Below are 55,766 nucleotides of genomic sequence, written 5' to 3'. Positions count from 1 at the left end.
GCAGCTCCGCCACCGGCAGGTTGTCGTAGGCCGCGTTGTTCACCTGCAACGGGATCTCGACCGTGTGCGCGGCGACCGTGCCGTGGAACGCCGCGTACTGCGGGGTGAAGATCGGCGGCCAGTCGTCCCAGCCCTCCTCCTGGTCCCGGAAGGGGATCTGCGCGGGCTGCACCCCGTCCTTCGCGGGCGTGTAGCCGAGGCCGTTGACGGCGGTCTCCATGCCGAGGGCGTTGGCGTAGGTGTTCTTCAGGAAGAGGTCGTACTCGTAGTTCTCGCCGTGCGGGGGAGTGGTGGGCTCGATGAGGGTGCCGTTGACGTAGCCGTGCAGGTCGAGCATGACGGCGGGCTGCTTGTCGATCTCGATCTGCCGCATCGCCCGCACCTCGGGCTGCGAGGCGGTGACGAAGTCCCGGTTCATGTCGAAGCCGTTGGCGTTGGCGCGGGTGCCGGCGATACGGCCGTCCGGGTTGGCGGTGATGTTGAAGTAGAGCCGGGAGTGGGCGAGCAGGTCCCGGGTCCTGGTGTCCGTGGCGGTGGCGAGCTGCTCGATGAGCTTCAGGGAGGCGTCGGTGCCCTCCCACTCGTTGCCGTGGATGTTGTTGTTGAAGAAGACGGGCGCCTTGTAACCGGCCTTGATCTCGGGCGACTTGGCGGCCTGGGCCGGGGAGTTCTCGATGAGGTCGCGCATCCGTTCCTGGGCGCGGGCCTGGCGGACCGTCTCGGGTGCGGTGACGGTCACGAGGTAGAGCCGGTGTCCGCCGGCCGACCGTCCGGCGACCTCGACGCTGACGCGGTCGCCGAGGGTCTGGACGGCGTTCAGCTTCGGGGCGATCGCGTGGTACGGGGTGAGGCCGAGCTTGATGGACTTGTCGGCGGGGTTCTCCGGGTCGGCGGAGAGGATCTGCTCGCGGGGGTAGCCGCGGATCGCGCCACCGGCCGTCTGTTCGTCGGCGAGGGCTCTCCTGGCGGCGCTCGCGGGGGCCTGTGCGGCCCGCTGGTCGAGCGGTGCCTCGTCCCGGGTGACGGGCGGCGCGGGTTCCGCGCCGGCCGTATGCGGGGTGAGCAGCAGTGAGCCTGCCGTGGTGAGGGCGAGGGCGGCGATCAGTACGGGTCTCGCGGGTGCGGTTCTCGTGGTGCGCACGCGTCGTACCTCCTCCGGGAGCTTCCTGAGATCGGTACGGCGACATGTACCTGTTCGACTCAACCGGAACAAGAGGGAGTTCGTGTCACGGATGCCCCGGATGGCGCATCCCGAGGGGTCCGGACGGGGCATGCTGAGCTCGGGACACCCGGCGACGGCGGCTTGGCAGGCGGACCCACCAGGAAGGCGGCGAGCTCCTCATGGCACCGATCCCTCCCCTTCCCAGCAGGGAAGACGTACTGCGCATGGCGCGCAGCACCAGCGACATCACCGGCCAACTCCTCGACACGGCCGGGAACATCACGAAGATCGCGATCAACACCTTCGACCCCAGGGACGGTTCGGGGCAGGAGGTACTGCGGGTCCTGCGCGAGACGACGGCGGGGCTGGCGGAGGCGAGCGCGTCGCCGCAGGCGCAGGAGGCCTTCTACCGGATCGTGGACACGCTGACCCGGCTCGGCACGAGCGGCGCTCCGCTGGCCGTCCACCCGGTCAGCGAACCGGCCCAGGCCCTGCTGACGGCGCTGGGCGACAGCCTGCTGCCGGTGCTGGACGCGGTGGAGCCGGCGGTGGAGGAGTTCGCGACCGCGCTGGGCGACCTGGTGGAGGCGATGTCCCCGCTGCTGCCCGCGGCGGCCGGACTGGCGGCGGGCACCCTGCTCGCGTTGACCCCGGTGATCCGTACGGCGGCGGAGATCCTCCGCGACTCCTCCCCCGAACTCCGCCGTATCGCCGACGCGTTGACGGCGGCGCTGGCCCCGCTGATGCCGCTCCAGCTCGCCCTGGCGGAACGTGCGGCCGCCGCGGGCGCGGGCGTGGTCCGCGCCTCCCTCCAGCCCCTCGCCGACCTCACGGAAGCGGCGGCGGCGACCACGAAGGCGGCCCGTCCGGTGCTGATCGCCGGGGAGGAGCTGCTCGTGACGGGCCTTGAGCAGCTCCAGCCGGTGCTGCTGGCCGGGGCGTCGCGTGCGGGCCGGGTGGCCCGGGCGGCGGCGGTACGGGTGCAGGCAGCGGTGAGTCCGGCGGATGAGCGGGGGGTGGTGGTGGCGGTGGCGCCTGGGTGACCCACGCCCCACGAGCAACGGCGTCCACGGCCGGGAACCCTGTCCCCGGCGCCCGATAGAGTTCCCCCATGCGCGATCTTGGGGTGGGCTTCACCTATCTGCTGAAGGGCCAGCGATGGGTGGCCCGGCACGGCAAGCAGTACGGCTTCGGGCTGATACCGGGCCTGATCACCCTCGTTCTCTACGCGGCGGCGCTCGTCTCGCTCGCGGTCTGGGGCGAGGACTTCATCGGCTGGGCCACCCCCTTCGCCGACGACTGGTCCAGCCCCTGGCTCGGTCTCTTCCGCGGTTTCCTCACCGTCGTGCTGTGGGCCCTCGCCCTCCTTCTCGCGGTCCTGACCTTCACCGCGGTCACGCTCCTGATAGGCCAGCCCTTCTACGAGAGCCTCTCGGAGACGGTCGACCGCGATGTGTCCCCGGACGGCACCGCCCCCGAGTCCGGCCTCCCCCTGTGGCGCGAGCTGTGGATCTCGGGCCGCGACAGCCTGCGGATCGTGGTCCGTGCCCTGCTCTGGGCGGTCCTGCTCTTCGCCCTCGGCTTCATCCCCTTCGTCGGCCAGACCGTGGTCCCGGTGATCGGCTTCTTCGTCACCGGGTTCTTCCTCACCGAGGAACTCGCCGCCGTGGCCCTCCAGCGCCGCGGCGTCGAACTCCGCGACCGGCTCGCGCTGTTCCGCTCCCGCAAGACCCTGATCTGGGGCTTCGGCACCCCCCTCGGCGTGGCCTTCCTGGTTCCGTTCGTCGCGGTGTTCCTGATGCCGGGCGCGGTCGCGGGCGCCACTCTGATGGCCCGCGAACTGCTCGGGGAAGAGACCCGCGAGGACGCCGACGACACCGACGACACCGACGACGACACAGAGGGGATCACCTCTTGACCGAGATACTCGCCGTCGCCGTCATCACCGTCCTGGCCGTCATCGCCCCCGGCGCCGACTTCGCCATGGTCATCCGCAACAGCTACCTCCACGGCCGCCGCACCGGCCTGTTCGCCGCGACCGGCGTCGCCGCCGGCGTCCTGGTGCACGTCACCTACACGATGCTCGGCGTGGGCCTGCTGATCGCCTCCTCCACCTTCCTGTTCACGGTGATCAAGCTGGTCGGCGCGGCCTACCTCGTCTACATCGGCGTCCGCACCTTCCGCACCCGTGGCGAGGTCCAGCTCGACCTGGAGACCACGTCGGACCTGACCCCGCTCAAGGCCCTGCGCTCCGGCTTCCTCACCAACGTCCTCAACCCGAAGACGACCCTCTTCGTCGTCTCGACCTTCGCCCAGGTCGTCAGCCCCGGCACCCCGGTCTACCAGCAGGTGGGCTACGGCCTGTTCATGTCACTGGCCCATCTGCTGTGGTTCGGCGTCGTCGCGGTCTTCTTCTCGCACGACCGCATGCGCACCCTGATGCTCCGCGGCCAGAAGATCCTCAACAAGGTGATCGGCTCGGTCCTCGCCGGCCTCGGCGTCAGCCTCGCGTTCGCCCCGTCTCACTGACCGCCACGGTCACGATCGACCGCACCTGGGCGATGATGTCCAGCCGGTTCCGCACGAACTCGGGGTCGGTGACCTCGGTGGTGTTGCCGGTGGCGAACTGCAGCACGGGCGTGTGCACATGGCCGCCGGGCAGCTCGTCGTGCAGCCCCGACCGGTCGCGCAACAGCGTGGCCCGGTAGGCGATCTCGTTCGACAGGTAGTCCCCGCCGCCCCCGGCCCGGGCCGTCGAACCCTGCGTCGGCCCGTCGGCCCGTACGACGGGTTCCGTCCCTCCCACCGGGATCTCGGTCACGCTCGTGTTGTCGTACACGGGGAAGCGCCCGGTGCTCGCCGCCACGATCGCCTTGTACGGCAGGGTCGTAGTCGTCCACTGCGGCTGCGAGGCCGGATCGGTCACGGGGACGGTCTCCGTCCGGGAGACGTTCTCGTTGTCCGGGAAACCGCCCCGCCAGGCCCCGTTGGTCCGCTCGATGTCGAACCGCCCGACCCGCCCCTGGCTGACCGTGGTGAAGAGGTCGACCCTCTTCAGATACGGCCGCAACGTCCGCTCCACCGTGCCCTCCGCGAAGTCCTGCCAGCGCACCGGGAACACGGCCGTCTCCACCCGCGCCGGCCCCTTCGCCGTCTCGATCACCGTGCCGTCGAGCGCGAGCGCGGTCGCCCCGGACGGATTGGAGATCCGGATGTCCCGGTCCAGCGTGAACGGATCGAACCCGGTGACGAGGATCCGCTTGATCCCCTTCCCGGACGGATACCGGATGGCGGTCTGCCCCCGCGAGGTCCGCTCCAACTCGCCCAGCAGCACGGCCCGTTGCCTGTCGCCCAGCCCGAACCCCGGCTCCCAGGCCCGCACCTCCCGCGTCATCCCCAACCGCGCCCAGTACAACGGCCGATCATCGTCCCGGCTCAGATCACCCCCGGCCGGCCCCCGCCCCTGCACCCGGTCGACGGCCCGCCTCCACAGCGCGGATCCTTCGCGTACGACGATCCGGCGGGCCTGCGCATAGGTGCGCGCCGAGCCGAGCTCCCGCGCGAACTCCGGTGCCACGGAGTCGAATCCGGAGCGCCGCAGTATCTCCTGCGGCACGGCCTTGTCGAGCCGCTGTTCTTCGACGGTGGCGGTGGGAGCGGCGGCGGCCTGCGCCGGGTGGGGGGTGACCGTGAGCCCGGTCATCAGGGCGAATCCGAGGACGACTGTCCGAACACGTAGAGCAACCACGGGAGTTCAGCCTCCGTCTGGTGTGGGGGAGTGGGCCGAAGTATCGCGTGACGGAAGTGGTCTACGCCATGGTGTGTGATTCAGGAAGGGCTCCTTGCGCCCCGAAAGGGGCGTGGGGCTGTATCAATTTGCGGCTACCGCCGCGTGGGCGCGACCAGCCCCCACCGACGCGCGCTTTCGTCACTGCGCCACCGACACAGCGATCCTCCCCGCCGCCTCCCGCAACGCCCCCACGAACGCCCTCACCGCAGGCACCGCGGAGCGCCCCCGTGCCGTCGCCGCGTACACCGCCCGCGCCGGCGCCCCTTCGTCCAGGACCGGCAGCAGGGCGACGTCCGGCCGTACCGACTCCGCCGCCAGCGCCGGGACCAGCGTCACGCCGAGGCCCGCGGCGACGTAGCCCTGCTTTGCGGTCCACTCGGCGACGACGTGTGCGACGCGCGGCCGAAAGCCCTGGCGCAGGGCCGCGTCCAGCAGTGTGCCCTCCGGGCGGGCGCTGCCGGAGATCCAGTCGGCGTCGGCGAGTCGGCCGAGGCGGACCGGACCGCCGTCCGCCAGCGGATGTGCGGCCGGGACGGCGACGTACAGGGACTCGTCGAGGAGGTGGTGCAGGGCATACGGCTCCAGCGGCGCGCCGCCTGTCGTGGACACCACCGCCAGGTCCAGATGCCCGGCGGCGAGCCGGTCCAGGAGCCCGGGGGTGAACCCCTCCTCGCGGGAGACCCGGACGCGCGGATGGCGGTCGCGGAAGGCGCCGAGCGCACGCGGCACCAGCGCCGCGTCGGCCGTGGCGAACGCCCCGAACCGCAGTCGTCCGCCCGCCACTTCGCGCAACGCCGCCAGCTCCCGCCCGGCCCCGTGCAGCGCCTCGACGACGGCCTCCGCGTGCGGCACCAGGACTCGGCCCGCCTCGGTGAGCCGTACGCCCCGCGGCAGCCGGTCGAAGAGCGGGGCCCCGCCCAGCGCCGACTCCAGCGAGGAGATCTGCCGGGACACCGCGGACTGGGTCCAGCCGAGGGTCCGCGCGGCGACCGTGAAGGAACCCCGGCGGGCGACCTCCAGGAAGGCGCGCAGCCAGACGGTGGAGAGATCGAGCGACTCATGCGGAGACGGCATGGGGCCCATGCTAGACATTCGCTTGTCGCATCGCGGGGGTGGACATAGCGTCGGCGCCATGGAGCACATCGCATTCCTCGGCCTGGGACACATGGGCGCCCCCATGGCCCGCCGACTCCTCGCCGCGGGCCACCCGTTGACCGTCTGGAACCGCACCGCCGGGAAGGCCGGACCGCTCGTCGCCGCGGGCGCCGGACTCGCCGCCTCCCCGGCCGGCGCCGTCCGGGACGCGGACGTCGTCATCACCATGCTCGCCGGCCCGGACGCGCTGGAGGCGGTGGCAGGGGCCGCCGCGGAAGCCCTGCGGCCGGGCGGCCACTGGATCGAGATGTCGACCGTCGGCCCGGACGCCGTACACCGACTCGCAGCCCGACTGCCCGAAGGCGTCCCCCTCGTCGACGCCCCCTGGGGGTCCCCCCGCTCGAGCGAAGCCGAGAGTGGGGGAGGGCAGCACCACAAGGCGGCTTCGGGCGCCCTCGGTATCCTCGCCGGCGGTGACACGACCGGCGTCGAGCACCTCCTCGCCCACCTCGGCACCGTCACCCGCACGGGTGCCCTCGGCTCCGGCGCCGCTCTCAAGCTCGTCCTCAACTCGGCCGTCATCAGCGGGATCGCGGTCGTCGCCGAAGCCCTGCGGCTCGCCGACACCCTCGGCCTGGAGGGCGACACGGCCCGCACCGCCCTCGCGAACGGTCCTCTCGCCGGAGTCGTCGTCCGCGCCCACGCCGAGGGCGTGCACTTCGACGCCACGCTCGCGGTGAAGGACCTCGACCTGGCCACGAAGACGGCACGACTGCCCGTCATCGAGGCCGCGTCGGAGCACTACCGCCGGGTCGCCGAACCCGGCGAGGACATCTCCCGGGCCGCGGCCCGCATCCGCACCGCCTGAACCCGCAGACAAGGGAGCCGCATGAAGGTCACCATCGACAGCCCCGCCTCCGCCCCCCAGCCCCTGAGCCCCTACTACTCCCAGGTCGCCCGAGTCGAACAGGCCGACGGCAGCGCCCTGTTGTTCGTCTCCGGACAGATCGCCGAGGGGGAGACCCTGGCCGAGCAGAGCCGAGGCGTCTTCGAGACGATCGACGCCCTGCTGAAGGCCCACGGCGGCACCCTCGCGGACGTCGTCAACATCCGCACCTACCTCACCGACATCGACAGGCTCCAGGAATACGGCGCCGTACGAAGGGAGTTCCTCACCGGGACCCCGCCCACCAGCATGACCTTCGAGGTGTCGAAGCTGTTCCGGCCGCAGGCCCAGATCGAGGTGGAGGTGGTCGCCGCGGTCAGGCCGGGTTCTCAGGGTTCTCGGGATTCTCAGGGTTCTCGCCCAGCAGCCTGAGGAAGTCCCGGAACGCCCCCGGCATGTCCACCGACTCGGGGTCGAGGAGCCACTGGTACTGGAGCCCGTCCATGACCGCCACCAGCAACGGCGCCGTGCGCTCGGGCGTCAGCCCGTTCGGCAGCCGGTCCCCGTACTCGGCACGCAGCACCGCCGCCATGCTCTCGCGCACCTGCGCATAGCGCTCGGTGAAGTACGCGCGCGCCGGATGCCCGTCCGTCACGCTCTCGCCGAGCAGTGCCGAGAAGGTCTGGATGATGCCGGGCCGCATCGCGTTGTACTCGACGAGCGAGGCGAGCAGGTCGATCCGCCACTGGGTGTCCGGCACCGCGTCCCACTGGTCCCGCTCCTTGAGCACGGCGACCAACAGCGCTTCCTTCGTGGGGAAGTGGTGCAGCAGCCCCTGCTGGGTGAGTCCGACGCGCTCCGCGACGGCGGCGAGGCTCGCCCCGCGGTAGCCGCGCTCGGCGATCACCTCCAGGGCCGCCCGGACGATCTCCGCGCGCCGTTCCTCACTCCTGACCCTGGCGTTCATGGGGTCACCGTACGGCATGACCATATGCCAAATATTACGGCCACATAACGAAACCTACCGTCTTACAGGTAACGGGTGCACGATGAGGGAACGGCACGGACCCGAAACCAGGAGGACCCAATGGCGGGCACTTACTCCACCACCCCGGCGGACCAGACGCGCGAGGCCGCCGTCGAGGCGGCCCTCGGCAAGCTCGACCTGGACGCGAAGGCCCGGCTGCTGGCCGGCCAGGACATGTGGACGCTGCCCGCCCTGCCCGAGATCGGCCTCGAGTCCCTCGTCATGTCCGACGGGCCGATCGGTGTCCGAGGCGTGCGATGGACCGCCGACGACCCCTCGATCGCGCTGCCGTCCCCGACCGCGCTCGGCGCCACCTGGGACCCTGAACTCGCCCGCCGCGCCGGTGCCCTGCTCGCCCAGGAGGCCCGCCGCAAGGGCGTCCACGTCCTGCTCGCCCCCACCGTCAATCTGCACCGCTCCCCGCTCGGCGGCCGCCACTTCGAGGCCTACAGCGAGGACCCGTACCTCACGGGACTCATCGGCGCGGGCTATGTGAACGGCGTCCAGTCCGGCGGAGTCGGCACCACTGTCAAGCACTTCGTCGCCAACGACGCCGAGACCGACCGCTTCACGGTCAACAACGTCGTCTCCGAGCGCGCCCTGCGCGAGCTCTACCTGCGGCCCTTCGAGCTCATCGTCGAAAACGCCCGCCCGTGGGGCATCATGACCGCGTACAACCAGGTCAACGGCGTGACGATGACCGAACACCACCACCTCGTGAACGAGATCGCGCGCGGCGAGTGGGGCTTCGACGGCTACAACGTCTCCGACTGGATGGCCGCCCGCTCCACGAAGGGCGCCATCGAGGGCGGCCTCGACGTCGCCATGCCGGGCCCCCGGACCGTGTACGGCGAGGCCCTCGCCCAGGCGGTGAGGGACGGCGAGGTCGAGGAGGCCAAGGTCGACGAGGCCGTGCGGAACGTGCTCCGGCTCGCCGCCCGCGTGGGCATCCTGGAGAGCGCCGAGCCGGTCGTCACCGAACTCCCCGACACCATCGACGGCGAGGCCCTGGCCCGCGAGATCGCCCGCCGCGCCTTCGTCCTGGTCCGCAACGAGGTACGCGACGGGAACAGCGCCCTGCCGCTGAAGCAGGGCACCGTGGCGTTGATCGGCGCCGCCGCCCGCGACGCCCGCGTCCTCGGCGGCGGCTCCGCCACCGTCTTCCCGCCCCGGATCGTCTCCCCGCTCGACGGCCTCACCGCCGCCCTCCCCGAGGACGCCCTCACCTACGCCGTCGGCGCCGACCCCAACACCGAACTCGCGGTCGCCGACAAGGGGTTCACCCTGCGCGCCGTCTGCCGCGACATCGACGGCCACGTCATCGGCACCGGCAACGCCCCCAACGGCCAGATCCAGTGGATGGGCAACGACCTCCCCGAGGGCGTCACCCACGACACCCTCCACACCATCGAACTGACCGGCGCCTTCACCCCGCGCGACAGCGGCACCCACACCTTCGGCATCAAGGGCGTCGGCGCCTTCACCCTCACCGTGGACGGCACGACGTACTACGACGACCTCCAGCTCCCCGCCGACACCAGCGACCCCTTCGAGGCCTTCTTCGGCTCCCCGGTGCCCCACGGCGAGGTCGAACTGACCGCGGGCGAACCGGTCGAGGTCTCCCTCACCCATGTCTTCCAGCTGCCCGAGGGCATCCCCTTCATGGTCATCGCCTTCGCGCTCGCCCACCAGGAGCCGCGGCGCGACGCCGACGAGCTGATCGCCGAGGCCGTCGAGGCCGCCCGGAACGCCGACACCGCCGTCGTCGTGGTCGCCACCACCGACCGCGTCGAGTCCGAGGGCTTCGACCGGGGGGACCTCGAACTGCCCGGCCGCCAGGACGACCTCGTCCGCGCCGTCGCCGCCGCAAACCCGAACACCGTGGTCGTCGTCAACTCCGGCTCCCCGGTCGAACTGCCCTGGCGCGACGACGTCGCCGCCGTACTGCTGAGCTGGTTCCCCGGCCAGGAGGGCGGTGCCGCCCTCGCCGACGTCCTCACCGGCGCCCACGAGCCCGGCGGCCGCCTGCCCACCACCTGGGGCTCCCTGGACGCCGCCCCGGTCACCCGGGTGATCCCCGCCGACGGCGAACTTCCGTACACCGAGGACGTCTTCATCGGTTACCGCGCCTGGACGAAGGAGGGTCGCACCCCCTCGTACCCCTTCGGCCACGGCCTCGGCTACACCGACTGGACCTATGAGTCCGTCCAGGTCGAGGGCACCACGGTCCGCGTCCGCCTCCGCAACTCCGGCGAACGCACCGGCCGCGAGGTCGTCCAGGTCTACCTGGCCCCCGCCGACGCTCCCGGCCCCGACCGCCCCGAGCGCCTGCTGGCCGGCTTCGCCGGCGTCGAGGCCGCGCCCGGCGAGAGCACCGAGGTCACCGTCGAGATCCCGCGCCGCGCCTTCGAGACATGGACCGGGGGAGAGGGTGCGGAGGGCTCGTGGTCGTTTGTGAAGGGTTCGTACGAGATCCAGGTCAGCCGCTCGATCACGGACCGTCGCCTCACCGCCACGATTAACGTCTGATCCGGGAAAAGTCTCCCCACGAGCAGCCCCGGTCCGGGACCTGACACCCGGGCCGGGGCTTGTGCCTTTCCGAAACCCCCAGCGGGCTCTCAGCGCGTGGAGAACGCGTACACCGTCTCCGACCGGAACACCTCGCCCGGCCGCAGCACCGTGCTCGGGAACTCCGGCCGGTTCGGGGAGTCCGGGAAGTGCTGGGTCTCCAGCGCGACACCCTCGCAGGGCACGAAGGGCTCCTCCAGGTGGTCCGCGGTGTACAGCTGCAGGCCCGGCTCGGTGGTGGACACCGTCAGCACCCGCCCGGTGGAGGGGTCGTGCAACTCGGCGACCTCGGCCGGCTCCCGCGTCACACCCTTGTCGAGCACGAAGTTGTGGTCGTACCCCGAGCCCACCTTCCGGCTCTCCCGGAAGTCGAAGCGCCCGCCGGTCACGTCCTGAAGCACCCCGGTCGGGATCCGGTCCGCGTCGACCGGCGTGAACCGGGAGGCGGCGATCCGCAGTTCATGGCCGACCGCGTCCCCGGAACCGGCCAGGTTGAAGTAGCTGTGGTTCGTCAGGGCGAGAACCGTCGGCGCGTCCGTCACCGCCTCGTACGCGATCCGCAGCGCACCGTCCGCGTCCAGCGTGTACGTCGCCGAGAGCTCCAGCCGGCCCGGGAAGCCCTCCTCGCCGTGCGGACTGACCCGGGAGAGCCGGATCCCGTGCTCGACGGGCGCCACGTCCCACACCCGCTTGTCGAAGCCGCGCTCGCCGCCGTGCAGACAGTTCGGCGCGTTGTTGGGCGCCAGCGCGTACGTCACCCCGTCCAGCGGGAAGCGGCCGCCGGCGATCCGGTTCGCGTACCGGCCGATCAGCGCACCGAAGTAGGGCCCGGTGTGCGTGAGATAGCCGTCCAGGTCCGCGAACCCCAGCACCACGTTCCCGGCGCTTCCGTCCCGGTCCGGGACCTCGGCGGACTGCACGATCCCGCCGTACGACAGCACCCTGACCCGCACACCGGCCCGCTCCAGCGTCCAGCGGTGGACCGGAGTGCCGTCGGAAAGTGTGCCGAAGAGTTCGTTCATGTTCAAAACTCTAGGTCACGCCTTCTCCGCCGTGACCTCCCGGTAGGCGATCTCGGCCAGTCTGGCCTGCCCGTTCACACTCGGGTGGAACCAGTCGAGATGGCTCAGCTGGTCCGTGCCGAACCGGAACTCGTACACCGCGCCCCCGTCGAAACGGCACCGCTCGTCCTTGGCGCAGACCTCCTCCAGGACCTTGTTGTACGCCTCCACCCGGTCCTGCACGGTGTCGCGCCGCTCGGTCGCCGCCGTGTCCACGGCATCCGCGTCGCCCAGCATCGACGGGCATATCCCGAGCTTCCACACCTGCCTGCCCATCGGGTTGGTGCGCCCCTCGGACCACAGCCGCTTCAGATTCGGCACGCTCGCCACGTACACCTGCGCCTTCGGCGCCGCGTCGCGCAGGGTGCTCATCGCGTCCTCGAACTGTGCCCGGAAGTCGGCCACGGACGTCATCGCCGAGGTGGAGTCCCGGCACGCGTCGTTGGCCCCCGCCATCACCGTCACCAGCCCGGGCCTCTTCGCCGCGGCCTGCGCCATCTGCCCGGCCAGATCGGTCATCCGCGCCCCGCTGACCGCGTAGTTCCAGCTGTTGGAGGCCGCCTTCGCCGACCCCAGCAGCCGTACGGCGAGACTGTCGACCTCGGCGCGGCTGCCGGTCGCCCAGGAAGCCTCCGGGCAGTCCTGGAGAAGCGAACAGGCGTCGAAGCCGCGGGTGATGGAGTCGCCCACGGCGGCGAGGGAGGACGGGCTGGAGTCCCAGGCGGGCGTCGTCGGACTGGGGGAGGGCTTGGCTCTCTGCGCCTCGGTGCCGGACGGCGCCGACTCGTTGCCGCCGACGGCGTCACAGCCGGCGGCGCCCAGGACGGCCGCCGTCACGACGGCGAGAACGGCACGCGAGCGGTGGCTTCGCTTCCGCATCCCTTTGGTGATCCCCTCGGTCGACATGCAATCCCCTGCGAACTTCGTCCCCCTCCATAACAACGCACGGGAGTTCCCGACCCTTCGCCGCGCAACGGCTCACCCCCGTCCTAGCGTCCTGCCGGGTGAATGGCGGGCGTTTCACGGCACCGGGACCGACGGTACGTCACACTCCTTGCGCCGCCGCACGGTAGCCTCGCCATCAACGTGGCTGCCGCCACCACCGTTCCGCCCATTCGCACAATGGTCCCGCTCTGCCCGGAGGTCCCGGTGACGACACGTGGAGTTCTGTACGTGCACTCCGCGCCGCGCGCGCTGTGCCCACACGTCGAGTGGGCCGTCGCCGGGGTGCTCGGCACACGCGTCAACCTCGACTGGATCCGGCAGCCGGCGGCCCCTGGCACCTGGCGCTCGGAGTTCTCCTGGAAGGGCGAGGTGGGCACCGCGTCGAAGCTGGCGTCGGCCCTGCGCGGCTGGCACCTGTTGCGCTTCGAGGTGACGGCCGAGCCCTGTCCCACCGCCGAGGGCGAGCGCTACAGCTGCACCCCCGACCTCGGTATCTACCACGCGGTGACGGGCATCCACGGCGACATCCTGATCCCCGAGGACCGCCTGAGAGCAGCCCTGAGCCGCTCACTGGCCGGCGAGACCAACCTGGAGTCGGAGATCGCCAAGCTCCTGGGCAAGCCGTGGGACGACGAGTTGGAGCCCTTCAGATACGCGGGAGAAGGCGCCCCCGTGCGCTGGCTGCACCAAGTGGTCTGAAAAGACGCCCTCAAGGCCAACACCGCCAGGGGCGCGGGGCTGTATCGATATGCGGCTCCGCCGCGGGGCGCGACAAGCCCCCACCGGCCGGCAGCAGGCCGACAACGGACGTGAAACGGCGAGTGGCCCGGCCTCCCCATGGAGACCGGGCCACTCTTCAGCTGAACGGCGTCGTCACACCGTACGGAACGCCAGTACCACGTTGTGGCCACCAAAACCGAACGAGTCGTTCAGCGCGGCGATACGGCCCTCGACGGGCAGCTTGCGCGCCTCACCGCGGACGATGTCGGCGTTGGCCTCCGCCTGCGGGTCGAGGTTCTCGACGTTGATGGTCGGCGGGGCGAGACGGTTGTACAGGGCGAGGATCGTCGCCACGGACTCCACACCACCGGCGCCACCCAGCAGGTGACCCGTCATGGACTTCGTGGCGGACACCGCGAAGTGGTCGGCCTCGTCGCCGAACACCTTGCGCAGCGCCTTGAGCTCGGCCACGTCACCGGCCGGCGTCGAGGTGGCGTGCGCGTTGACGTGCACGATCTCCGCCGGGTTCAGGTCGGAGTTGGCGAGCAGGTTCTGCAGGGCCTGGGCGATACCACGACCCTCCGGCTCGGGCTGCACGATGTCGTGGCCGTCGGCGGAGATGCCCTGCCCGACCGCCTCGGCGTACACGCGCGCACCGCGGCGGGCGGCGTGCTCCGCGGACTCCAGGACGATCACGCCGGCGCCCTCGCCGAGGACGAAGCCGTCGCGCGCGGTGTCGTAGGGACGCGAGGCGCCCTGCGGGTCGTCGTTGTTCTTGGACATCGCCATCATGTTGCCGAACGCGGCGATCGGCAGCGGGTGGATCGCCGCCTCCGTGCCACCGGCGATGACGACGTCGGCGCGGCCGGTGCGGATCATCTCGATGGCGTAGCCGATGGCCTCGGCGCCCGAGGCGCACGCGGAGACCGGGGTGTGCACACCGGCGCGGGCGCCCACGAGGAGACCCACGTTGGCGGACGGGCCGTTCGGCATGAGCATGGGGACGGTGTGCGGGGAGACGCGGCGGACGCCCTTCTCCTTCAGCACGTCGTACTGGTCGAGCAGCGTCGTGACGCCACCGATGCCGGAGGCGATGACCGCACCGAGGCGGTCGGCGTCGACGGCAGTGTCCTCACCGGCCTTACCGGTGAAGCCCGCGTCGGCCCACGCCTCCTGGGCGGCGACCAGCGCGAACTGCGCCGACCGGTCCAGGCGCCGGGCCTGCGGCCGCGGGATGACCTCGGTCGGCTCCACGGCGACGGGCGCCGCGATACGGACGGCCTGGTCGGCCGCCCACTCCTGCTCAAGGGGCTTCACACCGGACTTGCCGGCGACCAGACCCTCCCAGGTAGAGGCTGCGTCGCCACCCAGCGGTGTGGTTGCGCCGATACCGGTGACGACCACGGTGCGATTGGTCGGGCTCACGGGAAATCTTTCTCCAACGATTACGAGGATTCAGCGGCGCCACCGCCGGGTGGCGGGGCAATGGACTGATCCGGGGATCAGCCCTGGTTCTTCAGGATGTAGTCGGTGGCGTCGCCGACCGTCTTGAGGTTCTTGACGTCCTCGTCCGGGATCTTGACGTCGAAGCGCTCTTCGGCGGCGACGACGACCTCGACCATGGACAGCGAGTCGACGTCCAGGTCGTCGGTGAAGGACTTGTCCAGCTGGACGTCCTCGACCGGGATGCCGGCGATCTCGTTGACGATGTCGGCGAGACCGGCGACGATCTCTTCCTGAGTGGCGGCCATGAGAGGCGCTCCTTCGTTGTTGTCCAGAGGGTTGGTACGTTCCGGACCGGACCGTTGCTGATCCGGCACGGAGTGCCTAGGGGAGGGTAACGACAGTCGCGGCGTAGACGAGACCCGCCCCGAAGCCGATGACGAGCGCGGTGTCGCCGCTCTTCGCCTCGCCGGTCGCCAGGAGCCGCTCCATCGCGAGCGGGATCGAGGCGGCCGAGGTGTTGCCGGTGGTGCGTACGTCACGCGCGACCGTGACGGACTCCGGCAGCTTGAGTGTCTTCACCATCGAGTCGATGATCCGCTCGTTGGCCTGGTGCGGAATGAAGACGTCCAGTTCGTCCGCGGTGATGCCGGCGACGTCCAGCGCCTCCTTGGCGACCTTCGCCATCTCGAAGACGGCCCAGCGGAACACCGCCTGGCCCTCCTGTGTGATGGCGGGGAACTTGCCCGTGCTGTCGTACTCGGTCCACGCCACGGTCTGCTTGATCGTGTCGGACTTGTCGCCCTCGGAGCCCCACACGGTCGGGCCGATGGCCGGCTCCTGGGAGGGGCCCACGACGACCGCGCCGGCACCGTCACCGAACAGGAAGGCCGTGGCCCGGTCCTCCAGGTCGGTCAGGTCGGACAGCCGCTCGACGCCGATGACGAGGACGTACTCCGCCGAGCCCTCGACGATCATGCCCTTGGCGAGGGTCAGACCGTAGCCGAAGCCCGCGCAGCCGGCCGAGATGTCGAAGGCTGCTGCCTTGTCCGTGCCGAGCTTGTGAGCGATCTCGGTGGCGACGGCCGGGGTCTGCTTGAAGTGCGAGACGGTCGAGACGATCACGCCACCGATCTGCTCGGCGGAGATCCCGGCGTCGGCGATCGCCTTGCCGGACGCCTCGACCGACATCGCGGCGACGGTCTCCTCGTCGCTCGCCCAGTGCCGGGTCTCGATGCCGGAGCGTGAGCGGATCCACTCGTCGGACGAGTCGATCGTCTCGAGGATCACCTCGTTCGGCACGACCCTCGTCGGGCGGTAGCCACCGACACCGAGGATGCGCGCGTACGGGGCACCCTTGCTGGGCTTGATCTTCGACATTGCTCTCGGGCTCCTTTTCAGGCGCTCTGCTCGGCGATGAGCTCGCGAGCGGCGTCGAGGTCGTCGGGGGACTTGAGCGCCAGCGTCTTCACGCCGGGCAGCGCGCGCTTGGCGAGACCGGTGAGGGTGCCGCCGGGGCACACCTCGATCAGGGCCGTGACACCGAGCTCCTTGAAGGTCTCCATGCACAGGTCCCAGCGGACCGGGTTGGCGACCTGGCCGACCAGACGCGCCAGGACCTCGGCACCGGTGGCGACCGTCCGCCCGTCCTTGTTCGAGACGTAGGGGAGCTTCGGGTCGGCGGGCGTGAGAGCGTCGGCGGCCTTCGCCAGCGCGTCGACCGCGGGGCTCATGTGGTGCGTGTGGAAGGCGCCGGCCACCTTCAGCGGGACGACCTTGCGGACGCCCTCGGGCTTGTCCTCGTTCAGCGCGGCGAGCTGCTCCATGGTGCCGGCGGCCACGATCTGGCCGGCGCCGTTCACGTTCGCCGGAGTCAGACCCAGCTTCTCCAGGTGCGCGACGCTCACCTCGGGGTCGCCGCCGAGCAGCGCCGACATCCCGGTCTCGGTGATCGCGGCGGCCTCGGCCATGGCCAGACCGCGCTTGCGCACGAGGGTCAGAGCGGCGGTGTCGTCGAGGACACCGGCGAAGGAGGCGGCGGTGATCTCACCGACGCTGTGGCCCGCGACGGCGCCCGGGGTCACGGCACCGAGTGCCGAGGCGGACAGGATTCCGGCGGCGACCAGCAGCGGCTGGGCCACCGAGGTGTCACGGATCTCGTCCGCGTCGGCCTGGGTGCCGTAGTGGGCGAGGTCCAGGCCGATGGCGTCCGACCACGCGGCGACGCGGTCGGCGGCACCGGGGAGTTCGAGCCAGGGGGTCAGGAAGCCGGGCGTCTGGGCGCCCTGGCCGGGAGCGACGAGTACGAGCACTCTCACACTCTCTCTTGTGGACGGGCATGCCCGCCCGTGGGGACAGGGACGAAGAACAGCAGGGGGTTTTGTGGACCCCCGACAAAAGCCTAGAGCTGGATATCCCCGTCGACCAGACGCCCCAGGATGAGGGCGATCCGCAGTGTGAACGCGGATCGTACGTCGGAGGGTGACCAGCCGGTGACGTCAGTCACACGTCGAAGCCGGTAGCGCACGGTGTTGGGATGGACGAAGAGCATCCGGGCGGCGCCTTCGAGACTGCTCGCCTGTTCGAGATAGACCGAGAGCGTCTCCAGGAGAGCTGAACCGGCTTCCTCCAGTGGTCTGTAGATCTCCTCCACCAGCTGCTCGCGCGCGCTCGGGTCCCCCGCGATGGCGCGCTCCGGAAGCAGATCGTCCGCCAGTACCGGGCGCGGGGCGTCCTGCCAGGCGGTACCGGCTTTGAGTCCCGCCGCGGCGGCCTGCGCGGAGCGGGTGGCGGCCAGCAGATCGGGTACGACGGGCCCGGCGACCACGGGTCCCGCGGCATAGGGCCCGATCAGCGACTTGGCGACGGCGAGCGGGTTGTCGCTGCCGCCGGCGATCACGACGAGCCGGTCCCCGAGGACCCCGGTGAGCACCTGGAGCTTGGCGTGCCGGGCGGCCCGCCGGATCGCCTCGACGGTCAGCTCGGAGTCACCGTCGGGCGCGGTGCCGAGGACGACGCACACATGCTCGGGCGCGTTCCAGCCCAGCGCGGCGGCCCGGCTGACGGCCCCCTCGTCGGCCTCACCGCTGAGCACGGCGTTGACGACCAGGGACTCCAGGCGGGCGTCCCAGGCACCGCGTGCCTCGGCGGCCTGGGCGTAGACCTGGGCGGTGGCGAAGGCGATCTCGCGGGCGTAGACGAGGAGGGCCTCGCGCAGGATGGACTCGTCACCGGGAGCGGCCACCTCGTCGATGGCGGACTCCATGACCTCGATGGTGGTGCGCACCATCTCCACGGTCTGCCGCAGCGTGATGGCCCGGGTCAGCTCGCGCGGAGCGGTTCCGAACACATCGGTGGAGATCGCCTGCGGGGCGTCGGGATGCCGGAACCACTCGGTGAACGCGGCGATACCGGCCTGTGCGACCAGCCCGATCCAGGAACGGTTCTCCGGGGGCATGGCCCGGTACCACGACAGCGTCTCGTCCATCCGCGCGATGGCCTGCGCGGCCAGGGACCCGGCCGACTTCTCCAGCCGCTTCAGGGTCGCCGAGTGCGGATGGGAGTCACGTGCGAAGGCTTCGGTGTTGCTGGCTTCGGGTTCGGGCACGGGGACAAGACTGCCTTATCCGGACGTGAGTGCGCTCCGCCGGGTACCGGGTGAGGGCTACGGTGGGGTCCGTGATGGACGTACGGCGCGCCGCTGAGCGCTACCCAGGGGGCGATCCGGCGGCCGGGATCGCGTCGTTCCACGCCTTCTCCTTCGGCCCGCACTACGACCCCGACAATCTCCGTTTCGGCGCGCTGATCGCCTGCAACGAGGAGCGGCTCGGCTCCGGCGCCGGGTTCGACGAGCATCCGCACAGCCACACCGAGATCGTGACGTGGGTGGTCGAGGGCGAGCTCACCCACCGCGACTCGACGGGCCGCGAGACGACTGTGCGGGCCGGTGACGTACAGCGCCTCAGCTCGGCCGCGGGCGTCCGCCACGTGGAGCGCAACGACGGCGAGAGCCCCCTGACCTTCGTGCAGATGTGGCTGGCCCCACTGGAGCCCGGCGGCGAACCGTCCTACGAGATCGTCCGCGGCATCGCCGACTCAACCCCGTACGCCGTCCCGGAGGCCGCGGCGATGCTGCACGTACGCCGGCTCGCGGTCGGTGAGCGGACGGCGGTGCCGGACGGTCGACACCTGTACGTCCACGTCGTCCGCGGCGAAGTACACCTGGCCGGCGCACACCTGCACCCGGGCGACGCGGCCCGCGTCACGGACGCCGAGAACCTGGACACGGCGGCTCTGACGACGGCGGAACTGCTGATCTGGGAGATGTCGGACCCCACGGTTTCGTGAGGCGTTTGATCTCGCCCCTGGACCCCCAGGCAATGTCAGCCCGTCCGGCGTTTGAGGACGAGGCCCGTTCAGGGCCGAAGCGGGGTCTGGGGGCGCAGCCCCCAGGGATGGGAACGGGTAGGGGCGGCGGGGGTGAGGAAAAGGCGGCCTCAGCCCCGCAGGTCCGTGAGTACCGCGTCCGTGAAGGCCGGCCACGCCTCGACGGCCCAGGGCCCGAAGGCGCGGTCGGTCAGTGCCACGCAGGCCGCGCCCGCGACGGGGTCGATCCACAGGAACGTACCGGACTGCCCGAAGTGCCCGAAGGTACGAGGGGAGGACGAACCCCCCGTCCAGTGCGGCGACTTGGAGTCACGGATCTCGAAGCCGAGCCCCCAGTCGTTGGGGCTCTGGTGGCCGTATCCCGGCAGGACACCCTTGGTACCCGGGTACTGCACCGTCATCGCGTCCGCGACCGTACGGGGATCCAGCAGCCGAGGCGCCTGGACCTCGGCGGCGAACCGGACCAGGTCCTCGACCGTCGAGACCCCGTCCTTGGCCGGCGAGCCCTCCAGCGAGGTCGACACCATGCCCAGCGGCTCCAGCACGGCCTGCCGCAGATACTCCGCGAACGCGATGTCCGTCGCCTTCGCGATGTGGTCGCCCAACTGCTCGAACCCGGCGTTGGAGTACAGCCGCCGCTCACCGGCCGGTGCCGTCACCCGGTGCTCGTCGAAGGCGAGCCCCGAGGTGTGCGCCAGCAGATGCCGCACCGTCGACCCCGCGGGCCCGGCCGGCTCGTCGAGTTCGATCGCGCCCTCCTCGTACGCGACGAGCGCCGCGTAGGCCGCGAGCGGCTTGGTGACCGATGCCAGCGGGAACCGGTGCCCGACAGGACCGTGTGTACCGAGCAGGGTCCCGTCCGCCCGTACGACGGCCGCGGCGGCGGTCGGAACGGGCCAGTTCTCGATCAGGGCGAGGCTCTTCAGCGACATGCCGTCGAGACTATGCCGGTCACAGTGCCAGCCGCATCGAGGGGTCCGGCTTGCGGACGAAACCGAGGGAGGTGTAGAGCGGCTCGGCCTGCGCGGAGGCGTTCAGGTCGACGTGGGCGGCGCCCCGCTCGCGGAGCCACGCCAGCAGTTCCGTCATGCACGCCCGCGCGTAGCCGCGACGGCGGGCGTCGGGGTCGGTCGCGACGCTGAAGACGTAGCCGACCCGCCCGTGCGGATTGTCCGCCCGCCCGATCCGGTACTCCAGCGTCCCGGCCGCCATCGCCGCCGCTCCCGGCCGCTCCGGGTGATCCACGACGAACACCGGGAAGTCCCCGTCCGGGTCCGCCAACCGCCCCTGAAGGGCGGGCAGGGACCCGGCATGCCACTGGGTGGACGGATCGGTGCCGGCCATCGAGTCGATCATCACCTGCCGGAGCCGCAGCACTTCCCCGGCGTCCTCGGGCGCGGCACGTCGTACGAGACTCATGTCCCGCACGCTAGCCCCCCGCCCGGTCGACGTCCCGCGAATTCTTACCGGTTTCGCTTGCTTGGAGTGCACTCCAAGGTCATAGCGTTGAGGCCATGACGGTGATGGAGACCACCACGACGGGTACCAGGACCGACAGCTGCAGCGCCCCGCCGCACCCGCACCGGCGCCCCCAGGGCCAGGACAGCTACACGATCAGCGAGGTCGTCGCCTTCACCGGGCTGACCGCGCACACGCTGCGCTGGTACGAGCGCATCGGCCTGATGCCGCACATCGACCGCTCGCACACCGGTCAGCGCCGCTACAGCAACCGCGACCTGGACTGGCTCGACTTCGTCGGCAAGCTCCGGCTCACCGGGATGCCGGTCGCCGACATGGTGCGCTACGCGGAACTGGTCCGCGAGGGCGACCACACCTTCGGCGAGCGCTTCGAACTGCTGGAGTCGACCCGCCGCGACGTCCTGACCCGGATCACGGAACTGCAGGACACGCTCGCCGTACTCGACCGGAAGATCAGCTTCTACGCCGATGCCGGTCACCGCTACGAAACGGAGAAGGCCGGATGACCGACAGCAGGATCCCGACCGCACGACTGGGCGCCGACGGCCCCGAGGTGGGGGTGCAGGGCCTGGGCTGCATGGGCATGAGCTTCGCTTACGGCCCCACGGACACGGGCGAGTCCCGGGCGACCCTGGAGCGGGCCCTGGAACTCGGCGTCACCCTGTACGACACGGCGGACGCCTACGGCGCGGGGGAGAACGAGAAGTTCCTCTCGCCGTTCTTCAAAGCCCACCGTGACGAGGTCGTCATCGCCACGAAGTTCGCCCTGTCGATCCCGCCGGACGACCCGACCCGGCGCGTCATCCGCAACGACGCCCCGTACATCCGCCAGGCCGTCGAGGCGAGCCTGAAGCGACTCGACGTCGACGTGATCGACCTCTACTACATGCACCGGCGCGATCCGAACGTGCCGATCGAGGAGACCGTCGCCACCATGGCCGAGCTGGTCCGCGAGGGCAAGGTCAAGCACCTGGGCCTGAGCGAGGTCACCGGCACGGAGCTGCGCACGGCCCAGACCGTCCACGCCATCGCGGCCGTGCAGTCGGAGTGGTCCCTGTTCAGCCGCGACATCGAGGCGGGCGTGGTCCCGGCCGCCCGTGACCTGGGCGTCGCCCTCGTCCCGTACTCCCCGCTGGGCCGAGGCTTCCTGACCGGCTCCTTCGCCAACGCCGACAAGGATCTGACAGCCGACGACTTCCGCCGCCACCAGCCCCGCTTCACCGGCGACAACGCGGCCACGAACGCGGCCCTCCTGGACCCGATCCGCACGGTCGCCGAGGCCCACGGTGCCTCCCCGGGCCAGATAGCCCTGGCCTGGGTCCAGCACCAGGCCCAGGCCCACGACCTGACGGTCGTTCCGATCCCGGGCACGCGGAAGCCGGGCCGGGTGGCAGAGAACGCGGCGGCGACAAGGATCGAACTCACGGAAGAACAGCTGGCGTTGCTGGAGCCGATCGCAGGCAAGGTGGCAGGCGACCGCTACGCGGACATGACGTTCACCTCTGCCGGACGTGAGTAGAACGCCCCAGGGGCGCGGGGCTGTATCGATGTGCGGCTACCGCCGCGTGGGCGCGACCAGTCACACACAACCCGCATCCGACCACGCACCTCAGAGCTCCGCCAACAACTCCGCCTTCTTCACGGAGAACTCCTCATCCGTGACAAGCCCCGCTTGGTGCAGCTCCCCGAGATGACGAATGCGCTCGGCGATGTCGGCCGGATCGCGCCTCGGCGCACTGGCCGGCACCGCCGCGACCGGCCCCCGCTCCCGAACCGCCGCCAGCACCGCCGCAGCGAACGGCAACGACTCGTGCACCGGCCCGTATCCCAGTCCGAACACCACGGCGGCCGGATCCTGGTCGGCCTGCACCGGCTGCCCGTCACCGTCCCGCGGGATCAGCCGCAGATGCCCCTCGAACACCTCGGGCGAGCGCCACTCCACCCCACCGAGGTCGGTGACCGGGAAACTCTGGTCGCCGGCCTTCCACTTCGCCGAGGACGCGCCCGTCCAGAACCACCGGAAGTGCACGGTCTTCCCGTCGAAGGACGCTTTCCCGTCGTACGCCTTGAAGGACAGCGGCACTTCGGGCGCCGGCACCAGAAAGCGCTCGGCCGGCTCACCGTCGTCCGGCTTCAGCAGGGCACGCAACTCGTCGGCGTAGTACTCGGCGAGCACCTCCCGCTCGGCGGGCAGCACGAGGCGGTACGGATCGCACCCTTCCTTGAGCTGCCCCGCGGCCGCCTCCATCAACGGATCGGCGCCGGGACGGGGTTCGGCGCGCAGCACCATCGTGCCGCGCTTGCCGGGGGTCAGTGTCACGCCGGACAGTGCCGAGAGGGGGATCCGTCGCTCTCCCAGGGACTGGAAGAGCTTGGGTGTTCGAATCCCCCGTTCGTAACGGATGAGGACGGAGTCGGACTCGAACTCCCAGGCGGCATGAAATCCGGCCAGTACGTCACCCATGCGGCTCATCGTATGCGGCACGAGCTCCTCCGTCGCCTCCCTGCGCAGACCGCAATTCCTGCGTCTCTACGCGCGTCAGCCCGCCACGGTGCCGGACAAACCGGCGCGGCAGGCTTCGTCGTCCTTGGCACAGTGCACCGAGCGATATGCGCCGACGCCGATCTCGGCGAAGTTCAGCAGGCTCTCGGTGCCCGGCTCGAAATAGCCGCTGTGCCCTTTCGCGTCCTCCGCCGAAAGCACCCGTGCCCCGAACGCGGAGGACACCGGGTCGGCACCGTGGCCCAGGCCGCCGAGTTCCAGGTACGGCACGTCCTGGATCCAGTCGTCGGCGTCCCGCATCGCCCACACCTGGGCCGAGGTGTGCAGCTGGGCGGCGTTGGTGGCCCGCATCCCGGGGCTGCCGGCCACCGCGATGTCGGCCACCCGCTCCGGCAGGGTGTGCGCGGCGACCCCGCACACCACCGAGCCGTAGCTGTGGCAGAACAGGGAGACAGGCTTGCTGCCGGGCAGCGCGCGCACCAGCGCGTTCAGCCGGACGGCACCGCCCTCGGCGCGCGTCGCGGTCGCCGAGTCGAGGCCGAGGCCGCCGGGGGCGGTGTAGTCGGCCCAGGCGATGACGGCCGTACGCGTCGAGGGGCTCGCCGCCTTCTCCGCGGCGTACAGCGACTTGGCCATGCCGACCGGGGCCGAGTACTTGCGGTAGGTGCGCTGGAAGGTGAGCAGATCGGTGTCGACGCCGGGGACGACGACCGAGATCCGCTGCGCCTTGTTCAGATCGCCGAAGACCTCGGCGACCCGCCCGGAGCCCTGCGGGTCGAAGGCGAGGATCTTGCGCTTGGTGTTCATCAGCGCCTCGAAGCGATGCATACGGTGACCCGCCTGGCGTTGCCCGTCGGCCGAGAGCCGGCTGTCGTGCATGCGTTTCAGCTCGACCTTGCGGGCCTGGCCGAGCGCGATGCGGTTGGCGCGGTAGCGCAGCTCGACGGGGGCGCCGTTCATGTTGCCGACCGCGAGGGGATAGCGGCGGGCGAGGGTGGAGCGCTGCTGAGCGGTCAGCGAGGCGAAGAAGCGCGAGAGCGCGGTGGAGGTCGAGTCGTCCGGGTCCGGCAGCCGGTGTCCGGCTATCCGGCCGTGCTCCCAGGAGCTGAGTGAGCTCTGGAGCGGGGTCGTGTTCTGCTGGTTGCGCAGGGCGGTCCAGCCGGTGGTCGCGAGCATCACGAACACCACGGCCAGCGCGAGCAGTGCCCGCCAGGCGTTCAACTGGGGAGAGGTGTCGAAGGAAGTCACTGAAAGGACACACTAGGAGAACGAGAGGGTCTCGCGTTAACCGAGTGACGGAGGTCACGTTTCGGTGGGCGTGGCGATGACCTCAGTGTGTTCGCCAGTTCTCCGTCAGTGCTGGACCCACCTGTTCGAGATACGAAACGGTGAGCGTCCGCATCGCGTCCAGGCTGAAGTCCGCTGCCGCGCTCCACTGCCGTTCCGTCACCCGCATCACCCCGCTGAAGACGGCCACCGCGAGCCGCGGCCGCGGGTCGGCCGCCACGTCCAGGCCCTCGCGCTCGGCGATCACACGCGCCAGGGTCTCCTCGACCTCCATGGAGCGTCGCAGATGGGCGGCGAGCAGCACCGGAGTCGACTCGATCACCCGGTACATCTGCAGGTAGAGCTCCACCGGTACGACGGACTCGATCACGTCGTTGAGCGAGTCCCAGCCCTCCAGGACCGCCTGGCGCATCGCCTCCAGCGGCGCCTCGTGCGGCGGCCGCTCGCGCACCGCCTCGATGAAGTGCGCGACGGCCATCTCCACGACGGCGAGGGCGGCCTCCTCCTTGTTGGCGAAGTAGCGGAAGAAGGTGCGCTGCGAGACCTCGACGGCTTCCGTGATGTCGTCGACGGTCGTCCCGTCGTAGCCCCGGGTGGTGAACAGCTCGAGGGCGGCTCGAACCAGCGCCTCGCGGGTGCGCTGTTTCTTGCGTTCGCGCAGGGTTTCCATGCTGTGTCAGTTACCGACTTATGAAACAGTTTGTCAATTGTCAGCGGCTGTCATTAGCCTCGGAGTATGACTAGTCAGACCACGCTCGACAAGACGGGGCCGGAGGACGGCAGGCCGGCCGCCCCGTCGGAGGGGGCGCGGGCCTCAGGGCTGCGCGGCCACCCCTGGTTCACCCTCATCACCGTCGCCGTAGGCGTCATGATGGTCGCCCTCGACGGCACCATCGTCGCCATCGCCAACCCGGTCATCAAGGAAGACCTCGGCGCCACGTTCGCCGATGTGCAGTGGATCACCAACGGCTATTTCCTGGCCCTCGCGGTCTGCCTGATCACCGCGGGCAAGCTCGGCGACCGCTTCGGCCACCGGCAGACCTTCCTGATAGGCGTGGTCGGCTTCGCGGCCGCCTCCGGCGCGATCGGCCTGTCCGACAGTGTCGCGGCCGTCGTGACCTTCCGTGTCTTCCAGGGCCTGTTCGGCGCCCTGCTGATGCCGGCCGCGCTCGGCCTGCTGCGGGCGACCTTCCCGGCCGAGAAGCTCAACATGGCCATCGGCATCTGGGGCATGGTCATCGGCGCCTCCACCGCGGGCGGCCCGATCCTCGGCGGTGTCCTCGTCGAGCACGTCAACTGGCAGTCGGTGTTCTTCATCAACGTGCCGGTCGGCATCCTCGCCCTGGTCCTGGGCGTCCTGATCCTCCTGGACCACCGCGCCGAGAACGCCCCGCGCTCCTTCGACGTCCTCGGTATCGCGCTGCTGTCGGCCGCCATGTTCTGCCTGGTCTGGGCCCTGATCAAGGCCCCGACATGGGGCTGGGGCGCCGGACAGACGTGGGCCTTCATCGCCGCCTCGGTCCTGGGCTTCGCGCTCTTCGCCTTCTGGGAGACCAAGGTGAAGGAGCCGCTGATCCCGCTGGGCCTGTTCCGCTCGGTCGCGCTGTCCGCGGGCGTGGTCCTGATGGTCCTCATGGCCATCGCCTTCATGGGCGGCCTGTTCTTCGTGACGTTCTACCTCCAGAACGTGCACGGGATGAGCCCGATCGACGCCGGCCTCCACCTCCTCCCGCTCACCGGCATGATGATCGTCGGCTCCCCGCTCGCGGGCGTGATGATCACCAAGCTGGGCCCGCGCATCCCGCTGGCCGGCGGCATGGCGGCCACCGCGATCGCCATGTACGGCATGTCCACGCTGGAGACGGACACCAGCAGCGCGGTCATGTCCCTGTGGTTCGCCCTGCTGGGCCTCGGCCTCGCCCCGGTCATGGTCGGCGCCACCGAGGTCATCGTCGGCAACGCGCCGCTGGAGCTCTCCGGTGTCGCCGGCGGTCTCCAGCAGGCCGCGATGCAGATCGGCGGCAGCCTCGGCACCGCCGTCCTGGGCGCCGTGATGGCCTCCAAGGTCGACAGCGACCTCGCCGGCAACTGGAAGGACGCGGGACTGCCGCCGCTCACCGCGGCCCAGGAGGCCCAGGCCTCCGAGGCCGTCCAGGCCGGTGTGCCGCCCGTCGCCCCGGGCACCCCGGAATCCATCGCCGCGAAGATCGCGGACGTCGCCCACGACACCTTCATCTCCGGCATGAGCCTGGCGTCCCTGGTCGCCGCCGGAGTCGCCGCCATCGCCGTCTTCGTCGCCCTGCTCACCAAGCGCGGCGAGAACGCGGAGGCGGGCGCGGGAGTGGGCCACGTCTGACGGGTCCTGTCCCGCGGGAGTCTCCGCGGGTCGAAACTGACGGGATTTCAGGCGACTTCGCCTATCAGGGTGAAGACGCTAAAGATTCCTCGCCCCCGGTACGCGCCGCAGGTCACAGTTAGTCAAGCCCTCCGCACGGCAGTGCATATGCCGAGGAGGGCGGCCGGTGCTGCGGCGCGCTGCCGGAGGGGGGCGGCGCGCCGCAAGGCCAAAGGATTGAGCCCCGCAGCGGGGGTACTCGCCCTCCCGAACCCAATCTGCCTAGGGGTTCAGGGAGTTGTTGATGATGGCGGGCTTCGGAAACGGCGCGCGTACGCGCAGGCACCCCCGCTCACGTGGCCGGACGTGGTCACGGACCGGGCCGGATCGCGCGACGCTCGGAATCGTCGGTGTCATCTGCGCGGTCGCGGGGTTCTTCGTACTGGGGATCATCCTCGGCCCGATCGCGATCGTGGCCGGCTGGCTCGGAATGGGCCGTAGCTGGACGGGCTCCCGCCCGGTGACGGCCCTGGTCGCCGTCGTACTGGGTGCCATAGACACGCTCCTGGCCGTCATCTGGCTGGCCGGAGCGGCATCCCCCGGAAGCGGCATGTTCTGAGCCGGGGGGAGTGAGGGGAGGGCCCCCGGTGGATGGGCCGGGGGCCCACCTCAGTGTCTGACCGACTGCTGCTCCTGCAACGCGGTCACCTGGGCCCGCAGCGCCCTCACTTCCTCGGTCAGCGCCACGATCGCCTCCGTCTGGCGCCGCTCCTCCACGTCGTCCTTCTCGAAGCGGGCGATGAACCAGGCCGCGATGTTCGCGGTGACGACACCGAGCAGTGCGATGCCGGAGAGCATCAGCCCCACCGCGATGATCCGGCCCAGTCCGGTGGTCGGCGCGTGGTCCCCGTACCCCACGGTCGTCATCGTGGTGAACGACCACCACACCGCGTCACCCAGCGTCCGGATGTTCCCGTCCGGCGAGTCCCGCTCCACCGAGAGCACCGCGAGCGAGCCGAACATCAGCAACCCGACCACCGCGCCCGCGACATACGTCGTCAGCCGGATCTGCGAGGCCATCCGTGCTCGCCGCTGCACCAGCAGCAGGGTGGCGACCAGCCGCAGCAGCCGGAGCGGCTGAAGCAGCGGCAGCAGCACCGCGCACAGGTCGAGCCAGTGCTTGCGCACGAACCGCCGCCGGTCCCGGGAGAGCGACAGCCGTACGAGGTAGTCGACGGCGAACGCGCCCCACACCGTCCACTCGATCGCCGTGCACACGGTCGTGAGCGACCGGCCGGCCGCGTCGTCCACGATCGGCACGGCATAGGCGACGGCGAACAGCACCGCGAGCGCCATCAGGGGCCGCTGGGTGAGGTGTTCCCAACGGTCCTGCGCCGGTTGTTCCTTCATGACCGCATCGTAAAGAAAAGGTAAGGGCGGTGGGGACATCAGCCCCACCGCCCTTCACGTCACTGCGATGCCTACGCGTCGCCTCCGGCGGCGCCCGGGTCGGCCGCCGACACGTCGAGCAGCTGGTACCGGTCGATGGCCTGCTTCAGCACGGACCGGTCGACCTTGCCCTCCCGGGCCAGCTCGGTCAGCACGCCCACCACGATCGACTGCGCGTCGATGTGGAAGAACCGCCGCGCGGCGCCCCGGGTGTCCGCGAAGCCGAACCCGTCCGCGCCCAGCGACTGGTACGTCCCCGGCACCCAGCGCGCGATCTGGTCCGGCACCGCCCGCATCCAGTCGGACACGGCGACGAACGGACCCTGCGCACCCGACAGCTTCCGCGTCACATACGGCACCCGCTGCTCCTCCTCGGGGTGCAGCAGGTTGTGCCGCTCGACGTCGACCGCCTCGCGCCGCAGCTCGTTCCAGGAGGTCGCCGACCAGACGTCCGCCTTGACGTTCCACTCCTCGGCGAGGATCTTCTGCGCCTCGATGGCCCACGGCACGGCGACACCGGACGCGATGACCTGCGCCGGGATGGTGCCCGAAGTGCCCTCGCTGTAGCGGTGGATGCCCTTGAGGATGCCCTCGACGTCCACGCTCGCAGGCTCGGCCGGGTGCTGGATCGGCTCGTTGTAGACGGTGAGGTAGTAGAAGACGTCCTCGCTGTCCGGACCGTACATCCGGCGCAGACCGTCCTGCACGATGTGCGCGATCTCGAAGCCGTACGCCGGGTCGTAGGCGACACAGCCCGGGTTGGTCGAGGCGAGCAGCTGCGAGTGCCCGTCGGCGTGCTGCAGACCCTCACCGGTCAGCGTCGTACGTCCGGCGGTCGCACCCAGGACGAAACCGCGCGCCAGCTGGTCGGCCATCTGCCAGAACTGGTCGCCGGTGCGCTGGAAACCGAACATCGAGTAGAAGACGTAGACCGGGATGAGCGGCTCGCCGTGCGTGGCGTAGGCCGAGCCCGCCGCGATCAGGGAGGCCGTGCAGCCCGCCTCGGAGATGCCGTCGTGCAGCATCTGACCGGTCGGGGACTCCTTGTACGCGAGCAGCAGTTCGCGGTCCACGGACTCGTACTGCTGGCCCAGCGGGTTGTAGATCTTCGCACTCGGGAAGAATGAGTCCATGCCGAACGTGCGGTACTCGTCCGGCGCGATCAGTACGAACCGCTTGCCGAGTTCCTTGTCCCGCATGAGGTCCTTGAGCAGTCGTACAAAGGCCATGGTGGTGGCGATCGACTGCTGCCCGGAACCCTTCTTCACGGTCGCGTACGTCTTGTCGTCCGGCAGTGCGAGCGGCTTGGCGCGCACGACACGGGTGGGGACGTAACCGCCGAGCGAGTTGCGGCGGTCGTGCATGTACTGGATCTCCTCCGAGTCCCGGCCCGGGTGGTAGTACGGCGGGGCGCCGGACTCCAGCTCCTGGTCGGTGATCGGGATGTGCAGCCGGTCGCGGAAGCCCTTGAGGTCGTCGACCGTCAGCTTCTTCATCTGGTGCGTGGCGTTGCGGCCCTCGAAGTTCGGGCCCAGCGTCCAGCCCTTGACGGTCTTGGCGAGGATCACCGTCGGCTGGCCCTTGTGCGCCTTGGCCGCCGAGAACGCGGCGAAGATCTTCTTGTGGTCGTGACCGCCGCGGCCCAGGTGCAGGATCTGGTCGTCGGTCATGTTCTCGACCATCGCGCGCAGCCGCTGGTCGTCGCCGAAGAAGTGGTCGCGGATGTACGCGCCGGTCTCGGTGGCGTACGTCTGGTACTGGCCGTCCGGCGTGGTGTTCATCCGGTTGACCAGCAGACCGTCGCGGTCCTGGGCCAGCAGCGGGTCCCAGGAGCGGTCCCAGACCAGCTTGACGACGTTCCAGCCGGCGCCGCGGAAGACCGACTCCAGCTCCTGGATGACCTTGCCGTTGCCGCGTACCGGGCCGTCGAGGCGCTGGAGGTTGCAGTTGACGACGAAGGTCAGGTTGTCCAGGCCCTCACGGGCGGCGATCGTCAGCTGGCCGAGCGACTCGGGCTCGTCCATCTCGCCGTCGCCGAGGAAGGCCCACACATGCGACTTGGAGGTGTCGGCGATCCCGCGCGCGTGCATGTAGCGGTTCATCCGGGCCTGGTAGATCGCGCCGATCGGGCCGAGGCCCATCGACACGGTCGGGAACTCCCAGAAGTCCGGCATCAGGCGCGGGTGCGGGTAGCTGGACAGGCCGTGGGGCGCCTTCGACTTCTCCTGGCGGAAGGCGTCGAGGTTCCCCTCGCTCAGGCGGTCCAGCAGGTACGCGCGCGCGTAGATGCCCGGGGAGGCGTGGCCCTGGAAGAAGACCTGGTCGCCGCCGTCGCCCTCGTCCTTGCCGCGGAAGAAGTGGTTGAAGCCGACGTCGTAGAGCGAGGCCGAGGAGGCGAAGGTGGCGATGTGGCCGCCGACGCCGATGCCGGGGCGCTGGGCCCTGGACACCATGACAGCGGCGTTCCAGCGGGTCGCGTTGAGGATCTTGCGCTCGATCTCCTCGTTGCCCGGGAAGAACGGCTCGTCCTTGGTGGCGATGGTGTTGACGTAGTCCGTGCTGCGCATCTCAGGCACGGCCACGCGCTTCTCGCGGGCCCGCTCGATCAGCCGCAGCATCAGGTAGCGGGCCCGCTCGCGGCCGCGCTCGTCGACGGCGGCGTCGAGGGAGTCGAGCCACTCCTGGGTTTCCTCGGGATCGAAGTCAGGAACCTGACTCGGAAGGCCGCCAATGATGATCGGATTGCGATCGGATCCGGAAGCCACGCTGTTCCTTCGCTGTCAGAGGGCTGTTTTCCATGGATATGCGGGAGGTCTGCACCGCTCCCCATCGTGTACCTCGGAAAAGCAAACGTCATCTCTACTGATTGGTAACCAGGGCTCTTCACGGGTTCCTCGAGCCTCACTCGGGTTCCCAATGCCACAAACCGGGCAGAAAGGTGTGGTGTAGGTCACTTATGACCACAATCGTGTGCCTGGAGTTGCGGTGACACGGCCAGGAACGTCACCGTTTCGGCGGTCTGAACGGCCGGGTACTTGCGCGATCCGTCCCGCCCGTGTGGACTACGGCCAATGCTTCGCGCACGCGCGTGGCTGAGTTATTCCCGAAACATGATCAGGAGGCAACCCGTGAGCGCGACCGCGGACCACGCGGAGGAGCGGACGAACCCTGCCGCAAGGCTGGGGTTCCAGCCCGAGCAGGTGGTCCAGGAGATCGGCTACGACGACGACGTCGACCAGGAGCTCCGCGAGTCCATTGAGGAAGTCATCGGCAGTGAGCTGATGGACGAGGAATACGACGACGTCGCCGATGCCGTAGTGCTTTGGTTCCGCGACGACGACGGCGACCTCACCGACGTACTGGTGGACGCCACCACGTACATCGAGGAGGGCGGCTCGATCCTGCTGCTGACGCCGAAGACCGGCCGCGACGGCTACGTCGAGCCCAGCGACATCTCCGAAGCCGCGACGACGGCGGGGCTCTCCGCCTCCAAGAGCGTCAGCGTCGGCAAGGACTGGAGCGGCAGCCGGCTGGTGACGCCGAAGGCAGCCAAGTCCAAGCGGTGACCCTCCGCTAGTCATTACCGGACGGGCTGAGTTCACTCAGCCCGTCCGTCAGTCTGTCGTGATCGCTGCGTAGGGTGTTCTCACCCGAACAGTCCACCCGAGAGGGATTCACGACGATGGCGATCCAGGCCGGCGAAAAGGCCCCCGACTTCGAGCTCAAGGACAACCACGGCGCGACCGTGAAGCTGTCGGACTTCCGCGGCAGCAAGAACGTCGTCCTGCTCTTCTACCCCTTCGCCTTCACCGGGGTGTGCACCGGCGAGCTCTGCGAGCTGCGCGACAACCTGCCGCAGTTCTCCGACCGCGACACCCAGCTGCTCGCCGTCTCCAACGACTCCATCCACACCCTGCGCGTGTTCGCCGAGCAGGAGGGCCTGGAGTACCCGCTGCTCAGCGACTTCTGGCCGCACGGCGAGGTCTCGCGCGCCTACGGCGTCTTCGCCGAGGACAAGGGCTGCGCGGTCCGCGGCACCTTCGTCATCGACAAGGAGGGCGTGGTCCGCTGGACCGTCGTCAACGCCCTTCCGGACGCCCGTGATCTGAACGAGTACGTGAAGGCGCTCGACACCCTGTGATTGTTAGGTTCCAAGCCCTGCGTAGGGCGGGAACCCGTCACTAGGATCGACTCGTTGATCCGGTATCAAACGCATGGCGGGGCTCCCCGCCCCTGGACACCAATGGAGGACTCGTGGGAGTCAGCCTCAGCAAGGGCGGCAACGTATCGCTGACCAAGGAGGCCCCCGGCCTTACTGCGGTCATCATCGGTCTCGGGTGGGACGTCCGCACCACGACCGGCACCGACTTCGACCTGGACGCCAGCGCGCTGCTGATCGACGGCTCGGGCAAGGTGAGCAGCGACGCGAACTTCGTCTTCTTCAACAACCTCAAGAGCCCCGACGGCTCGGTCGAGCACACCGGCGACAACATCACCGGTGAGGGCGAGGGCGACGACGAGCAGATCAAGGTCAACCTCGCGGGCGTCCCGGCCGAGATCGAGAAGATCGTCTTCCCGGTCTCGATCTACGACGCCGAGAACCGTCAGCAGTCCTTCGGCCAGGTCCGCAACGCGTTCATCCGCGTCGTGAACCAGGCCGGCGAGGCGGAGATCGCGCGCTACGACCTCTCCGAGGACGCGTCCACCGAGACGGCGATGGTCTTCGGCGAGCTGTACCGGCACGGAGCGGAGTGGAAGTTCCGCGCCATCGGCCAGGGCTACGCCTCGGGCCTGCGCGGCATCGCGCAGGACTTCGGCGTGAACGTCTGAGCCGTTCCACCCGCACCACTCACCCCCCAGGCGCCGCACCGTCGCGTGCGGCGCCTGGGGGTCCCCCTCTGGGGGAGCGCAGGACCACCTAGGAAGCAGTACACGGGGAGGGACCAGCATCATGGGCGTCACGCTCGCCAAGGGAGGCAACGTCTCCCTGTCCAAGGCCGCACCCAACCTCACTCAGGTGATGGTCGGGCTCGGCTGGGACGCACGCTCCACCACCGGAGCCCCCTTCGACCTCGATGCCAGCGCACTGGTCTGCGACAACGGACGGGTCATGGGGGACGAGTGGTTCGTCTTCTACAACCAGCTCAAGAGCCCCGACGGCTCGGTGGAGCACACCGGCGACAACCTCACCGGTGAGGGCGACGGCGACGACGAGTCGATCCTGATCGACCTCTCCAAGGTGCCGGATCGGTGCGACAAGATCGTCTTTCCGGTCTCGATCCACGACGCCGACAACCGGGGCCAGACCTTCGGGCAGGTCAGCAACGCCTTCATCCGCGTGGTGAACCAGGCCGACGGCCAGGAACTCGCCCGCTACGACCTCAGCGAGGACGCCTCCACCGAGACCGCGATGATCTTCGGCGAGGTCTACCGGTACCAGGGCGAATGGAAGTTCCGCGCCGTCGGCCAGGGGTACGCGTCAGGGCTGCGGGGTATCGCGCTCGACTTCGGGGTCAACGTCTCGTAACGCGATATGAGCAAAAACCGGGGCCCGGTGGGGCGTGGAGGGGGGCCGACTAGACTCCGCTTCAAAGTTCGGTAAAAAGCCGAGTACGGCAGCGGGGGAGACCCGTACATACAGGATTGGGTAGCCAGTGGTTCTGAAAACCTTCGGCTGGTCGTTCGCGGTCACCGCGCTCGGCCTCGTAGCGGCGGTCTTCTACGGGGGGTGGACCGGGTTCGGCATCGTGGCGATCCTCTCCATCCTCGAGATTTCGCTGTCCTTCGACAACGCGGTGGTCAACGCCGGAATCCTGAAGAAGATGAATGCCTTCTGGCAGAAGATCTTCCTCACCGTCGGTGTCCTCATCGCCGTGTTCGGCATGCGCCTGGTGTTCCCGGTCGTGATCGTTGCCATCAGCGCCAAGATCGGCCCGATCGACGCGGTCGACCTCGCGCTCAACGACAAGGATCACTACCAGGAACTCGTCACCGACGCCCACCCGGCGATCGCCGCCTTCGGTGGCATGTTCCTGCTGATGATCTTCCTCGACTTCATCTTCGAGGACCGGGACATCAAGTGGCTCGCGTGGCTGGAGCGCCCGCTCGCCAAGCTCGGCAAGGTCGACATGCTGTCGGTCTGCATCGCGCTCGTCGTCCTGCTCGTCACCGCCATGACCTTCGCGACCCATGCCCACCAGCACGGCGGCGCGCACGTCGACAAGGCAGAGACGGTTCTGCTCTCCGGTATCGCGGGTCTGATCACATACATGATCGTCGGTGGTCTCTCCGGCTACTTCGAGGACAAGCTCGAAGAGGAGGAGGAACGCGAGCACGAGGAGGAGGAAGAGGCGGCACGCTCCGGCAAGCCACGCTCGGCCGTCGCGCTCGCCGGCAAGGCCGCGTTCTTCATGTTCCTCTACCTCGAGGTCCTCGACGCCTCCTTCTCCTTCGACGGAGTGATCGGCGCCTTCGCCGTCACCAACGACATCGTGCTGATGGCGCTGGGCCTGGGCATCGGCGCCATGTACGTCCGTTCGCTGACCGTGTACCTGGTCCGCCAGGGCACCCTCGACGACTACGTCTACCTGGAGCACGGCGCGCACTACGCGATCGGTGCGCTGGCCGTGATCCTCATGATCACCATCCAGTACCAGATCCACGAGGTCATCACCGGCCTCGTCGGTGTCGTCCTGATCGCCTGGTCCTTCTGGTCCTCCGTACGCCGCAACAAGCGGCTGGCGGAAGCCGAGGGAAAAGCGGCGGGCTCGGACGAGAAGACTGAGGTCTCGTCCGGGGTGTGACCCGACCTCGGGTGAGGAACGCTCTGAGCGGGGCGGCGTCGACTCCTCGACGCCGCCCCGTCGGTCTTTGACGTGAACGTGGGGGCGGGAACATGGGCTTCTTGGACGGACTCCGGCGCGGACGCGCGGCCGACTTCGACTCGGGCAACGCGGCGACCAACTCGATCGTGCTGACCAAACGGCACGACCGGGTCTCCCTCAAGGAGCAGGGCGCCGAGACGGGCCATCTGCGCATCAACCTCGCCTGGCGGATGCGGACCTCCGACTTCGGCGGCCCACAGCGGGAGAGCCTGCTCAGGCACCCCTTCAGGGCGCTCAAGCCGCCGGAGGTGATGGGGCACAGCCAGAGCATGGTCAACGTCGACCTCGACCTGGGCTGCCTGTACGAGCTGGCCGACGGCACGAAGGGCGTCGTGCAGCCCCTCGGCGGGCTCTTCGGGGACGTCAACTCGGCGCCGTACGTGAAGCTCAGCGGGGACGACCGGTTCGGGTCGGCGTCCGGGGAGACGATCTACGTCAACCTCGACCACAAGGACGCCATCAAGCGGATCCTGGTGTTCGTCTACATCTACGACCAGACCCCGGCCTTCGACCGTACGCACGCGATCGTGACGCTGTATCCGAGCAACGGGCCGCGCATCGAGATAGGCCTCGACGAACGTCACCCCCAGGCCCGCTCCTGCGCTGTCGTGATGATCGAGAACGTCAAGGGCGAGATCGTCGTCCGGCGTGAGGTGAAGTTCGTCTACGGATTCCAGGCGGAGCTGGACCGGTTGTACGGGTGGGGGTTGCAGTGGGGGCGGGGCTTCAAGACGAAGGCGGGACGCTGACGCCGGGTCTGGGCCGCGTTGCCTGAGAGCTCGGGGCCGCCTGGTGCGATGGCGGCTGCGGGTGCGTCGTGGCCGATCGCGCCCGCGCGGCGGCAGCCGCACATTGATACAGCCCCGCGCCCCTGGGGGCGTTGTGGCTAGCGTCCGATGAACTGCGGGCCCTGCGGGGGCAGCCGGAAGTCCGGGTCCGGGGTCACCGTCGCCGGTTGCGGGTAGCCGTACGCGGGCTGGCTGGTCGGCTGGGGGTAGCCGTACGCCGGCTGGGTCGGCGGCGGGGACTGGGGGTAGCCGTAGGCCGGCTGGGGCGGGACCGCTGTCGTGGGCAGTTCCGGGGGCAGGGGCTGGGAGAACTCCGGGGCCGGCTCCTGTGCCGCCGCCTCCGACTCGTCCACCGAGATGCCGTAGTCGCCGGCCAGGCCCTTCAGGCCGTCCGAGTAGCCCTCGCCCAGGGCGCGGAACTTCCAGCCGTCCCCGCGGCGGTACAGCTCCCCGCAGATCAGCGCGGTCTCGCGGCCAGTCTGCGGCTTGATGTCGAAGTAGGCCAGCGGCTCACCGTCGGCGACCGCGGCGTCGTACAGCAGGATGCGCAGGCCCGGCACGCGGTCGAAGGGGGCGTCCTCCGCCGACGCGACCACGAGAATCTGACCGATGTCGGACTCGACACCGGTCAGATCTGTCTGGATCGTGTCGGTGAGGCCCTCGGCGACACGCTTCTGGCCGAGTCGCCAGACCTTCCCGGAGGGGTGCCGGGGCTGGTTGTAGAAGACAAAGTCCTCGTCGGAGCGCACACGACCGTCGGGGCCGAGGAGCAGCGCCGAGGCGTCGACAACCGGGACCCCCTGCCCGGGCGTCCAGCGCACCACGGCGCGCACCGTGGTGACTTCGAGCGGGACGTTCGACCCCTTCAGCATGGCGTGCGTCATGCTGTCATCCTGCCCTCTCGGTCCTGGTCACGACAACGCGGGGGTACGGGTTCCGCAAGGGAATCCGACCCGGCCGTGCTTGCCTGCGTTACCTGAAGTTCATGCCCGCTGGGAACCCCTGACATGGGTTTGTACGTACTATTACCGGCCACCTGTGAACCGTTCACAGGAGGCCCAGCCGCCACGGGGGAGTCATATGCGTCATTTCGGGCACATCGCCCCTGAGGTGCGTCAGCGCCTCTTCCACCAGGAGCCGTGCGAGTTCGACGCGGACTCCTCGGCCCGGCTGCTCTCCGCGGCCCTGGGCGCCACGCTCTACAGCCCGGCCACCAGGCCGCGGCTCGCCGACGACATCCTGAAACAGGTCGGGCGTGGCGTGGTCTCGATGGTGCTGTGCCTGGAGGACTCGATCGGCGACGAGGACGTCGTCGAGGCCGAGGAGAACCTCGTACGACAGTTCACGGAGCTCGCCGAGGGAGCGGTGGCCGATCTTCCGCTGCTCTTCATCCGGGTCCGCCACCCCGAGCAGATCCCCGACCTCGTCCAGCGGCTCGGCCCCGCGGTCCGGCTGCTGTCCGGGTTCGTGCTGCCGAAGTTCACCGAAGAGCGCGGCATCCCCTTCCTGGAGGCGCTCTCCGGCGCCGAGGCGGCGTGCGGGCGGCGGCTGTTCGCCATGCCGGTGCTGGAATCGCCGGACCTGATGTACCGCGAGTCACGGGTGGAGACCCTGGAGGGCATCGCCCGCGCGGTCGACAAGTACCGGAACCGGGTCCTGGCGCTCCGCCTCGGCGTGACCGACTTCTGCTCCTCCTACGGCCTGCGCCGGGCCCCCGACATGACTGCCTGGGACGTTCAGATCGTCGCCTCCGTGATCGCCGACGTGGTGAACATGCTGGGCCGCGCCGACGGCACCGGCTTCACGGTCACCGGGCCGGTCTGGGAGTACTTCCGCGTCCAGGAGCGCATGTTCAAGCCGCAGCTGCGCCGCAGCCCCTTCCTGGAGGGCCAGGCCGAGGAACTGCGCGAGGCGCTCATCGAGCACGCCATGGACGGGCTGCTCCGCGAGATCTCCCTCGACCAGGCCAACGGTCTGATGGGTAAGACTTGTATTCACCCCTCGCACGTGCTGCCCGTGCACGCACTGTCGGTGGTCAGTCACGAAGAGTTCAGTGACGCCGCGGACATCCTGCGCCCGGAGCGCGGCGGTGGGGGAGTGCTGCGGTCGCAGTACACGAACAAGATGAACGAGGTGAAGCCGCACCGGGCCTGGGCCGAGCGCACCATGCTGCGCGCCGAGGTGTTCGGGGTGGCCAACGAGGACATCGGCTTCGTGGAGCTGCTCGCCGCCGGAATCCCCGACTGAGACACGCAGTGGCTGGGTCGGTTACACACAAGGGACGCATGAACAACGCAGTGAACAACGAGGTGCCTGGCGGGATCTGGTCCGGAACCTGGGTCGCCGAGCGGCTCGGGGTCGAACTCCTGGGCGACGACAGGCTGACCGACCTGCTGGGCCTCGCCCTGCGCCGCAACCCCAAGCGAGCCCATCTGCTGGTCTCCAACGTGCTCGGCAAGCACGTCCCGCAGTCACCGTCCGTGGTGTACGGCCACGGCTTCGCCCTCGGCCGCCGGGTCAGGGACCTCCTGGGCACCGAGGAGGCGGCCCGCGCGGTCGTCCTCGGCTACGCGGAGACCGCGACCGGCCTCGGCCACTCCGTCGCCGACGGCGTCGGCCTCGCCCCCTACCTCCACTCCACCCGCCGCCCGGTACCCGGCGTGGCCACGGCGGGCGGCTTCGAGGAGTCCCACTCCCACGCGACCTCGCACCTGCTGCTCCCGGAGGACCCGGCCCTGCTGGTCGGCAACGGCCCGCTGGTCCTGGTCGACGACGAGTTCTCCACGGGCAACACGGTCCTGAACACGATCAGGGACCTGCACGACCGGTACCCGAGGGGCCGGTACGTGGTCGTGGCGCTGGTGGACATGCGCTCGTCGGCGGACGCGGGGCGCCTGGAGGAGTTCGCGCGGGAGATAGGCGCGAGGGTGGACTTGGTGGCAGCGGCGTCGGGGACGGTGAGCCTGCCGGAGGGGGTGCTGGAGAAGGGGCAGGCTCTTGTGGCGAGCCACGAGATGACCCACCTGGCGGCGCGGGGAACTGCGCGACAAGCCCCCACCGGCCCGCACCCGACATACGAGCGGGTGGACCTGTACTGGCCCCACGGCCTCCCGGACGGAGGTCGCCACGGCTTCACCCCCGCACACCGAATACGACTGGAGGCCGCCCTCCCCGCCATGGCCGCACGCCTGGCAGAGGCCCTCCCTCAAGACGCCCGCCGCGTCCACATCCTCGGCTTCGAAGAGCTGATGTACGCCCCCCTCCGCCTCGCCCGCGAGCTGGAGCAGATCACCGACGCCGAGGTCCGCTACTCCACCACCACCCGCTCACCCGTCCTGGCCGTCGACGACCCGGGCTACGCGATCCGCACCCGCATCGCTTTCCCGTCCCACGACAACCCCGCGGACGGCCCCGGCGAGCGCTACGCCTACAACATCGCCGGCGCCGACTTCGACGCGATCGTCGCCGTGATCGACTCCACCGCCGACACAGCGGAGCTGCACGCCCCCGACGGCCTGTTGGCGCAGCTGACCGCGCACACCCCGCACGTCCTCCTCGCGGTCGTCCCCAGCTATGCCCCCGAGCCCCTGTACGTCCCCGAAAGGCCCCCGATGCTGCCCGAGCCCCTCCGCGGCCCCGCCTTCTCCTCGTACGCCCCGGAAGACGTCGGCTGGCTGCTCCAGGACCTCTCGGACGTGACGCTGGAGGCGCCGACCGAGGAGCGCGAGGAGGCCATCCAGAGCGGCGGCGCGCACTACGCGGAGTCGCTGCCGGTGGAGTACCAGCCGAGCGAGCAGTACCAGCGGCTCTTCCACACCGCGCTGGACGGGTCCGCGGCGCGGCTCGCGCAGGCGGTCGGCGCGGTCACCGAGATCGTCCTCGCGGAGCGCTCGCCCCGCCCGGTCCTTGTCTCCCTCGCCCGAGCCGGCACCCCCGTCGGTGTCCTGATGCGCCGCTGGGCCCAGTTCCGGCACGGCCTGGACCTGCCGCACTACGCCGTGTCGATCGTGCGCGGCCGCGGCATCGACGCCAACGCGCTGCGCTGGCTGGCCGCCCACCACGACCCGGCCGACGTGGTGTTCGTCGACGGCTGGACCGGCAAGGGCGCGATCACCCGCGAACTGGCCGACGCCGTCAAGGAGTTCGAGGCGAACGGCGGCGCAACCGGCTTCGACCCGGAGATCGCCGTACTGGCCGACCCGGGCTCGTGCGTGAAGACGTACGGCACCCGCGAGGATTTCCTCATCCCCTCCGCCTGCCTCAACTCCACGGTGTCCGGCCTGATCTCACGCACCGTGCTGCGCGCGGACCTCGTCGGCCCGAACGACTTCCACGGCGCGAAGTTCTACCGCGAACTCGCCGGCGCCGACGTCTCGGTGGAGTTCCTCGACGCCGTCGCCGCCACCTTCCCGGAGGTCGTGGACGCGGTGGACGCCCAGACCAAGGAGCTGCTGTCGAGCGACCGCGACCCGACCTGGGAGGGCTGGGCGGCCGTCGAGAGGATCAGCGAGGAGTACGGCATCCACGACGTGAACCTCGTCAAACCCGGTGTCGGTGAGACCACCCGGGTGCTGCTGCGCCGGGTGCCGTGGAAGATCCTGGCGCGGGCCGGCGCGGGCGCCGACCTGGACCACGTACGCCTGCTGGCCGAACAGAGAGGTGTCCCGGTGGAAGAGGTCGACGAACTCCCGTACACCTGCGTGGGGTTGATCCACCCCAAGTACACGCGGGGCGCGACGGGCGCCGACGGCAAGGCGGTGAACGTCTGATGCCGGTGCTGGTGGCGAGCGACCTCGACCGTACGCTCATCTACTCCTCCGCGGCCCTCGCGTTGACCATGCCGGACGCGCGGGCGCCCCGGCTGCTCTGTGTCGAGGTGCACGAGAGCAGACCGCTGTCCTACATGACGGAGACGGCCGCCGGACTGCTGGCCGAACTCGGCGACGCGGCGGTGTTCGTGCCGACGACCACGCGGACCCGTAAGCAGTACCAGCGCATCAACCTGCCGGGCCCGCCCCCGAAGTACGCGATCTGCGCCAACGGCGGGCATCTGCTGGTGGACGGTGTGACGGACGCCGACTGGCACGCGCGCGTGCAGGCCCGGCTGGCCGACGAGTGCGCGCCCCTGGACGAGGTGCGCGAGCATCTGCTGCGGACGGCCGACCCCGTGTGGGTGCGCAAGCACCGGGTCGCCGAGGACCTCTTCGCCTACCTCGTCGTCGAGCGTGAACTGCTGACCGAGGACTGGGTGAAGGAGCTCGCGGTGTGGGCGGAGAACCGCGGCTGGACGGTCTCGCTCCAGGGCCGCAAGATCTACGCCGTCCCGAAGCCGCTGACCAAGAGCGCCGCCATGCGCGAGGTCGCCCGCCGCACCGGCGCGGAGCTGACGCTGGCCGCCGGTGACTCCCTCCTCGACGCCGACCTGCTGCTCGCCGCGGACCAGGGCTGGCGGCCGGGCCACGGCGAGCTGGCCGACGAGGACTTCACCGCTCCGACGCTCAGCGCGCTGCCCGAGCGGGGCGTGCTGGCGGGGGAGCGGATCCTGCGGGAGTTCCTCAGGACGACTCGGACACCTCGCTAGACGTGGGCCGCCGCAGCAGTCGTACGGCCAGGAAGGCCACGACTGCCACGGCGGCGAGCGCGAGGACGATCTTCGAGTACGTGGACACCAGGTCGGTGACCTGGGTCCAGTTGGCGCCCAGCGTGTAGCCCGCCATCACGAACACCGTGTTCCACAGCGCGCTGCCCAGCGTGGTCAGGCCGAGGAAGACGGGCAGCGGCATGCGCTCGACGCCGGCCGGGACCGAGATCAGGCTGCGGAAGATGGGGATCATCCGGCCGAAGAAGACCGCTTTGGTGCCGTGCCGCAGGAACCAGGCCTCGGTCTTCTCGATGTCGCTGGTCTTCACCAGCGGCAGCCGCGCCGCGATCGCCACCGTCCGGTCACGGCCGAGCAGCGCGCCGACGCCGTACAGGGCGAGCGCGCCGATCACCGAACCGGCGGTCGTCCACAGCAGCGCGGCCCACAGGTGCATCTGACCGGTGCTCGCCGCGAACCCCGCGAGCGGCAGGATGACCTCGCTCGGCAGCGGAGGGAAGAGGTTCTCCAGGGCGATGGCCAAGCCGGCGCCGGGCGCGCCGAGCGTGTCCATGAGTCCGTTGATCCACTGCGGTGCGGCTGTCATGCCGCCCACGGTAGGAAACCGCGGCTGAAGGTTTCCTGAAGCCGCTGTCCGTCAGCCGCAGCAGCCCCCGCCGCAGCAACCGCCGCCACCGCCACCGGAGCGGGGGGCCTGGGCCGGTGCGGAGGCCGAGCCGCCGACGGCCACCGTCGACAGGAGCTTCACCGTGTCGTCGTGGCCGGCCGGGCAGTCCGCGGGGGCGGCGGACTCCGCCATCGGACGGCTCAGTTCGAAGGTGTCGCCGCAGGTCCGGCAGCGGTACTCGTAGCGAGGCATGCGCACAGGTTAACCGGCGGCGGCCCACGGCTGTAGAGGCGTCAGTGCCCCGCCCCGCGCTCCTCCCGGATCTGCGCCACCACCCGCGCCACCGTCTGCCGCACCGCCTCCGTCTCCGTGAGGAAGTGCCAGTAGTCGGGGTGGCGGCCCTCCAGCGTGCCGATCGCCCGCTCCAGCCGGGCCACGGAGTCGTCCAGGGGGCGTGCGTGACGCGGGTCGGGGGTGTTGCGGCCCGTCATGGCCAGCCGCTGCGCGTCGCGGATCGCGAACCGCGTCCGGTCGATCTCCTGCTGGGGGTCCTTCTGCACGGCGTTCAGCCGCCGCAGCCGGTCGCCCGCCGCGGAGACGGATTCGTCGGTGCTGTTCAGCAGGGCCCGTACGGTCGACAGCAGGGCGGTCGCGTCCGGCCAGCGCTGCTCGTCGCGGGCGGCGCGGGCCTCGGTGAGCTTGCGCTCGGCCTGGCGTACGTTCTCCGCGGCCTGGTCCGGGACCTGCTGGAGGTCCTGCCAGCAGGCCGCGGTGAAGCGCCGCCGCAGCTCGCTCAGGACCGGGTCGACCTGGCCCGCGCGGGTGGTGAGGGCCTGGGCGCGGGTGCGCAGGGAGACGAGCCGGTGGTCGATCTCGGCGGCTTTCTCGGGCAGCCGCTCGGACTCGACCCGGACCGTCTCGGCCTCCCGGGCGACGCGCTCGGCACGCTCCAGGGTGTCCGGCACGCCGTGCTGCCCGGCGCCCTGGTTCAGCTTGGTCAGCTCGGGGCCGAGGGCGGCGAGCCGGGCGGCGAGGTCATCGGCCTTCAGGCCCGACTGCCGTACGGCGTCAAGGGCGTTGGAGGCGGCCAGCAGTCCCTGTCTGGCCCGTTCGACCGCGGGAGCGAGGCGGGCCAGTTGGGTCTCGGCCTTGCCAAGGAGCGGACCGAGGCTGTCGCCGAAGCGGTCCAGCTCCCGCTTCACGCCCGCGAGCTCGTCCTTGGCCCTGGTGAGCTCGGTGCGCGCGTGTACGGCGACCGATGCCTCCAGGTCGTCCCGGTCCAGGTCGTGCGCGTCGACGGCCTCGATGTACTGGTGGCTGGCCTCGTCGATCCGCCTGCTGATCGCCTCGAAGTCGGCGACCGCGCGCCGGGCGGCGGGGGAGTCGTCGACCGCGGTGATCGTCTCTATCGAGATCCGCAGATCGCGCTGGGCGGTGTCGAGCTCGTAGAACGCGGCCGCGGCGGCGTCCTTCGCGGCCTGCGCCTCGGCCCGCTGGCTCTCGGAGCGCCCCCCGAACCAGCGCCGGGTGCCGCCGCCGGCGAACGCGGCCGGCAGCGCGAGGGCGGCGACCAGTGGCAGAGCGATGAGAGTGAGCGTGTCGCGCAGCGCATGATGTGCGCGCGGCTTCGACGGCGAGTACGGCTGCGCTGGTGTCGCCGTCACATCCCTCTCCCGTGCTGTGTCCGTCCTGGCCCGGTGTCATTCTCCCACCGGTTAAGGACGAACACACGGGCCCGTTAGTTCGCGGTCCGTACCGTGACTTTGCCGTCGCCGGTGCGAGCGGTGATGACGTGCGAGCTGGAGTCGGCCCGCGGCACGGACACGTCGACCCCGCCGTCGCCGGTCTGGGTCGTCACCTTGTACGTGGCCTCGGGGACGTCGATGGTCACGGAGCCGTCGCCGCTCCTGGACTCCACGCGGTCCGGGACGGCGCCCAGTTCGAGGTGGACCGAGCCGTCGCCGGTCTGGGAGCGCACCTCGCGCGAAGTGACGTCGGCGCGCACGGAGCCGTCGCCGGTCTTCAGGTCGAGCGGCCCGCTGGAGTCGGTGACATGCACCGATCCATCTCCCGTACGAATGCTCAGCGCGTCCTCGAATCCCCTGGCGCGCACGCTCCCGTCCCCGTCCTCGACCTTCACGGAGACACCGCGCGGGACCTCGATGCGGTGCTTGGCCGCGCAGTCGGCGACCACGCCGGTGCACTTCATCCGCAGCTTCAGCGTGTCGTCCGTCATCGACCAGGTGACCTTCGGGTCCTTGCCGAGGGCGACCGTGCCCTGGAACCAGCGGGTGACCTCGATCCGGCCCGCCTTGTTGTCGTCGGCGGCGACGATCTCCAGCGCCGAGTCGTCGGAGTCGATGGTCAGCGTCTTCCCCTCCAGCGCGAACGACCGCTGATCCGGATCCTTGTCGTCCCCGGCGGAGGCACCGCAGGCGCTGACGCCCGCGATGAGAGCGACGGCGCCGACGGCGAGGACCATGCGAGCGGTGGCGGTACGTGCCATTGGGATCTCCCCCTGAGCCAGAATGATGAGGCTCTTCGACCGTACGGAGCGGGGCGCCGCCGCGGGATCCGGGACGCTCCCGGATCCGGGGTGGGGAAAACCCCCGGGTCGACCCTGAGATCCGGCTCCCTGCGATACGCGTTTGCAGGACACGGCCCCGGGCAAGGTAGTCTGTCGACTCGTCCTGAGCGCGGCTGTTCGGGACCCGGGTGCGTAGCTCAGGGGTAGAGCGCCTGCCTTACAAGCAGGATGTCGGCGGTTCGAAACCGTCCGCGCCCACACGGAAAGAAGACCCCGGCCGATCACGGCCGGGGTCTTCTTCGTTTCTCAGCTGTCCTCCTGCGCGTGCTTCAGCCTCATGCGGGCATCCACGCGCTCCCCGCCGACGACCTCCGCCCAGAAGCGGTGGCCGGTGATGAAGACGGCGAGTTCGTGTTCGCGCTGTCGGAGCTTTTCGACCTCGGCCTGTTCGTCGGGCGTCCAGCCGGGGGAGGCGGGGCGTTCCACCTTGCGCCAGCCCGCGGTGTCGCTGAAGCCGTCCAGGGGCTCGACCGACCAGGGCAGCCGCTTGAGCAGGGCCGACAGCTCGGCCCGGACCTGATGCAGCTCCTCCTGACCGGCGAGGAGGTCACTCGGAAAGTCATAGGTCGTAGCCACGGCGCAATGCTACGCCTGTTCGATTTAGGGGTGCGAGTTTCTTGGGGTAGTTCATGTGTTCGGGTGAAGGGGATCTGAGAAGATCACCGGAACCGTACGAACGCAGGGGTGGGGGACATGACCGTTCTGGTGCTGGTGGGCATTCTGGCGCTCGCCGTCTTCGGATGTGTGTGCGTGGTGTGGGCGGAGCGCGGCGGACCGACCTGGGTCCGCGCCGTGGCGGCCGTGACGATCGGTCTGGGCAAGGCGCTGCAGAGCTCGGGGAAGAGGAGGGGCGGCGGCTCGTCGTCCGGTGGGGGCGACGACTAGGGCCCTCCACCCCGTGCGGCGAGCGTGCGTGCCGGGCGTCGCGACGCCGCGGTGATCCGTCAGAAGGGCCCTAGGCCCACCAGGCGGAGGGTGAGGGCCTGACCGCCGCCGTCGACCGTCTCAGTGACCGGCGTCCCTCAGCTCCCGTACCAGGCGCGTCGCCACCGGCACCGGTACCCCGTGTCGCTCCGCCGCGCGGAGCAACGCGCCGCCGATCGCGTCCAGTTCGAGGGGGCGGCCCGCCTCGGCGTCGCGTTGCATGGAGGACTTGGTCTGCGGGGGGAACGCGTGGTAGCGGGCCAGGGACTGGGCCGGGTCCGTCGGGGCGCCCGACGCGCGGCTCACCGCGGCCGTCTCCTCGGCCAGTGCCGTCAGCTCCTCGCGGTGGCGGGTGCGTACGTCGCCCAGGGGGAGGTCGTACCGCGTGGTGAGGAGGGCGAGGGGGGCCAGGAACGTCATCTTGGCCCACAGCGCCGCCGTCTCGTCCGGCAGCACGCGGGTGGTCGGACCGGCGGAGTCCAGCGCGTCCGCCAACGCCTCCAGGCGCTCCTTCGCCACCCCGTCGCCGGTCAGGTCGATCTCCGCGACCGGGCTGCCGTGCACGATCTCCCCCGGTGCCACCCGCGTCGACTCCGCGCGGATCGCCGCCGGGGCCACCACGTCCTCGCGATAGCGGGCCCGCAGCGTCGCCGGATGCTCCACACCGTTCAGGAACGGCACCAGGAGGGCATCGCCCAGCGCGGCGGCCGGGACGCGGTCCAGGGCGGCCTCGAGTGCCGTGTGCTTCACCGCCACCAGGCAGACGTCCACCGGCGCCCGCAGCTCGGTGTCCGCCTCCACCTCGGCCGTGAAGTCCCCGAACAGACCGCTGCGGACCCGGATCCCGGACGCCCGCAGGGTCGCGGCCGTCTCGTCCCCGGCCAGGCAGATCACCCGGTGCCCGGCCCGCGACAGCAATGCGGCGAGCAGGCCGCCGATGCCGCCCGGGCCCAGCACGGCCACGGTCAGTTTCTCGTCGTGCGTCATCACACGAAGTCCCTTCGTCGGTCGGCCCCTTGAGTGGTGGCCGCCTCGGAACGGATCATCGCAGACGCCCGGAGTCGTACGGACTCCCCGGGCGCCAGCAGGTGCAGCCGCTCCGTCAGTCCGGCCTCCGCGAAGGCCTTCGTCAGCGTCGGTCCGTCCTGGGTGAAGTGACCCCAGTGCTCGAAGTGCAGCGGTACGACATGCCGGGCGCCCAGGATCGTCGCCGCCTCGGCCGCCTGCCCGCTGGTCAGGGTCAGCGTCGCGTCCGGTACGAGGGGAGTGCGTGCCGCGCCCGTGAACAGCAGGGCCACGTCGAAGGGGCCCTCACGGTCGGCGATCTCCCGGACCCGGTCGAGAGAGGCGTTGTCGCCGCTGACGTACACCTTGGGCAGGCCCTCCCCGGACAGCACGAAGCCGGTGACCTCGCCGACGACGGGCTCGGAGCCCTCGGGTCCGTGCAGGGCGGGGACGGCGGTGACGCGTACGCCGCCGAGCTCGACGCTCTCCCAGACGGGCAGGGCGCGGACGGGGGCGCCCAGGCGGTCCTGGGCGGAGGCGGTCGACAGGACGAGGGGGACACCGGCGAGGTAGGCGCGGCCCGCGCTGTCCAGGTTGTCGGGGTGCTGGTCGTGGGAGAGCAGCACGGCGTCCACCGCGCCGAGGTCAGCCGCCGCGAGCGCCGGGCCCGTCGTCTTCACCAGCGCGCGGGAGCCGATGGGGTACTCGCCGGGCGCGTCGAAGGTCGGGTCGGTGAGGAGACGCAGGCCCCCGAGAGACAGAACGGCGGTCGGGCCGCCGACGTAAGAGATCTCCACTGTCGTCATGCTCCACACAATTCCGCGGACGCCCGGCACTATTCCCCGGCCGGGGCGAGACTGGGGGTATGTGCCGCAGCATCAAGACCCTTCGCCCGCCCGCGTTGCCCGAGGAGGCGACGGAGGACGAGATCCGCGCCGCCGCCCTCCAGTACGTACGAAAGGTGTCCGGCTTCCGGGCACCGGCCGCACACAACAAGGAGGTCTTCGAACGGGCGGTAGCCGCGGTGGCCGAGGCCACCGCCGAGCTACTGTCCGACCTGGAGATCCGAGGCACCCCCGCACAACGCGCCGGTTAGCGGAGCGCCGGGAGGATCGGGCCGGGTTCGGCGATTGGCAGATCCGTCCCGCGCCCGCTGGCAAAACCGCAGGTCACTGACGGCCGACATGGGACATATCTGCCAATCCCTCACGCCATGAGTCGGCGGGGGCGCTGCGCTATGCCGGCTGGCGGCGCATCACGAATGCCGCTCCGGCCCCTGCGGCGAACAGGGCCAGTACGGAGACGCCCGTTGCCAGCCATGTCGTGCCCAGCCACTGGGCGCCGTAGTAGCCGAGGGCGACGCTGTACGCCGCCCAGGCCAGGCCCGCGAGGGCGGACCAGGGGAGGAACTCCCGGACTCGGCGGTGGGCGGCGCCCGCGACGAAGGAGACGACCGAGCGGCCGGCCGGGGCGAAGCGGGCGAGGACGACCAGGGGGCCGCCGCCGCGGGCGAGGGCGGAGCCGAGACGTTCCTGCGCCGAGGTGAGGCGGCGGGAGCGGGCGATGGCCCGGTCCAGGCGGGCACCGCCGCGCCAGGCCAGCCGGTACGCGACCAGATCGCCCAGTACCGAGGCCGTCGCGGCGATCAGGGTGAGCAGCAGGAGGTCGGGAACCTCGCCGGGGACCTTGCCGGTCGCCGCTCCGGTGCCCGCCGCGGCGGCCGTGGCGGCCGTGATGACCAGGACGCCGCTCGGCAGGACCGGCAGGAACACGTCCAGCAGCACTGACGCGGCCACCATCGCGTAGATGATTCCTGGGCTGCCGGTCAGCACGCCCATACTCCCGAGACTCTCGAACACCGTCACTCCCCGTTTTCCCCCGTAACAGCCCTACAGCGTACGCCCGGGGTGTGACAGGAGATTCATGGGGGGCGCGTGTGTTCGGCACAGCATGTTCACCCGGCCGACACGTCCCGGCGCCCGCCCCCACGCGGGGACGGGCGCCGTCGGGTGCGGGTGTGGCTCAGGCGGCCACGGGTGCCTGGTCCGAGGTCCGCCGCTCGGCGGCGGTCGAGCGCTTCTGGAACAGCCGGTCGAGCCCGAAGGCGCCGGAGCCGGTGAAGACCAGCAGCAGGAAGGCCCAGCAGAACATCGCCGCGCCCTCACCGCTGTTCTCGATCGGCCACAGGGCGTTCGGCTGGTGCACCTTGAAGTAGGCGTAGGCCATCGCGCCCGAGGCGATGAGCGCGGCGAAGCGGGTGCCCAGGCCGATCAGGACGAGGGAGCCGCCGACGAGCTCGATCGCGGCCGCGTACCAGCCGGGCCAGGTGCCCAGCTCGACGGTGCCGCCCTTGCCGTCCGCGCCGCCGAGCACGCCGAAGAGCGCGACGGCGCCGTGGCTGGTGAAGAGCAGTCCGACGACGATGCGGAACAGGCCGAGGACGTACGGCTGGGCGCTGTTGAGGCGTCCGGTCATGTGGGGGGTACTCCTACGGTCGGGCCGGTCCCTGGGGCGGACCGGTGGGGGACGGAACCGAGCGAGCACCCCACGTTAGGTCGGACTAATCAATGCTTGCAAGTTCAACATTTGGCCACGGCTTTGCTTCCGTTTGAGGTTCCGTTCCTGCTGTAGTCGCACGTAGAGCCGCTCTCGCCACCGCGTCGGCGTCCGAAAGCGTGACCGAATCCACACCCGGACGTGCACCCGCCGCGGTCACCCAGTGCACCCCCTCCGTCGGCACCCCGAACGCGAACCGCCTTGTGTGCACGTGCCCTTGACGGTCAATCAGGCGATATGGCCGCGGTGTCACGTCCAGTCCGCCGGTCTCGTAACCGTCGACCGAGTGCGGCCGGCACTGTCCGGTCCTCAGCAGCCGGGCGAGCAGCCCGTCGGCCGTGCGCCGCAGATCCGGTTCCGGAAGCCGTGCCTCTATGAGCGTCGTCACGCGTACGCCGGACCCGTGGACGTCGGGCGAGTGCGCCACCCAGGCCCCGTCCTCGGCCCGGACCTCCAGGCGCGGCCCGAGCACCTCCACCACACCCGCCTCCATCAGCGCCACCAGCTCCTCGATCCGGCGCCGGGGCGGGCCGATGGACAGGAAGGCGTTGAGCGGGGTGTACCAGCGGTCCAGATGGTCCCGGCGGGAGGCGCCGGCGATGCCGCCGTGGTCGACGGTCAGCCGGAGTTCGTTGCGCAGGTCGCGCAGCACGTCGAGGGCTGCCTTGAGCGGGCCGTCCGCGTTGCCGAGGGCGGCCTGAGCGGCGTCCTCGCGCAGATGCGCCAGCAGCCACTCGCGCCACCGGCCGGGGTGGGTGAAACCGTGCCCCGTGTACGGGCGGGCGATCCGGTCCCAGCTCCAGCGGTCGGCGTCCGGGACGCCGAACTCGTCGAGGACCAGCGCCTCTTGGGGGTCGCGGTGGGGGACGGCGAGGAAGCGGTCGGCGAGGTCCGGTCGCCCTGTGAGCGCCGCGTAGTAGACCGTCTCCACCTCCTTCGCCACCAACGGCCATATCTCGGCGAGGAAGTCGGGCGCCTCACCTGAGTCGGCGCGCTTGCGGAAGCCCGCGATGACCTCCGGTGTCAGGACGAGCGGGGTGTGACGGCCGTACGGCCCCTTCGCGTTGTCACCGCGGGCCTGGTAGGGGACACCGCGCCGGGACCCGGCGTACAGACGGGGCTCACGGCCGGAGGGGACATACCGCAGCCCGCCCCGATCGCGCACGAAACGGCCGCCGCGGCCGGTCGTCAACAGGGCCGTGTGATCGAAGAAGTTGAGGCCGAGACCGCGCAACAGCACCGGTTCGCCCGGGGAGACGGGGGAGAGGTCGACGTCGGCCGGGTTGGCGGGCGGGATGTGGAGCAGGCCGTGGGTCTCGGCGTACGACGAGACAGCCCGCTGCGCCGCGTCGGGGACGGTCGGCAGATGGCCCTGGGCGAGGACGACGGCGGACAGGCCGGTCAGTTCACGGCCGTCGTCGAGGGCGAGGACCTGGCGGCCGTCGGGGGCGTCGTCGAGCCGTAGCGCACGGGCCGTGTGCGTCCGTATCCGGACGCCGGGCGGTGCCTCGCGCACCGTACGGGCGAACACCCACTCCAGATACCGGCCGTAGTGGGCGCGGGTCGGATACTCGTCCGGGCCCAGCTCGCCGGCCGCCCACTCGTGCAGGCTGGGGCCGGCTCGGACGGGGCCGGAGCAGTCGACGCTCTCGTCGGTGAACAGGGTCACCTGACAGGCCACGGTGTTCATCAGCAGATCCGCCGGCTGTGCGGTGCGCCAGACGCGGCCGGCGCCGGGCGGTGCCGGGTCGACCACGTGGACGGTGAGCCGGGCGCCTGGCGGGAGCAGTTCCGGCGCGGAGGCACAGAGGCGTTCCAGGACGCTGGTCCCGCGCGGCCCGGCGCCGACCACGGCGACGGAGACGGGCACGCAGGCCGTGGTCGGTGCGGACAAAACGGGGACTCCCGGGCGTGTGGGGGCGCTTGGCAGCAGACCGCCTCACTGGAAGCGGACGGTCCGCCTCATCATGCCTGCCGCACAAGGCTCACTCGTGCGCAGCCCGGTCACTTCTCGCTCAGCACCGACTCCGACACCACGGCCAGCCGCGCCTTTCCGCCCCGCACGGCTCGCGCCTGCTCCAGCCGCAGTTCTGCCGAACGCCCGCGCATGGTCAGCGTCATGAGCTGGTTGCCGAACCAGGGGCCGCCCGTGCGCCGCCAGTCCACCGACGGCTGGGGACAGGCGCCGTGTCCGGCGAACCGGCGCCCGAGAAAGCGGCCCACCGCGCTCCACCCGAAGCGGAAGCCGAGGCGTATCGACAGCGGGATGGAGTTGTGGACGGGGGAGCAGGTCAGCTGCAGCACCCGCGCATCGGGCCCGCTCCCCTCCGGCCACCTCGGCTCGGCGATGTAGGCGTGATGGACGTCGCCCGACAGCACGCACACCGTCGCCGGCGCGTCAGGGCCCGACCCCGCCTCCGCGATGAGCTCCACCAGCGCCTCGAAGGACGCCGGGAACGCCGCCCAGTGCTCCAGGTCCGCCCGCCGCCGCAGATCCTCCCCGAACCGCGCCCAGCGCGCCCCGCGTTCACCCCGGCACAGTGCCGCGTTCCACGCCTCGGCGTCGTGCACCAGATGCGGCAGCAGCCAGGGCAGCGAGGTCCCGATCAGGAGGTGGTCGTAGGACCCCGGCCCGTCCAGCACCTGCTCACGCACCCAGCGCGCCGTACCGGGGTCGAGCATCGACCGGTTCTCCTCGTCGAGGACCCGCGCCGCCCGGCTGTCGACCATCACGAGCCGCACGCGCCCGAAGTCCCGCCGGTAACTCCAGCGCACGGAGGCCGGATCGACGTCGGCCCTGCAGGCGAAGGCACGCAACTCGTCGGTACCGTCCGGCGTTTCGCGTATGGCGGCGTAGAGCGGGTCGGAGTCGAGCTCCGCCGGGGACAGGTTCCCGAGGTGCTGATGCACCCAGTACGACATCAGCCCGCTCAGCACCCGCTCCCGCCACCACGGGGTGGCCCGCATGTCCTCCACCCAGGCGGCGGAGGTGTTCCAGTCATCGATCACGTCGTGGTCGTCGAAGATCATGCAACTGGGCACGGTGGACAGCAACCAGCGGATCTCGGGATCGAGCCAGGACTCGTAGTAGAGGTGGGTGTACTCCTCGTAGTCCGCGACCTCGCTGCCCGGCGGATCGCTCAGATCCCGGCGTGCGGCGAGCCAGCGGCGGGTCGCGGGGGAGGTCTCGTCGGCGTAGACCTGATCGCCCAACAGCAGCAGCACGTCGGGCCGTTCATGGTCCGGGTCGGTCGCGATCCGGGCCGCCAGGGTGTCCAGGGCGTCCTGGCCGACGGGGTCCGGCTCGCCGTGGGGCGGAGCGGCCCAGCGGCAGGACCCGAAGGCGACGCGGACGGTGTCGTCGGCCGGCGTGCGGATGACGGAGTCCGGGAACGGGGAGGCGGGCAACGGCCACACGCGTACTCCGTCGAGCAGGACCTCGTACGACGACGAGGTCCCCGGCGTCAGACCGGTGACCGGAACCAGTGCGTAGTGATGACCTGAGACCTGAAAGGTCTGGGTCTCACCGCCCGCCCCGCCCGCGCAGCGCACCTCGGCGGCGCACGGACGGCTCGCCTCGACCCATACGGTCGCGGACGAGCCGTCTACGTACCTGAGCAGCGGTCCCAGCCGCAGTTCGGCCACGTGTCCTCCTCCGTCGCCCCGTACGGTACGGAACGACGGTGGCCTGGGGGGAGGTTCCGTTACTGAATCGTCAGCAGCTGGCGAGGTAGCTGGTGAGCGCGCTCTTCTCCGCGGAGTCCACGGACAGGTTGTAGTAGTACTTCACCTGGACCCAGGCGCGGACGTAGGTGCAGCGGTACGAGGTGACCGACGGCATCCACTCGGCCGGGTCCTGGTCGCTCTTGGACTGGTTCACGTTGTCCGTGACGGCGATGAGCTGAGGCCGGGTGACGTCGTTGGCGAAGCCCTGGCGCTGGGCGGTGGTCCAGGCGCTGGCCCCGGAGTCCCAGGCCTCGGCGAGCGGGACCAGGTGGTCGATGTCGAGGTCGGAGGCGGCGGTCCAGGTGGCGCCGTCGTACGGGGAGTACCAGCTGCCGCTGGTGGAGGCGCAGGCGGAGTCGGTGACGACGTTCGTACCGTCCCGCTTGAGGATGGTCTCACGCGTGTTGCACGTGCCGCTGATCGTGATCCAGGTGGGGAAGAGGTCGCGGTCGTAGCCCGTGCGGTTCTCGGTCTTCACGGTGAGCGAGGCGAGGTAGGTGCGGGCGGTGGCGCCGCTGATCGGGGTGGGCAGCGCGGCGGAGGCGGTCGGACCGTTGAAGAGCCCGACCGAGGCTATGAGACCGGTGAGCGCGGCGAGTATGCTGAGCCGTCGACGCGCGTAGAACTTCGCCATGCGAACTCCCTTTGGGGGGTGGGGGTGTTGGAGCGCGAGCGAGGGAACTCTCGCGGCTCCGCGTTGCGGGGAGGTGTGCGTTGGGTTAGAAGTTAGTGACGCGTACATGACACGACAAGGTTTATGGCGAAACGATCTCGTATGATGGGCGGCGTTGAAGGGGAGTAGCTCTTCGCCGGACCGTCGACATACTGCTCAGCTCGTCTGAGCCGGCGCCCGGAGGCAGGTCATCCGTGACCGGCCGGCGAGACCTTCGGCCAGTGGTGCACTGACTGTGTGCTGCCGTGCCGAGGTGTCGTGTCGCAGTAACACTCTCGGTGGGGCAGCCCCGACCGATTGAGGAACCTTGATCAGCTTCACCGTTACGGCCGTCGTGTTCGGCGTCGTCTTCCTCGCAGAGTTGCCGGACAAGACCGCGCTGGCGGGTCTGGTCCTGGGCACCCGCTATCGCGCGTCGTACGTCTTCGCGGGCGTGGCGGCGGCCTTCGCCCTCCATGTGGCGCTGGCTGTGGCGGCGGGCAGTGTGCTCACCCTCCTGCCGCAGCAGATCGTGCACGCGATCACAGGCGTCCTCTTCCTGGGCGGTGCCGCGGTGCTTCTGATGAAGAAGGACGAGGACGAGGACGAGATTCGGCGCCCGGAGAACCAGTCCTTCTGGAAGGTCGCGGGCGCCGGCTTCATGTTGATCCTGGTCGCGGAGTTCGGCGACCTGACGCAGATCATGACGGCGAATCTGGCCGCCCGCTACGACGATCCGCTCTCCGTCGGTCTCGGTGCGGTGCTCGCGCTCTGGGCGGTGGCCGGGTTGGGCATCGTCGGTGGAAAGGCGCTGATGAAGCGGGTGCCGTTGCGGTTGATCACGAAGGTGGCGGCGCTGCTGATGCTGGGGCTCGGGCTGTGGAGTCTGTGGGAGGCGGTCAGTGGGTGAGCTGAACGGCGGGTGAACAGTTTCGGGATGCGCTGGCGCACAGCGGGCCTTGTTTTGTACCGTAGAGAAACAAAGTGGCTCCCCGCTCGTTTTCCCTGACCGGCGGGTGGGGGCCGCCTTGTCCCTCCGGGTCACCCCCGGTCCTCGCGCCTTGGAGCTGCCGATGACGGCCACCGCCGTGCCCACCGTGCTGACCGCCCGCGCCCTCCTGCTCGACATGGACGGCACCCTTGTGAACTCCGATGTCGTCGTCGAGCGCTGCTGGCGGCGGTGGGCGTCGCGGCACGGACTGGACGGCGACGAGGTCATGAAGGTCGTCCATGGGCGGCAGGGGTACGCGTCGATGGCGTTGCTGCTGCCGGATCGGCCGATGGAGCAGAACCACGCGGACAATGCGCTGATGCTTGCCGAGGAGACGGCGGACATGGAGGGCGTGGTGGAGATACCGGGGGCGTCGGAGTTTCTGGCGTCCTTGCACGGTGTGCCGCATGCGCTGATGACTTCGGCGGATGGCGCCCTCTCCACGGCGCGGATGGCTGCGGCCGGTCTGCGGCTGCCGGACATCCGGATCACCGCCGAGTCCGTGGGCGCGAGCAAGCCGGATCCGGAGGGTTTTCTGAAGGGGGCCGCGGAGTTGGGGCTGGCGCCGGAGGACTGCGTCGTCTTCGAGGACTCCGGGGCGGGGATCGCTGCGGGGCGCGCTGCTGGGATGCGGGTGGTCGGGGTCGGGTCGCGGGCCGACTTCTACGATCCGGATGTGGTCGTCCGTGATCTGACCCAGGTCCGTGTGGAGGGCACGGCGGACGGGTCGATACGGCTGTACGTCCGCTAGGTCTGCGCCTGGGCCGACCCGGGGCCCTTCTTCGCCCCCGCCGCCCTTACCCATTCCCATCCCCAGGGGCTGCCGCCCCTTCGACCCCGCTCCCAGGGGGCTCCGCCCCCTGGACCCCCATCGGCCCGAAGGGCCTCGTCCTCCCCCAGAGGGGGTACCCCCAGACGGGCTGAGGTGCAACGGGCCGCCGCAGGCATCCCACCCACTCGCCGTCAGGTGCTCACGGCTCCTGGGTCTCCGACTCCAGTCGCTCTCGTGTCGCGAGGTCGTACACCCCGTACTCGGCCGTCTGGATCCCCCGCGCCCACTGGTACCGGCTCACCGCGTCCTCGACGCCCTCGTTGTAGTGGCCGCTCGCCTTGCGGGTGTAGAGGCCGAGCTGGGTCAGGCGGAGTTCCAGTTCGCTGACCTCGTCGCCCTCGGAGCCGCGGCGCAGGACCGGGGGTGTGCTCTCGCGGGCGTCGGAGGAGTCGTCGGCCGTGTCCGAGGCGGTGGCGGAGGTGGTCGGGGAGGCCGTGGGGTCCGTCGAGCGGGACGGGGACGGGGAGTGGCAGGGGTAG

57 protein-coding genes and 1 tRNA gene (1 of these 58 running past the window's edge) are annotated in these 55,766 nt (G+C 70.4%); 26 read left to right on the top strand and 32 right to left on the bottom strand.

Annotated elements, in window-relative coordinates:
• Positions 1–1,141, bottom strand: the 5' portion of a protein-coding gene (locus tag TN53_RS16090) for a M14 family zinc carboxypeptidase (protein WP_046259165.1). The gene continues 1,403 nt to the left of window position 1, outside the view; only the first 1,141 of its 2,544 coding nucleotides appear in the window; its start codon is at positions 1,139–1,141; its stop codon lies off the left edge, out of view.
• A 245-nt stretch (positions 1,142–1,386) separates the two neighbouring features.
• Between TN53_RS16090 and TN53_RS16085 the strand changes: the two genes are divergently transcribed.
• From TN53_RS16085 to TN53_RS16075, 3 genes are all read left to right on the top strand, one after another.
• Positions 1,387–2,205 carry a hypothetical protein gene (locus tag TN53_RS16085; RefSeq protein WP_234441606.1) on the top strand — a complete coding sequence of 273 codons (819 nt, stop codon included), beginning with the start codon at positions 1,387–1,389 and terminating at the stop codon, positions 2,203–2,205.
• A gap of 68 nt (positions 2,206–2,273) precedes the next feature.
• Positions 2,274–3,080 carry an EI24 domain-containing protein gene (locus tag TN53_RS16080; protein WP_046259163.1) on the top strand — a complete coding sequence of 269 codons (807 nt, stop codon included), beginning with the start codon at positions 2,274–2,276 and terminating at the stop codon, positions 3,078–3,080.
• Positions 3,077–3,691, top strand: a complete 615-nt coding sequence (locus TN53_RS16075; protein WP_046259162.1) for a LysE family translocator — start codon at positions 3,077–3,079, stop codon at positions 3,689–3,691. The genes TN53_RS16080 and TN53_RS16075 overlap by 4 nt, the downstream gene beginning before the upstream one ends.
• Here the strand turns inward: TN53_RS16075 and TN53_RS16070 are convergent.
• A complete protein-coding gene (locus TN53_RS16070) occupies positions 3,663–4,865 on the bottom strand; it encodes a pyroglutamyl peptidase (RefSeq protein WP_046259161.1) in 1,203 nt (400 codons plus the stop codon). The two genes, TN53_RS16075 and TN53_RS16070, sit on opposite strands and share 29 nt — an antisense overlap.
• A gap of 225 nt (positions 4,866–5,090) precedes the next feature.
• Positions 5,091–6,035: a LysR family transcriptional regulator gene (locus TN53_RS16065; protein WP_046259160.1), complete on the bottom strand. Its 945-nt coding sequence runs from the start codon at positions 6,033–6,035 to the stop codon at positions 5,091–5,093.
• Between the two features lie 49 nt (positions 6,036–6,084).
• On the opposite strand from TN53_RS16065, the gene TN53_RS16060 reads away from it, so the two are divergent.
• Complete coding sequence (locus TN53_RS16060) at positions 6,085–6,915, top strand: NAD(P)-dependent oxidoreductase (RefSeq protein ID WP_046259159.1); 831 nt, start codon at positions 6,085–6,087, stop codon at positions 6,913–6,915.
• 21 nt (positions 6,916–6,936) lie between these two features.
• A complete protein-coding gene (locus tag TN53_RS16055) occupies positions 6,937–7,365 on the top strand; it encodes a RidA family protein (protein ID WP_046259158.1) in 429 nt (142 codons plus the stop codon).
• Here TN53_RS16055 and TN53_RS16050 read toward each other — a convergent pair.
• Entirely contained in the window at positions 7,310–7,918 is a 609-nt protein-coding gene (locus TN53_RS16050) for a TetR/AcrR family transcriptional regulator (protein ID WP_046259213.1), read from the bottom strand. The genes TN53_RS16055 and TN53_RS16050 overlap by 56 nt on opposite strands.
• A 102-nt stretch (positions 7,919–8,020) precedes the next feature.
• On the opposite strand from TN53_RS16050, the gene TN53_RS16045 reads away from it, so the two are divergent.
• A complete protein-coding gene (locus TN53_RS16045; RefSeq protein ID WP_046259157.1) occupies positions 8,021–10,489 on the top strand; it encodes a glycoside hydrolase family 3 protein in 2,469 nt (822 codons plus the stop codon).
• Between the two features lie 89 nt (positions 10,490–10,578).
• On the opposite strand, the gene TN53_RS16040 is transcribed toward TN53_RS16045, so the two are convergent.
• Positions 10,579–11,550: an aldose epimerase family protein gene (locus tag TN53_RS16040; RefSeq protein ID WP_046259156.1), complete on the bottom strand. Its 972-nt coding sequence runs from the start codon at positions 11,548–11,550 to the stop codon at positions 10,579–10,581.
• Positions 11,551–11,565: 15 nt separating this feature from the next.
• Entirely contained in the window at positions 11,566–12,468 is a 903-nt protein-coding gene (locus tag TN53_RS16035) for an SGNH/GDSL hydrolase family protein (RefSeq protein WP_046259212.1), read from the bottom strand.
• Between the two features lie 270 nt (positions 12,469–12,738).
• Between TN53_RS16035 and TN53_RS16030 the strand changes: the two genes are divergently transcribed.
• Positions 12,739–13,233, top strand: coding sequence for a DUF3145 domain-containing protein (locus TN53_RS16030; RefSeq protein WP_046259211.1), 495 nt, complete (start codon positions 12,739–12,741; stop codon positions 13,231–13,233).
• 174 nt (positions 13,234–13,407) lie between these two features.
• Here TN53_RS16030 and fabF read toward each other — a convergent pair whose 3' ends face one another.
• From fabF to TN53_RS16005, 5 genes are all read right to left on the bottom strand, one after another.
• The gene (fabF, locus tag TN53_RS16025; RefSeq protein ID WP_046259155.1) at positions 13,408–14,679 is read right to left on the bottom strand and encodes a beta-ketoacyl-ACP synthase II; all 1,272 of its coding nucleotides are present in this window, start codon (positions 14,677–14,679) and stop codon (positions 13,408–13,410) included.
• Positions 14,680–14,756: 77 nt separating this feature from the next.
• Positions 14,757–15,005, bottom strand: coding sequence for an acyl carrier protein (locus tag TN53_RS16020; RefSeq protein WP_019067091.1), 249 nt, complete (start codon positions 15,003–15,005; stop codon positions 14,757–14,759).
• Positions 15,006–15,081: 76 nt separating this feature from the next.
• Positions 15,082–16,077 carry a ketoacyl-ACP synthase III gene (locus tag TN53_RS16015; protein WP_046259154.1) on the bottom strand — a complete coding sequence of 332 codons (996 nt, stop codon included), beginning with the start codon at positions 16,075–16,077 and terminating at the stop codon, positions 15,082–15,084.
• Between the two features lie 17 nt (positions 16,078–16,094).
• Entirely contained in the window at positions 16,095–17,009 is a 915-nt protein-coding gene (locus TN53_RS16010; RefSeq protein ID WP_046259153.1) for an ACP S-malonyltransferase, read from the bottom strand.
• An 89-nt stretch (positions 17,010–17,098) separates the two neighbouring features.
• Complete coding sequence (locus tag TN53_RS16005; RefSeq protein ID WP_046259152.1) at positions 17,099–18,304, bottom strand: PucR family transcriptional regulator; 1,206 nt, start codon at positions 18,302–18,304, stop codon at positions 17,099–17,101.
• Positions 18,305–18,378: 74 nt separating this feature from the next.
• Between TN53_RS16005 and TN53_RS16000 the strand changes: the two genes are divergently transcribed.
• The gene (locus TN53_RS16000; protein ID WP_095046521.1) at positions 18,379–19,044 is read left to right on the top strand and encodes a pirin family protein; all 666 of its coding nucleotides are present in this window, start codon (positions 18,379–18,381) and stop codon (positions 19,042–19,044) included.
• A gap of 149 nt (positions 19,045–19,193) precedes the next feature.
• Here TN53_RS16000 and TN53_RS15995 read toward each other — a convergent pair whose 3' ends face one another.
• Together TN53_RS15995 and TN53_RS15990 are read right to left on the bottom strand one after the other, a co-directional pair.
• Complete coding sequence (locus TN53_RS15995; protein WP_046259151.1) at positions 19,194–20,015, bottom strand: serine hydrolase domain-containing protein; 822 nt, start codon at positions 20,013–20,015, stop codon at positions 19,194–19,196.
• Between the two features lie 19 nt (positions 20,016–20,034).
• Positions 20,035–20,502, bottom strand: a complete 468-nt coding sequence (locus tag TN53_RS15990) for a GNAT family N-acetyltransferase (RefSeq protein WP_046259150.1) — start codon at positions 20,500–20,502, stop codon at positions 20,035–20,037.
• Positions 20,503–20,597: 95 nt separating this feature from the next.
• Between TN53_RS15990 and TN53_RS15985 the strand changes: the two genes are divergently transcribed.
• Complete coding sequence (locus tag TN53_RS15985; protein ID WP_046259149.1) at positions 20,598–21,068, top strand: MerR family transcriptional regulator; 471 nt, start codon at positions 20,598–20,600, stop codon at positions 21,066–21,068.
• A complete protein-coding gene (locus TN53_RS15980) occupies positions 21,065–22,081 on the top strand; it encodes an aldo/keto reductase (RefSeq protein ID WP_046259148.1) in 1,017 nt (338 codons plus the stop codon). The genes TN53_RS15985 and TN53_RS15980 overlap by 4 nt, the downstream gene beginning before the upstream one ends.
• A 90-nt stretch (positions 22,082–22,171) precedes the next feature.
• On the opposite strand, the gene TN53_RS15975 is transcribed toward TN53_RS15980, so the two are convergent.
• The 3 genes from TN53_RS15975 to TN53_RS15965 form a co-directional block, all read right to left on the bottom strand.
• Complete coding sequence (locus TN53_RS15975) at positions 22,172–23,035, bottom strand: DUF4429 domain-containing protein (protein ID WP_095046517.1); 864 nt, start codon at positions 23,033–23,035, stop codon at positions 22,172–22,174.
• A 66-nt stretch (positions 23,036–23,101) separates the two neighbouring features.
• A complete protein-coding gene (locus tag TN53_RS15970; RefSeq protein ID WP_046259146.1) occupies positions 23,102–24,313 on the bottom strand; it encodes an alpha/beta hydrolase family protein in 1,212 nt (403 codons plus the stop codon).
• Positions 24,314–24,395: 82 nt separating this feature from the next.
• A complete protein-coding gene (locus tag TN53_RS15965; protein ID WP_046259145.1) occupies positions 24,396–25,022 on the bottom strand; it encodes a TetR family transcriptional regulator in 627 nt (208 codons plus the stop codon).
• Between the two features lie 66 nt (positions 25,023–25,088).
• Here TN53_RS15965 and TN53_RS15960 point away from each other — a divergent pair, with 66 nt between their 5' ends.
• Together TN53_RS15960 and TN53_RS15955 are read left to right on the top strand one after the other, a co-directional pair.
• Positions 25,089–26,708 (top strand): MFS transporter, encoded by a 1,620-nt coding sequence (locus TN53_RS15960; protein WP_046259144.1) that lies wholly within the window; start codon positions 25,089–25,091, stop codon positions 26,706–26,708.
• Positions 26,709–26,991: 283 nt separating this feature from the next.
• Positions 26,992–27,306 (top strand): hypothetical protein, encoded by a 315-nt coding sequence (locus TN53_RS15955; protein WP_046259143.1) that lies wholly within the window; start codon positions 26,992–26,994, stop codon positions 27,304–27,306.
• A gap of 50 nt (positions 27,307–27,356) precedes the next feature.
• On the opposite strand, the gene TN53_RS15950 is transcribed toward TN53_RS15955, so the two are convergent.
• Positions 27,357–28,097 (bottom strand): potassium channel family protein, encoded by a 741-nt coding sequence (locus TN53_RS15950; protein ID WP_046259142.1) that lies wholly within the window; start codon positions 28,095–28,097, stop codon positions 27,357–27,359.
• 71 nt (positions 28,098–28,168) lie between these two features.
• Positions 28,169–30,901, bottom strand: coding sequence for a pyruvate dehydrogenase (acetyl-transferring), homodimeric type (gene aceE / locus TN53_RS15945; RefSeq protein WP_046259141.1), 2,733 nt, complete (start codon positions 30,899–30,901; stop codon positions 28,169–28,171).
• Positions 30,902–31,264: 363 nt separating this feature from the next.
• Between aceE and TN53_RS15940 the strand changes: the two genes are divergently transcribed.
• From TN53_RS15940 to TN53_RS15915, 6 genes are all read left to right on the top strand, one after another.
• A complete protein-coding gene (locus TN53_RS15940) occupies positions 31,265–31,702 on the top strand; it encodes a DUF3052 domain-containing protein (RefSeq protein ID WP_046259140.1) in 438 nt (145 codons plus the stop codon).
• 116 nt (positions 31,703–31,818) lie between these two features.
• A complete protein-coding gene (locus TN53_RS15935; protein WP_046259139.1) occupies positions 31,819–32,277 on the top strand; it encodes a peroxiredoxin in 459 nt (152 codons plus the stop codon).
• Between the two features lie 113 nt (positions 32,278–32,390).
• A complete protein-coding gene (locus TN53_RS15930) occupies positions 32,391–32,966 on the top strand; it encodes a TerD family protein (RefSeq protein WP_046259138.1) in 576 nt (191 codons plus the stop codon).
• Positions 32,967–33,087: 121 nt separating this feature from the next.
• Positions 33,088–33,663, top strand: coding sequence for a TerD family protein (locus TN53_RS15925; RefSeq protein ID WP_046259137.1), 576 nt, complete (start codon positions 33,088–33,090; stop codon positions 33,661–33,663).
• Positions 33,664–33,790: 127 nt separating this feature from the next.
• Positions 33,791–34,939, top strand: coding sequence for a DUF475 domain-containing protein (locus tag TN53_RS15920; RefSeq protein WP_046259136.1), 1,149 nt, complete (start codon positions 33,791–33,793; stop codon positions 34,937–34,939).
• A 92-nt stretch (positions 34,940–35,031) separates the two neighbouring features.
• Complete coding sequence (locus TN53_RS15915; RefSeq protein WP_046259135.1) at positions 35,032–35,769, top strand: TerD family protein; 738 nt, start codon at positions 35,032–35,034, stop codon at positions 35,767–35,769.
• 137 nt (positions 35,770–35,906) lie between these two features.
• On the opposite strand, the gene TN53_RS15910 is transcribed toward TN53_RS15915, so the two are convergent.
• On the bottom strand, positions 35,907–36,692 hold the full coding sequence (locus tag TN53_RS15910; RefSeq protein WP_046259134.1) for a TerD family protein: 786 nt from the start codon (positions 36,690–36,692) through the stop codon (positions 35,907–35,909).
• A gap of 196 nt (positions 36,693–36,888) precedes the next feature.
• Here TN53_RS15910 and TN53_RS15905 point away from each other — a divergent pair, with 196 nt between their 5' ends.
• The 3 genes from TN53_RS15905 to TN53_RS15895 are packed head-to-tail and all read left to right on the top strand — an operon-like array spanning position 36,889 to position 41,389.
• On the top strand, positions 36,889–38,055 hold the full coding sequence (locus TN53_RS15905; protein WP_046259133.1) for an HpcH/HpaI aldolase/citrate lyase family protein: 1,167 nt from the start codon (positions 36,889–36,891) through the stop codon (positions 38,053–38,055).
• 38 nt (positions 38,056–38,093) lie between these two features.
• Positions 38,094–40,577 (top strand): phosphoribosyltransferase, encoded by a 2,484-nt coding sequence (locus TN53_RS15900; protein ID WP_046259132.1) that lies wholly within the window; start codon positions 38,094–38,096, stop codon positions 40,575–40,577.
• Complete coding sequence (locus tag TN53_RS15895) at positions 40,577–41,389, top strand: hypothetical protein (protein ID WP_046259131.1); 813 nt, start codon at positions 40,577–40,579, stop codon at positions 41,387–41,389. The genes TN53_RS15900 and TN53_RS15895 overlap by 1 nt, the downstream gene beginning before the upstream one ends.
• Here the strand turns inward: TN53_RS15895 and TN53_RS15890 are convergent.
• The 4 genes from TN53_RS15890 to TN53_RS15875 all read right to left on the bottom strand — a co-directional run bounded on the left by TN53_RS15890 (position 41,364) and on the right by TN53_RS15875 (position 44,520).
• Positions 41,364–41,993, bottom strand: coding sequence for a DedA family protein (locus tag TN53_RS15890; protein ID WP_046259130.1), 630 nt, complete (start codon positions 41,991–41,993; stop codon positions 41,364–41,366). The genes TN53_RS15895 and TN53_RS15890 overlap by 26 nt on opposite strands.
• A 51-nt stretch (positions 41,994–42,044) precedes the next feature.
• Positions 42,045–42,266: an FmdB family zinc ribbon protein gene (locus TN53_RS15885; RefSeq protein ID WP_046259209.1), complete on the bottom strand. Its 222-nt coding sequence runs from the start codon at positions 42,264–42,266 to the stop codon at positions 42,045–42,047.
• A gap of 41 nt (positions 42,267–42,307) precedes the next feature.
• Complete coding sequence (locus TN53_RS15880) at positions 42,308–43,678, bottom strand: hypothetical protein (protein ID WP_046259129.1); 1,371 nt, start codon at positions 43,676–43,678, stop codon at positions 42,308–42,310.
• 74 nt (positions 43,679–43,752) lie between these two features.
• Complete coding sequence (locus TN53_RS15875; protein WP_046259128.1) at positions 43,753–44,520, bottom strand: DUF4097 family beta strand repeat-containing protein; 768 nt, start codon at positions 44,518–44,520, stop codon at positions 43,753–43,755.
• A gap of 207 nt (positions 44,521–44,727) precedes the next feature.
• Here TN53_RS15875 and TN53_RS15870 point away from each other — a divergent pair.
• Positions 44,728–44,799 (top strand) — tRNA-Val (locus tag TN53_RS15870).
• A gap of 48 nt (positions 44,800–44,847) precedes the next feature.
• Here the strand turns inward: TN53_RS15870 and TN53_RS15865 are convergent.
• Positions 44,848–45,177: a hypothetical protein gene (locus TN53_RS15865; RefSeq protein WP_046259127.1), complete on the bottom strand. Its 330-nt coding sequence runs from the start codon at positions 45,175–45,177 to the stop codon at positions 44,848–44,850.
• A gap of 117 nt (positions 45,178–45,294) precedes the next feature.
• Between TN53_RS15865 and TN53_RS15860 the strand changes: the two genes are divergently transcribed.
• A complete protein-coding gene (locus TN53_RS15860; protein WP_199924582.1) occupies positions 45,295–45,486 on the top strand; it encodes a hypothetical protein in 192 nt (63 codons plus the stop codon).
• Between the two features lie 120 nt (positions 45,487–45,606).
• On the opposite strand, the gene TN53_RS15855 is transcribed toward TN53_RS15860, so the two are convergent.
• Both TN53_RS15855 and TN53_RS15850 read right to left on the bottom strand, forming a co-directional pair.
• Entirely contained in the window at positions 45,607–46,512 is a 906-nt protein-coding gene (locus TN53_RS15855; protein WP_046259125.1) for a ketopantoate reductase family protein, read from the bottom strand.
• Complete coding sequence (locus TN53_RS15850) at positions 46,512–47,336, bottom strand: MBL fold metallo-hydrolase (RefSeq protein WP_095046515.1); 825 nt, start codon at positions 47,334–47,336, stop codon at positions 46,512–46,514. Before TN53_RS15850 ends, TN53_RS15855 begins: the two co-directional genes overlap by 1 nt.
• A 59-nt stretch (positions 47,337–47,395) precedes the next feature.
• On the opposite strand from TN53_RS15850, the gene TN53_RS15845 reads away from it, so the two are divergent.
• Positions 47,396–47,626 (top strand): DUF2277 domain-containing protein, encoded by a 231-nt coding sequence (locus TN53_RS15845; RefSeq protein ID WP_046259124.1) that lies wholly within the window; start codon positions 47,396–47,398, stop codon positions 47,624–47,626.
• Positions 47,627–47,765: 139 nt separating this feature from the next.
• On the opposite strand, the gene TN53_RS15840 is transcribed toward TN53_RS15845, so the two are convergent.
• The 5 genes from TN53_RS15840 to TN53_RS15820 all read right to left on the bottom strand — a co-directional run bounded on the left by TN53_RS15840 (position 47,766) and on the right by TN53_RS15820 (position 53,446).
• Positions 47,766–48,368 (bottom strand): VTT domain-containing protein, encoded by a 603-nt coding sequence (locus TN53_RS15840; RefSeq protein ID WP_199924586.1) that lies wholly within the window; start codon positions 48,366–48,368, stop codon positions 47,766–47,768.
• Between the two features lie 184 nt (positions 48,369–48,552).
• Positions 48,553–49,005 (bottom strand): DoxX family protein, encoded by a 453-nt coding sequence (locus tag TN53_RS15835; RefSeq protein WP_046259123.1) that lies wholly within the window; start codon positions 49,003–49,005, stop codon positions 48,553–48,555.
• Positions 49,006–49,090: 85 nt separating this feature from the next.
• Entirely contained in the window at positions 49,091–50,980 is a 1,890-nt protein-coding gene (locus tag TN53_RS15830) for an FAD/NAD(P)-binding protein (RefSeq protein ID WP_046259122.1), read from the bottom strand.
• Positions 50,981–51,090: 110 nt separating this feature from the next.
• Positions 51,091–52,731 carry an alkaline phosphatase D family protein gene (locus TN53_RS15825; protein ID WP_046259121.1) on the bottom strand — a complete coding sequence of 547 codons (1,641 nt, stop codon included), beginning with the start codon at positions 52,729–52,731 and terminating at the stop codon, positions 51,091–51,093.
• 70 nt (positions 52,732–52,801) lie between these two features.
• Positions 52,802–53,446 (bottom strand): HNH endonuclease family protein, encoded by a 645-nt coding sequence (locus TN53_RS15820; protein WP_046259120.1) that lies wholly within the window; start codon positions 53,444–53,446, stop codon positions 52,802–52,804.
• Between the two features lie 346 nt (positions 53,447–53,792).
• Between TN53_RS15820 and TN53_RS15815 the strand changes: the two genes are divergently transcribed.
• Complete coding sequence (locus TN53_RS15815; RefSeq protein ID WP_046259119.1) at positions 53,793–54,374, top strand: TMEM165/GDT1 family protein; 582 nt, start codon at positions 53,793–53,795, stop codon at positions 54,372–54,374.
• A 163-nt stretch (positions 54,375–54,537) separates the two neighbouring features.
• Positions 54,538–55,206 carry an HAD-IA family hydrolase gene (locus TN53_RS15810; protein WP_046259206.1) on the top strand — a complete coding sequence of 223 codons (669 nt, stop codon included), beginning with the start codon at positions 54,538–54,540 and terminating at the stop codon, positions 55,204–55,206.
• 220 nt (positions 55,207–55,426) lie between these two features.
• On the opposite strand, the gene TN53_RS48340 is transcribed toward TN53_RS15810, so the two are convergent.
• Positions 55,427–55,766 (bottom strand): peptidoglycan-binding domain-containing protein (locus TN53_RS48340; RefSeq protein ID WP_046259118.1); only part of this gene is annotated, 340 nt, incomplete at its 5' end.

It is taken from the genome of Streptomyces sp. WM6386 (genome assembly GCF_000972385.1).
In the GTDB taxonomy this organism is placed as follows: Bacteria; Actinomycetota; Actinomycetes; order Streptomycetales; family Streptomycetaceae; genus Streptomyces.
The sequence above is the reverse complement of the archived record's forward strand: the minus strand, read 5'-3'. Positions and strand labels throughout refer to the sequence as shown.

Coding starts and splice junctions, on each gene's coding strand:
- TN53_RS15965 (WP_046259145.1), bottom strand. CDS start 25,022: ATGGAAACCCTGCGCGAACGCAAGAAACAGCGCACCCGCGAGGCGCTG.
- TN53_RS15910 (WP_046259134.1), bottom strand. CDS start 36,692: ATGACGCACGCCATGCTGAAGGGGTCGAACGTCCCGCTCGAAGTCACC.
- TN53_RS16070 (WP_046259161.1), bottom strand. CDS start 4,865: ATGACCGGGCTCACGGTCACCCCCCACCCGGCGCAGGCCGCCGCCGCT.
- TN53_RS15925 (WP_046259137.1), top strand. CDS start 33,088: ATGGGCGTCACGCTCGCCAAGGGAGGCAACGTCTCCCTGTCCAAGGCC.
- TN53_RS15810 (WP_046259206.1), top strand. CDS start 54,538: ATGACGGCCACCGCCGTGCCCACCGTGCTGACCGCCCGCGCCCTCCTG.
- TN53_RS15875 (WP_046259128.1), bottom strand. CDS start 44,520: ATGGCACGTACCGCCACCGCTCGCATGGTCCTCGCCGTCGGCGCCGTC.
- TN53_RS16015 (WP_046259154.1), bottom strand. CDS start 16,077: ATGTCGAAGATCAAGCCCAGCAAGGGTGCCCCGTACGCGCGCATCCTC.
- TN53_RS15960 (WP_046259144.1), top strand. CDS start 25,089: ATGACTAGTCAGACCACGCTCGACAAGACGGGGCCGGAGGACGGCAGG.
- TN53_RS15905 (WP_046259133.1), top strand. CDS start 36,889: ATGCGTCATTTCGGGCACATCGCCCCTGAGGTGCGTCAGCGCCTCTTC.
- TN53_RS16035 (WP_046259212.1), bottom strand. CDS start 12,468: ATGCGGAAGCGAAGCCACCGCTCGCGTGCCGTTCTCGCCGTCGTGACG.
- TN53_RS16060 (WP_046259159.1), top strand. CDS start 6,085: ATGGAGCACATCGCATTCCTCGGCCTGGGACACATGGGCGCCCCCATG.
- TN53_RS16080 (WP_046259163.1), top strand. CDS start 2,274: ATGCGCGATCTTGGGGTGGGCTTCACCTATCTGCTGAAGGGCCAGCGA.
- TN53_RS15990 (WP_046259150.1), bottom strand. CDS start 20,502: ATGAGTCTCGTACGACGTGCCGCGCCCGAGGACGCCGGGGAAGTGCTG.
- TN53_RS15860 (WP_199924582.1), top strand. CDS start 45,295: ATGACCGTTCTGGTGCTGGTGGGCATTCTGGCGCTCGCCGTCTTCGGA.
- TN53_RS15840 (WP_199924586.1), bottom strand. CDS start 48,368: ATGGGCGTGCTGACCGGCAGCCCAGGAATCATCTACGCGATGGTGGCC.
- TN53_RS15850 (WP_095046515.1), bottom strand. CDS start 47,336: ATGACGACAGTGGAGATCTCTTACGTCGGCGGCCCGACCGCCGTTCTG.
- TN53_RS16040 (WP_046259156.1), bottom strand. CDS start 11,550: ATGAACGAACTCTTCGGCACACTTTCCGACGGCACTCCGGTCCACCGC.
- TN53_RS15845 (WP_046259124.1), top strand. CDS start 47,396: ATGTGCCGCAGCATCAAGACCCTTCGCCCGCCCGCGTTGCCCGAGGAG.
- TN53_RS16045 (WP_046259157.1), top strand. CDS start 8,021: ATGGCGGGCACTTACTCCACCACCCCGGCGGACCAGACGCGCGAGGCC.
- TN53_RS15855 (WP_046259125.1), bottom strand. CDS start 46,512: ATGACGCACGACGAGAAACTGACCGTGGCCGTGCTGGGCCCGGGCGGC.
- TN53_RS15980 (WP_046259148.1), top strand. CDS start 21,065: ATGACCGACAGCAGGATCCCGACCGCACGACTGGGCGCCGACGGCCCC.
- TN53_RS15820 (WP_046259120.1), bottom strand. CDS start 53,446: ATGGCGAAGTTCTACGCGCGTCGACGGCTCAGCATACTCGCCGCGCTC.
- TN53_RS15885 (WP_046259209.1), bottom strand. CDS start 42,266: ATGCCTCGCTACGAGTACCGCTGCCGGACCTGCGGCGACACCTTCGAA.
- TN53_RS15985 (WP_046259149.1), top strand. CDS start 20,598: ATGACGGTGATGGAGACCACCACGACGGGTACCAGGACCGACAGCTGC.
- TN53_RS16085 (WP_234441606.1), top strand. CDS start 1,387: ATGGCGCGCAGCACCAGCGACATCACCGGCCAACTCCTCGACACGGCC.
- TN53_RS15955 (WP_046259143.1), top strand. CDS start 26,992: ATGATGGCGGGCTTCGGAAACGGCGCGCGTACGCGCAGGCACCCCCGC.
- TN53_RS15915 (WP_046259135.1), top strand. CDS start 35,032: ATGGGCTTCTTGGACGGACTCCGGCGCGGACGCGCGGCCGACTTCGAC.
- TN53_RS15890 (WP_046259130.1), bottom strand. CDS start 41,993: ATGACAGCCGCACCGCAGTGGATCAACGGACTCATGGACACGCTCGGC.
- TN53_RS16000 (WP_095046521.1), top strand. CDS start 18,379: ATGGACGTACGGCGCGCCGCTGAGCGCTACCCAGGGGGCGATCCGGCG.
- TN53_RS16065 (WP_046259160.1), bottom strand. CDS start 6,035: ATGGGCCCCATGCCGTCTCCGCATGAGTCGCTCGATCTCTCCACCGTC.
- TN53_RS16020 (WP_019067091.1), bottom strand. CDS start 15,005: ATGGCCGCCACTCAGGAAGAGATCGTCGCCGGTCTCGCCGACATCGTC.
- TN53_RS15935 (WP_046259139.1), top strand. CDS start 31,819: ATGGCGATCCAGGCCGGCGAAAAGGCCCCCGACTTCGAGCTCAAGGAC.
- TN53_RS15995 (WP_046259151.1), bottom strand. CDS start 20,015: ATGTCGCTGAAGAGCCTCGCCCTGATCGAGAACTGGCCCGTTCCGACC.
- TN53_RS15950 (WP_046259142.1), bottom strand. CDS start 28,097: ATGAAGGAACAACCGGCGCAGGACCGTTGGGAACACCTCACCCAGCGG.
- TN53_RS16055 (WP_046259158.1), top strand. CDS start 6,937: ATGAAGGTCACCATCGACAGCCCCGCCTCCGCCCCCCAGCCCCTGAGC.
- TN53_RS15835 (WP_046259123.1), bottom strand. CDS start 49,005: ATGACCGGACGCCTCAACAGCGCCCAGCCGTACGTCCTCGGCCTGTTC.
- TN53_RS15975 (WP_095046517.1), bottom strand. CDS start 23,035: ATGAGCCGCATGGGTGACGTACTGGCCGGATTTCATGCCGCCTGGGAG.
- TN53_RS15895 (WP_046259131.1), top strand. CDS start 40,577: ATGCCGGTGCTGGTGGCGAGCGACCTCGACCGTACGCTCATCTACTCC.
- TN53_RS16050 (WP_046259213.1), bottom strand. CDS start 7,918: ATGCCGTACGGTGACCCCATGAACGCCAGGGTCAGGAGTGAGGAACGG.
- TN53_RS15900 (WP_046259132.1), top strand. CDS start 38,094: ATGAACAACGCAGTGAACAACGAGGTGCCTGGCGGGATCTGGTCCGGA.